The organism is Methylobacterium sp. GC_Met_3, assembly GCF_026540775.1.
Lineage (GTDB): Bacteria > Pseudomonadota > Alphaproteobacteria > Rhizobiales > Beijerinckiaceae > Methylobacterium.
Genome location: NZ_JALNUL010000001.1, coordinates 612,408 through 667,496 on the forward strand (window position 1 = coordinate 612,408; position 55,089 = coordinate 667,496).

The 55,089-nt window shown below is 70.4% G+C and carries 52 protein-coding genes (1 of these 52 cut by a window edge); 27 read left to right on the forward strand and 25 right to left on the reverse strand.

Annotated features, from left to right (window positions below; translation table 11 throughout):
• The 3 genes from OXS27_RS02975 to OXS27_RS02985 form a co-directional block, all read left to right on the forward strand.
• Positions 1 to 1,282: the 3' portion of a Gfo/Idh/MocA family oxidoreductase gene (locus tag OXS27_RS02975; protein WP_267354189.1), read on the forward strand. 23 nt of this gene lie to the left of the window's left edge; 1,282 of the gene's 1,305 nt are visible here — the last part of the coding sequence; the start codon falls outside the window, past its left edge; the stop codon is at positions 1,280 to 1,282.
• 172 nt (positions 1,283 to 1,454) lie between these two features.
• On the forward strand, positions 1,455 to 1,730 hold the full coding sequence (locus OXS27_RS02980; RefSeq protein ID WP_243925242.1) for an AbrB/MazE/SpoVT family DNA-binding domain-containing protein: 276 nt from the start codon (positions 1,455 to 1,457) through the stop codon (positions 1,728 to 1,730).
• Positions 1,727 to 2,125 (forward strand): type II toxin-antitoxin system VapC family toxin, encoded by a 399-nt coding sequence (locus OXS27_RS02985; RefSeq protein ID WP_267354192.1) that lies wholly within the window; start codon positions 1,727 to 1,729, stop codon positions 2,123 to 2,125. Before OXS27_RS02980 ends, OXS27_RS02985 begins: the two co-directional genes overlap by 4 nt.
• A 66-nt stretch (positions 2,126 to 2,191) precedes the next feature.
• On the opposite strand, the gene flgH is transcribed toward OXS27_RS02985, so the two are convergent.
• The 4 genes from flgH to flgF all read right to left on the reverse strand — a co-directional run bounded on the left by flgH (position 2,192) and on the right by flgF (position 5,770).
• Positions 2,192 to 2,941, reverse strand: coding sequence for a flagellar basal body L-ring protein FlgH (gene flgH, locus OXS27_RS02990; protein WP_243925240.1), 750 nt, complete (start codon positions 2,939 to 2,941; stop codon positions 2,192 to 2,194).
• Positions 2,942 to 2,986: 45 nt separating this feature from the next.
• Positions 2,987 to 4,144 (reverse strand): flagellar basal body P-ring formation chaperone FlgA, encoded by a 1,158-nt coding sequence (gene flgA / locus OXS27_RS02995; protein WP_267354195.1) that lies wholly within the window; start codon positions 4,142 to 4,144, stop codon positions 2,987 to 2,989.
• A gap of 79 nt (positions 4,145 to 4,223) precedes the next feature.
• Positions 4,224 to 5,015: a flagellar basal-body rod protein FlgG gene (gene flgG / locus OXS27_RS03000; protein ID WP_243925238.1), complete on the reverse strand. Its 792-nt coding sequence runs from the start codon at positions 5,013 to 5,015 to the stop codon at positions 4,224 to 4,226.
• A 14-nt stretch (positions 5,016 to 5,029) separates the two neighbouring features.
• Positions 5,030 to 5,770 (reverse strand): flagellar basal-body rod protein FlgF, encoded by a 741-nt coding sequence (gene flgF / locus OXS27_RS03005; RefSeq protein ID WP_267354197.1) that lies wholly within the window; start codon positions 5,768 to 5,770, stop codon positions 5,030 to 5,032.
• A gap of 253 nt (positions 5,771 to 6,023) precedes the next feature.
• Between flgF and fliL the strand changes: the two genes are divergently transcribed.
• From fliL to OXS27_RS03030, 5 genes are all read left to right on the forward strand, one after another.
• The gene (gene fliL, locus OXS27_RS03010; RefSeq protein ID WP_267354199.1) at positions 6,024 to 6,575 is read left to right on the forward strand and encodes a flagellar basal body-associated protein FliL; all 552 of its coding nucleotides are present in this window, start codon (positions 6,024 to 6,026) and stop codon (positions 6,573 to 6,575) included.
• A gap of 34 nt (positions 6,576 to 6,609) precedes the next feature.
• A complete protein-coding gene (gene fliM / locus OXS27_RS03015; protein WP_243925259.1) occupies positions 6,610 to 7,827 on the forward strand; it encodes a flagellar motor switch protein FliM in 1,218 nt (405 codons plus the stop codon).
• 18 nt (positions 7,828 to 7,845) lie between these two features.
• On the forward strand, positions 7,846 to 8,364 hold the full coding sequence (locus OXS27_RS03020; protein ID WP_267354201.1) for a DUF6468 domain-containing protein: 519 nt from the start codon (positions 7,846 to 7,848) through the stop codon (positions 8,362 to 8,364).
• The gene (locus OXS27_RS03025) at positions 8,361 to 9,230 is read left to right on the forward strand and encodes a hypothetical protein (RefSeq protein WP_267354203.1); all 870 of its coding nucleotides are present in this window, start codon (positions 8,361 to 8,363) and stop codon (positions 9,228 to 9,230) included. Before OXS27_RS03020 ends, OXS27_RS03025 begins: the two co-directional genes overlap by 4 nt.
• 131 nt (positions 9,231 to 9,361) lie before the next feature.
• On the forward strand, positions 9,362 to 9,961 hold the full coding sequence (locus OXS27_RS03030; protein ID WP_267354205.1) for a cysteine hydrolase family protein: 600 nt from the start codon (positions 9,362 to 9,364) through the stop codon (positions 9,959 to 9,961).
• Between the two features lie 37 nt (positions 9,962 to 9,998).
• Here OXS27_RS03030 and OXS27_RS03035 read toward each other — a convergent pair whose 3' ends face one another.
• The 4 genes from OXS27_RS03035 to OXS27_RS03050 are packed head-to-tail and all read right to left on the reverse strand — an operon-like array spanning position 9,999 to position 14,350.
• The gene (locus OXS27_RS03035) at positions 9,999 to 11,285 is read right to left on the reverse strand and encodes a leucine-rich repeat-containing protein kinase family protein (RefSeq protein ID WP_267354207.1); all 1,287 of its coding nucleotides are present in this window, start codon (positions 11,283 to 11,285) and stop codon (positions 9,999 to 10,001) included.
• Positions 11,286 to 11,288: 3 nt separating this feature from the next.
• The gene (locus tag OXS27_RS03040; RefSeq protein ID WP_243925231.1) at positions 11,289 to 11,480 is read right to left on the reverse strand and encodes a DUF1192 domain-containing protein; all 192 of its coding nucleotides are present in this window, start codon (positions 11,478 to 11,480) and stop codon (positions 11,289 to 11,291) included.
• Positions 11,481 to 11,489: 9 nt separating this feature from the next.
• Positions 11,490 to 12,710 (reverse strand): phosphopentomutase, encoded by a 1,221-nt coding sequence (locus OXS27_RS03045; RefSeq protein WP_267354209.1) that lies wholly within the window; start codon positions 12,708 to 12,710, stop codon positions 11,490 to 11,492.
• A 2-nt stretch (positions 12,711 to 12,712) separates the two neighbouring features.
• Positions 12,713 to 14,350, reverse strand: coding sequence for an ABC transporter ATP-binding protein (locus OXS27_RS03050; RefSeq protein ID WP_267354211.1), 1,638 nt, complete (start codon positions 14,348 to 14,350; stop codon positions 12,713 to 12,715).
• A 93-nt stretch (positions 14,351 to 14,443) separates the two neighbouring features.
• On the opposite strand from OXS27_RS03050, the gene OXS27_RS03055 reads away from it, so the two are divergent.
• The 4 genes from OXS27_RS03055 to OXS27_RS03070 all read left to right on the forward strand — a co-directional run bounded on the left by OXS27_RS03055 (position 14,444) and on the right by OXS27_RS03070 (position 19,631).
• Complete coding sequence (locus OXS27_RS03055; protein WP_267354213.1) at positions 14,444 to 15,835, forward strand: CoA transferase; 1,392 nt, start codon at positions 14,444 to 14,446, stop codon at positions 15,833 to 15,835.
• A 250-nt stretch (positions 15,836 to 16,085) separates the two neighbouring features.
• Entirely contained in the window at positions 16,086 to 17,003 is a 918-nt protein-coding gene (locus tag OXS27_RS03060) for a lytic transglycosylase domain-containing protein (RefSeq protein WP_267354215.1), read from the forward strand.
• Positions 17,004 to 17,086: 83 nt separating this feature from the next.
• Positions 17,087 to 17,989 carry an alpha/beta hydrolase gene (locus OXS27_RS03065; RefSeq protein WP_267354217.1) on the forward strand — a complete coding sequence of 301 codons (903 nt, stop codon included), beginning with the start codon at positions 17,087 to 17,089 and terminating at the stop codon, positions 17,987 to 17,989.
• A gap of 316 nt (positions 17,990 to 18,305) precedes the next feature.
• Entirely contained in the window at positions 18,306 to 19,631 is a 1,326-nt protein-coding gene (locus OXS27_RS03070) for an O-antigen ligase (RefSeq protein WP_267354218.1), read from the forward strand.
• 48 nt (positions 19,632 to 19,679) lie between these two features.
• On the opposite strand, the gene OXS27_RS03075 is transcribed toward OXS27_RS03070, so the two are convergent.
• The 3 genes from OXS27_RS03075 to OXS27_RS03085 form a co-directional block, all read right to left on the reverse strand.
• Positions 19,680 to 20,813, reverse strand: coding sequence for a carboxylate-amine ligase (locus OXS27_RS03075; RefSeq protein WP_267354219.1), 1,134 nt, complete (start codon positions 20,811 to 20,813; stop codon positions 19,680 to 19,682).
• A gap of 164 nt (positions 20,814 to 20,977) precedes the next feature.
• Positions 20,978 to 21,406, reverse strand: coding sequence for an acyl-CoA thioesterase (locus tag OXS27_RS03080; protein WP_267354221.1), 429 nt, complete (start codon positions 21,404 to 21,406; stop codon positions 20,978 to 20,980).
• Positions 21,407 to 21,462: 56 nt separating this feature from the next.
• Positions 21,463 to 23,193 (reverse strand): PQQ-binding-like beta-propeller repeat protein, encoded by a 1,731-nt coding sequence (locus tag OXS27_RS03085; protein ID WP_267354287.1) that lies wholly within the window; start codon positions 23,191 to 23,193, stop codon positions 21,463 to 21,465.
• Between the two features lie 148 nt (positions 23,194 to 23,341).
• Here OXS27_RS03085 and OXS27_RS03090 point away from each other — a divergent pair, with 148 nt between their 5' ends.
• Positions 23,342 to 23,635: a type II toxin-antitoxin system RelE/ParE family toxin gene (locus OXS27_RS03090; protein WP_267354223.1), complete on the forward strand. Its 294-nt coding sequence runs from the start codon at positions 23,342 to 23,344 to the stop codon at positions 23,633 to 23,635.
• Between the two features lie 10 nt (positions 23,636 to 23,645).
• The gene (locus OXS27_RS03095; RefSeq protein ID WP_243925199.1) at positions 23,646 to 23,987 is read left to right on the forward strand and encodes an addiction module antidote protein; all 342 of its coding nucleotides are present in this window, start codon (positions 23,646 to 23,648) and stop codon (positions 23,985 to 23,987) included.
• Between the two features lie 2 nt (positions 23,988 to 23,989).
• Here the strand turns inward: OXS27_RS03095 and OXS27_RS03100 are convergent, their stop codons facing one another.
• A complete protein-coding gene (locus OXS27_RS03100; protein WP_243925197.1) occupies positions 23,990 to 24,523 on the reverse strand; it encodes an ankyrin repeat domain-containing protein in 534 nt (177 codons plus the stop codon).
• A 154-nt stretch (positions 24,524 to 24,677) separates the two neighbouring features.
• Here OXS27_RS03100 and OXS27_RS03105 point away from each other — a divergent pair, with 154 nt between their 5' ends.
• Positions 24,678 to 24,884: a hypothetical protein gene (locus OXS27_RS03105; protein ID WP_267354226.1), complete on the forward strand. Its 207-nt coding sequence runs from the start codon at positions 24,678 to 24,680 to the stop codon at positions 24,882 to 24,884.
• An 18-nt stretch (positions 24,885 to 24,902) separates the two neighbouring features.
• Here the strand turns inward: OXS27_RS03105 and uvrB are convergent, their stop codons facing one another.
• Positions 24,903 to 27,647, reverse strand: a complete 2,745-nt coding sequence (gene uvrB, locus OXS27_RS03110) for an excinuclease ABC subunit UvrB (protein ID WP_267354228.1) — start codon at positions 27,645 to 27,647, stop codon at positions 24,903 to 24,905.
• Positions 27,648 to 27,955: 308 nt separating this feature from the next.
• Between uvrB and OXS27_RS03115 the strand changes: the two genes are divergently transcribed.
• The 7 genes from OXS27_RS03115 to OXS27_RS03145 all read left to right on the forward strand — a co-directional run bounded on the left by OXS27_RS03115 (position 27,956) and on the right by OXS27_RS03145 (position 33,782).
• Complete coding sequence (locus OXS27_RS03115) at positions 27,956 to 28,573, forward strand: hypothetical protein (protein WP_243925256.1); 618 nt, start codon at positions 27,956 to 27,958, stop codon at positions 28,571 to 28,573.
• Positions 28,560 to 28,949: a transcriptional regulator gene (locus OXS27_RS03120; RefSeq protein ID WP_267354230.1), complete on the forward strand. Its 390-nt coding sequence runs from the start codon at positions 28,560 to 28,562 to the stop codon at positions 28,947 to 28,949. The genes OXS27_RS03115 and OXS27_RS03120 overlap by 14 nt, the downstream gene beginning before the upstream one ends.
• A gap of 77 nt (positions 28,950 to 29,026) precedes the next feature.
• Positions 29,027 to 29,752, forward strand: a complete 726-nt coding sequence (locus OXS27_RS03125) for a di-trans,poly-cis-decaprenylcistransferase (RefSeq protein ID WP_243925189.1) — start codon at positions 29,027 to 29,029, stop codon at positions 29,750 to 29,752.
• Positions 29,753 to 29,796: 44 nt separating this feature from the next.
• Positions 29,797 to 31,017 (forward strand): bifunctional phosphopantothenoylcysteine decarboxylase/phosphopantothenate--cysteine ligase CoaBC, encoded by a 1,221-nt coding sequence (coaBC, locus tag OXS27_RS03130; RefSeq protein ID WP_267354238.1) that lies wholly within the window; start codon positions 29,797 to 29,799, stop codon positions 31,015 to 31,017.
• Between the two features lie 323 nt (positions 31,018 to 31,340).
• Positions 31,341 to 31,757, forward strand: coding sequence for an FKBP-type peptidyl-prolyl cis-trans isomerase (locus tag OXS27_RS03135; protein ID WP_243925185.1), 417 nt, complete (start codon positions 31,341 to 31,343; stop codon positions 31,755 to 31,757).
• A 35-nt stretch (positions 31,758 to 31,792) separates the two neighbouring features.
• Positions 31,793 to 33,163, forward strand: a complete 1,371-nt coding sequence (locus tag OXS27_RS03140) for a Wadjet anti-phage system protein JetA family protein (RefSeq protein ID WP_267354239.1) — start codon at positions 31,793 to 31,795, stop codon at positions 33,161 to 33,163.
• A complete protein-coding gene (locus tag OXS27_RS03145) occupies positions 33,156 to 33,782 on the forward strand; it encodes a DUF4194 domain-containing protein (protein WP_267354240.1) in 627 nt (208 codons plus the stop codon). The genes OXS27_RS03140 and OXS27_RS03145 overlap by 8 nt, the downstream gene beginning before the upstream one ends.
• Positions 33,783 to 33,791: 9 nt before the next feature.
• Here OXS27_RS03145 and OXS27_RS03150 read toward each other — a convergent pair whose 3' ends face one another.
• Positions 33,792 to 35,468 (reverse strand): methyl-accepting chemotaxis protein, encoded by a 1,677-nt coding sequence (locus OXS27_RS03150; RefSeq protein WP_267354241.1) that lies wholly within the window; start codon positions 35,466 to 35,468, stop codon positions 33,792 to 33,794.
• Between the two features lie 165 nt (positions 35,469 to 35,633).
• Between OXS27_RS03150 and OXS27_RS03155 the strand changes: the two genes are divergently transcribed.
• Positions 35,634 to 39,071: an SbcC/MukB-like Walker B domain-containing protein gene (locus OXS27_RS03155; protein WP_267354242.1), complete on the forward strand. Its 3,438-nt coding sequence runs from the start codon at positions 35,634 to 35,636 to the stop codon at positions 39,069 to 39,071.
• 337 nt (positions 39,072 to 39,408) lie between these two features.
• Here OXS27_RS03155 and OXS27_RS03160 read toward each other — a convergent pair whose 3' ends face one another.
• The 4 genes from OXS27_RS03160 to clpS form a co-directional block, all read right to left on the reverse strand.
• On the reverse strand, positions 39,409 to 40,707 hold the full coding sequence (locus OXS27_RS03160) for an FAD-dependent oxidoreductase (protein ID WP_267354243.1): 1,299 nt from the start codon (positions 40,705 to 40,707) through the stop codon (positions 39,409 to 39,411).
• Positions 40,708 to 40,754: 47 nt separating this feature from the next.
• Positions 40,755 to 41,039: a hypothetical protein gene (locus OXS27_RS03165; RefSeq protein ID WP_267354244.1), complete on the reverse strand. Its 285-nt coding sequence runs from the start codon at positions 41,037 to 41,039 to the stop codon at positions 40,755 to 40,757.
• A gap of 91 nt (positions 41,040 to 41,130) precedes the next feature.
• Complete coding sequence (clpA, locus tag OXS27_RS03170; RefSeq protein WP_243925164.1) at positions 41,131 to 43,617, reverse strand: ATP-dependent Clp protease ATP-binding subunit ClpA; 2,487 nt, start codon at positions 43,615 to 43,617, stop codon at positions 41,131 to 41,133.
• Between the two features lie 38 nt (positions 43,618 to 43,655).
• Positions 43,656 to 44,009: an ATP-dependent Clp protease adapter ClpS gene (gene clpS / locus OXS27_RS03175; protein WP_243925255.1), complete on the reverse strand. Its 354-nt coding sequence runs from the start codon at positions 44,007 to 44,009 to the stop codon at positions 43,656 to 43,658.
• A 901-nt stretch (positions 44,010 to 44,910) separates the two neighbouring features.
• Between clpS and OXS27_RS03180 the strand changes: the two genes are divergently transcribed.
• Entirely contained in the window at positions 44,911 to 46,386 is a 1,476-nt protein-coding gene (locus OXS27_RS03180) for a D-alanyl-D-alanine carboxypeptidase (protein ID WP_267354245.1), read from the forward strand.
• Positions 46,387 to 46,488: 102 nt separating this feature from the next.
• On the opposite strand, the gene OXS27_RS03185 is transcribed toward OXS27_RS03180, so the two are convergent.
• From OXS27_RS03185 to OXS27_RS03195, 3 genes are read right to left on the reverse strand one after another with little or no spacing between them, the layout of a single operon-like run.
• Positions 46,489 to 47,316, reverse strand: coding sequence for a DnaJ domain-containing protein (locus OXS27_RS03185; RefSeq protein WP_267354246.1), 828 nt, complete (start codon positions 47,314 to 47,316; stop codon positions 46,489 to 46,491).
• Positions 47,317 to 47,318: 2 nt separating this feature from the next.
• Positions 47,319 to 47,570 (reverse strand): hypothetical protein, encoded by a 252-nt coding sequence (locus OXS27_RS03190; RefSeq protein WP_243925159.1) that lies wholly within the window; start codon positions 47,568 to 47,570, stop codon positions 47,319 to 47,321.
• The gene (locus tag OXS27_RS03195; protein WP_267354247.1) at positions 47,567 to 48,703 is read right to left on the reverse strand and encodes a trypsin-like peptidase domain-containing protein; all 1,137 of its coding nucleotides are present in this window, start codon (positions 48,701 to 48,703) and stop codon (positions 47,567 to 47,569) included. Before OXS27_RS03195 ends, OXS27_RS03190 begins: the two co-directional genes overlap by 4 nt.
• 414 nt (positions 48,704 to 49,117) lie before the next feature.
• Here OXS27_RS03195 and OXS27_RS03200 point away from each other — a divergent pair, with 414 nt between their 5' ends.
• On the forward strand, positions 49,118 to 49,333 hold the full coding sequence (locus OXS27_RS03200; protein WP_243925156.1) for a hypothetical protein: 216 nt from the start codon (positions 49,118 to 49,120) through the stop codon (positions 49,331 to 49,333).
• A 59-nt stretch (positions 49,334 to 49,392) separates the two neighbouring features.
• Here OXS27_RS03200 and OXS27_RS03205 read toward each other — a convergent pair whose 3' ends face one another.
• Genes OXS27_RS03205 through egtB form a run of 3 tightly spaced genes read right to left on the reverse strand, consistent with a single transcriptional unit; the run spans position 49,393 to position 52,700 of the window.
• A complete protein-coding gene (locus OXS27_RS03205) occupies positions 49,393 to 50,430 on the reverse strand; it encodes an adenylate/guanylate cyclase domain-containing protein (protein WP_267354248.1) in 1,038 nt (345 codons plus the stop codon).
• Positions 50,431 to 50,453: 23 nt separating this feature from the next.
• Positions 50,454 to 51,413 (reverse strand): L-histidine N(alpha)-methyltransferase, encoded by a 960-nt coding sequence (gene egtD / locus OXS27_RS03210; protein ID WP_267354249.1) that lies wholly within the window; start codon positions 51,411 to 51,413, stop codon positions 50,454 to 50,456.
• Positions 51,414 to 51,431: 18 nt separating this feature from the next.
• Complete coding sequence (gene egtB / locus OXS27_RS03215) at positions 51,432 to 52,700, reverse strand: ergothioneine biosynthesis protein EgtB (protein ID WP_267354250.1); 1,269 nt, start codon at positions 52,698 to 52,700, stop codon at positions 51,432 to 51,434.
• A 262-nt stretch (positions 52,701 to 52,962) separates the two neighbouring features.
• Here egtB and murI point away from each other — a divergent pair, with 262 nt between their 5' ends.
• The gene (gene murI, locus OXS27_RS03220; protein WP_267354251.1) at positions 52,963 to 53,838 is read left to right on the forward strand and encodes a glutamate racemase; all 876 of its coding nucleotides are present in this window, start codon (positions 52,963 to 52,965) and stop codon (positions 53,836 to 53,838) included.
• A gap of 127 nt (positions 53,839 to 53,965) precedes the next feature.
• Positions 53,966 to 54,676, forward strand: coding sequence for a cache domain-containing protein (locus OXS27_RS03225; RefSeq protein ID WP_243925142.1), 711 nt, complete (start codon positions 53,966 to 53,968; stop codon positions 54,674 to 54,676).
• Between the two features lie 19 nt (positions 54,677 to 54,695).
• Here OXS27_RS03225 and OXS27_RS03230 read toward each other — a convergent pair whose 3' ends face one another.
• The gene (locus tag OXS27_RS03230) at positions 54,696 to 54,971 is read right to left on the reverse strand and encodes a hypothetical protein (protein WP_243925141.1); all 276 of its coding nucleotides are present in this window, start codon (positions 54,969 to 54,971) and stop codon (positions 54,696 to 54,698) included.
• Positions 54,972 to 55,089 lie beyond the last annotated feature (118 nt).

The window sequence follows — 55,089 nt, forward strand, 5'->3', positions numbered from 1 at the left end:
TTCTCGACGCACCCTCCTGGCTGCCGGCAGTGCCCTGGCGGGCGCTGCGATCGGCGGCACCGGCGCCCAGGCGGCGCCTCCGGCGGCCGCGGTCCCGGCCGATACCGGTGCGGTCCAGGGCGGGAAGGTGATGTTTCCGAACTGGCGCGGATCGGGCGACCGTCCGCCGGCGCCGACGCCCGCTCCGCAGCCTCCCAGTCAGCGGGTCGGCTACTGCGTCGTCGGCCTCGGGCGCCTCAGCCTCGACGAGATCCTGCCGGCCTTCGGCGAGACCAAGCGCGCGCGGCTCGCCGCGGTGATGTCGGGCTCGCCCGACAAGGCCAAACTCGTGGCGCGCCAGTACGGGCTGCCGGAGGATGCGGTCTACGGCTATGACGAATGGGATCGGCTCAAGGCCAATCCGGACGTCCAGGCGATCTACGTGGTGACGCCGAACGGCGTGCATCGCGACAACGTCGTGGCGGCCGCCGCGGCCGGCAAGCAGGTGCTCTGCGAGAAACCGATGGCGGTCTCCTCGCAGGAATGCCGGGACATGATCGCGGCCTGCGCGGCAGCCAACGTCAAGCTGATGATCGCCTATCGCTGCCAGTACGAACCGCACAACCGCGCGGTCATCAAGCTCGCCCGCACCGGCGAGTTCGGCAAGCCCCGGATGATCCAGGCGTTCAACGGCCAGACCACCGGCCTCCCCGAGCAATGGCGTCTGCGCAAGGCTCTGGCGGGGGGCGGCTCGCTGCCGGATATCGGGCTCTACTGCCTCAACACGACCCGCGCGGTGCTCGGCGAGGAGCCGGATCTGATCCAGGCGCAGATCCATTCACCGCCCGACGACCCGAAATACCGCGAGGTCGAGGAGACGGTGAGCTTCACGCTGCACTTCCCCTCCGGCGTGATCGCACAGTGCCTGTCGAGCTACGGCGTCTACGAGGCGCGCAGCCTGACCGTGCACACGAGCAACGCGTCCATCGATCTGCAGAACGCCTTCGCCTACCAGGGCCAGCGCCTCTTCGTCGGCCACCGCGACGGCAAGAACGCGGCCCGGGACGAACGGATCCTGAGCCCGAAGAACCAGTTCGCCCTGGAGATGGACCACTTCGCACGCTGCATCCAGGAAAACCTGCGCCCGCGCACGCCCGGCGAGGAGGGGCTCCAGGATCAGGTGCTGATGGAGGCGATCTACGAGGCCGCCCGCACCGGCGCCCCGGTGAAGGTCGGCCCGCCGCAGGGCGTCGGCACCGGGCTCGACGTCACCCGCGGGCCGGAGCCGGAGGAGGCGGGCTGAAGGCGCGTCGGGGCGAAGGGGTGAGTCGCGCTGATCACCGCGCCGTTCGAGCCAGTAGGGTCATCGTCGTTAGCGTTGTGGGGTGAGGGCGAGCGCATCGGCCGTGTCGGACAACCGGCTGCCGCAGCTCGAAACGATGTTGTAGGATCAGGCTCGATCTGGAGGCCTCACCATGACGACGTTGACGATCACCGAGCAGGGCCAAGTCACGTTCCAGAGCGACGTGCTGGATCATCTGGGGATCCGGCCCGGTGACAAGATCAGACTCGATCTGTTGCCGAACGGACGGGCCGAGCTGACGGCGGACCAGTCCCAAGGCTCGTGGGACGCACTGCAGAACTTTTTCGCAGGCAAGACGAACGGTAAGCGGCTGTCGATCGAAGACCTGAACGAAGCCATTTCCGATGCGGCCGCAGCGGCGGTTCAGGCCGGTCTGACGAAGGGATGAGGATCAGCGTCGATACGAACGTGCTGCTGCGCGTCGTAGTCCCCGGGGATGAGACGCAACAGATGCAGGCGATCGAGGCGTTGAGGGCGGCGGACTCGGTCGCGATCAGCGTCCACGTGCTTTGCGAGCTCGCCTGGGTGATGGAGCGGGCCTACAACGCGCCGCGCGCTGAGATTGCCGCCGCGATCCGGCTGTTCATGAAGACGTCGAACGTGGTGCTGAACCTGCCCGCGGTCGAAGCAGGGCTCGTCTTGCTCGATGCCGGCGGCGATTTCGCCGACGGGGTCATCGCATATGACGGTATGCGGCTCGGAGGTGAGACTTTCGTGTCCTTCGACAGGAAGGCGGTGAAGCTTCTCGCTCAGCGAGGCTTCTCCGCTCAGCTGCTCGGCTGAGTGCGGCGCACGGTTCCAGCAGGCCGCCTCCCGGACGCCGCCCTGCAACGAGAGGATCGCTCCGCCTCAGAACGGCAGCAGGATATCCACGATCTGCTGGCCGTAGCGCGGCTGCTGCACGTCGGTGATCTGGCCGCGGCCGCCATAGGCGATCCGGGCTTGGGCGATCTTGGCCGAATCGATGGTGTTGTCGGATTCGATGTCCTCCGGCCGGACCACGCCGGCCACCACCATCTCGCGGATCTCGAAATTGACCCGGATCTCCTGCTTGCCCTCGACCACGAGGTTGCCGTTGGGCAGAACCTGGGTGACCACCGCGGCGACGTTGGTCGTCACGGTTTCGGCCCGCTGAACCGAGCCGGCCCCGTCGTTGGCGGTCGCCGAGGTGGCGGCGAGCAACGCCGTGCCGCCCACGCCGAGCGACTTGCCGACCGCATTGTTCTCGAGACCCAGGGCGTTCGGCAGGCCGAAGCTCTCGGTGTTGGCCCGGCTCCGCTTGGTCTCGTTGCTGATGTTGGCCTGATCGGTGACGTTGACCTTCACGGTCAGGATGTCGCCGAGCCGGGCGGCGCGCTGGTCCTTGAAGAAGGCGCGCGAGCCGGTGCGCCAAAGCGAATTCGGCGCGTAGGAGACCGGCTGCACGTCGGGCATCGGCATCCGCACCGGCTTGTAGCCGGGCTGCGTGGTCGGGTCCTCGATCGCCGACAGCGCCGGGGTCGCGCCGACCTGCGAGAGCCGGTCGGCGGTGTTGCAGGCGCCGAGCGCGCCGGCGATCAGCGCGGCGGCGAGCGGCTTCAGGGCGATGCGAGGGGCCATCGGGGACTCTTCCGGGATACTCGTGAACGCGTGCGGAGCGGACGATCAGCGCAAGGAGGCGGTCGCCTGGAGCGGGGCGGCCACGGCTGCTTGTTGTTGCTGGGGCGCGGGGCCAGGGCCGACCGAGACCCGGCCGGGGCCGATCACGGTCGCCTGCAGGACCTTCTGCGAGGCGGTGTTGACGACGTTGACGACGGCACCGAGCCGCCCGCCCTGGTTGGCGAGGCCGCGCATCGCGAGGCTGACGCTCGGCGTCTCGTACACGATGGTCACGTTCTCGCCCCGGGCGACCAACTCGGGCGGGGCCGTGTCGCTGATCCGGAGCACGGTCCCGGCCGCCAGCGCGTGCTGGGCGACTTCGCCGACGACGGCGCCGGCGTTCGCCTGCGCGTCCGCCGGGACCGCATCGCGCGGCCGGCGTTCCAGGGCGAAATCCCCCTCCTTGACCGCCTCGCCGCGGTCGAGGTTGCGGGCGAGCAAAGCGACCTCGCGCATTTCGAGGACCACGCCGGAGACGCGCAGCGACGCCTGCCGCTCGCCGAGGCTCACGAGCCCTGCAACCCGGCGCGAACGCGGATCGTAGCTCAGGTCGAGGGCCGCGGCCTGGCCCGCGAGGTCCGCCGGGGCCACGAGCGTCGGGCCGTCGCCGTCGAACCGGACCGACAGATTGCGCGGATCGAGGCCGTAGCCGGTCTCAAGCCCGCGCTTGAGCGCGGCCTCGATCTCCACCGGCCCGATGCGGCGTGCGGCCCGCTGGACCGCGATCTGCATCCGGCCGCCGGTCTCCAGGCCGGTGAGGCCGAGGGCGGCGGCGGCGTCAAGGATCCGGCGGCTCTGGATCGTCCCGGTGGCCCCCAGCGCGGGCGCGCGGAACAGCGGCCGCGCGGCGAGCGCCGTCGGCGCTTCCTCCACGAGGTCGGCCAGCGTCAGCACGTCGCCACGGGCGGTCACGTCGCCGCGCAGGCGCAGGCCCTCGGCCCGCGCCATGGCGGGGATCGCCAGTGCGCCGAGCGTCGCGAAGGCCAGCACGGCCAGCACCGTCCGGAGCACCACGGCCATGCCGAGGGGCGCGACCCGCGGGCGGGCATGGCGGACGATCGGGCTGAGATCGCTCTCGTCCGCCGCCGTGCTGACGAGCGGCAGGATGGCGGCCTCGAAGGCGGAGTCCGATGAGGCGGGGTCTTGGTGCAGGCCGGCATACATCGTCGGGAACCTGAGGGCTGATTGTCTGATCGGCATCGTCGTCCGCCGGCGGCCGGCGGCCATCGTTCGGGGCGATGCGTTAGCCGCGGAACATCTGCGAGGCGGTCGAGAGCATCTGGTCGGCGGCGGTGACGACCTTCGAGTTCATCTCGTAGGCGCGCTGGGCCGCGATCAGCGACGAGATCTCCGTGACGGCGTTCACGTTGGCCTCTTCGAGGTAGCTCTGCTGGAGGTTGCCGAAGCCCTCGGACCCCGGCAGCGCGCTGATCGCCGGGCCGGAGGCGGCGGTCTCCACGAACAGGTTGTCGCCGATCGATTCGAGGCCGACCTTGTTGACGAAGCGCGAGAGCTGGAACTGGCCGAGCGCCTGGGGCGCGGTCTGGCCCGGCAGCGTCGCCTGCACGGCGCCGGTGGCGCTGATCGTCACCGAGGTCGCGGTCTGCGGCACGGTGATCGCCGGATCGAGCAGGTAGCCGTCGCGGGTGACGAGCTGGCCCGTGGCCGAGAGGTCGAAGGAGCCGTCCCGGGTGTAGCCGGTGCGGCCGTCCGGCATCGTCAGCCGGAAGAAGCCCTCGCCGCGGATGGCGACGTCGTAATCCTTCTCGGTCGAGGTGAGCGTGCCCTGCGACATCACCCGGGCCGTCGAGGTCGTCTTCACGCCCGAGCCGATCGCCAGCCCGGCGGGGAGCTGCGTGTTCTGCTCGGAGGTCGAGGAGCCGGCCCGGCGCAAGTTCTGGTAGAGCAGATCCTGGAAATGGACCTGCTGACGCTTGTAGCCGGTGGTGCGAAGGTTCGCGATGTTGTTGGAGATGACCTGGACGTTCAGTTCCTGGGCCGCCATGCCGGTGGCGGCAGAGTAGAGGGCGCGCATCGCTCAAGGCCCCCTTAGGCGACGTTGGCGAGGCGGCTGATCGCCGAGCCCCGCAACTCGTCGAGGCGCGAGATCATGCTCGACACCATGGTGTAGGTGCGGTTCACGTCCATCAGCCGGGTCATCTCGAGCACCGGGCGGACGTTGGAGCGCTCCAGCGCTCCGGCCTCCAGGCGGCCGTCGAGCCCGGCCGGTTGGCCGGCCTCCCCGGAGGCGAACAGGTTGCCCCCCTCGTTGGTGAGCTGCTGCGGGTTGGCGAAGCTGACGAGCTTGATCCGGCCGCGGATGCCGAGGTTGGTCGAGACCGTGCCGTCCGCTCCGATGGCCAGCCCGGTCTCCTGCGCGTTGATGGAGATCGGGCCGCCGTCGCCCGCGACGGGGTAGCCGTCGCTGGTCACCAGGGTGCCCTGCGGATTGATCTCGAAGGCGCCGTTGCGGGTGTAGCGCTCGCCCTGGGGCGTCTGCACGGCGATGAAGGCCGAGCCCTTGACGGCGACGTTGAGCGGGTTGCCAGTCTGCTCGACCGGGCCCTGGCCGAGGTCGAGGGTGGTGCCCTGGTCGATGACGTAGGAGAGGCGCCGATCCGGGCGCGCGAAGGAATCCGCGCTCGCCACCGGCATCAGGTACTCCTGGAAGCGGGTGCTGCGGGACTTGAACCCGTTGGTCGAGACGTTTGCCATGTTGTTGGCGACCACGTCCAGCTCGCGCTGGAGCGCCACTTGGCTCGATACGCCGATGAAGAGGGCATTCTGCATCGTGAACTCTGGGACTCGCCGCCGCGGTGGCGGCAACGATCCATTCAGCATGTGCCGTGCCAGCGGTGCCAGATTTGATTTCACGAACTTTTTTAAAGACTTAGGTCGGAGTCTGTTGGCCCTGGCGGCAGGTCGCGGCTGTGCTGCGGCAATCCTCGCCCGGCAGGAATTGCCGGCTTAACGGCGCGTTAACCCTGATGCTTCGATATCGGGCCGTACCCGAGCGCGGATATCCGCGAGAGAGCATTATTCCATGGCCAAGACGCCCAAGAAGGCCTCTGCCGAGGAGGGCGAGGCCGGAGCCGCCGCCGCCCCGAAGGGCAAGAAGAAGCTCATGATCATGGTGGCCGCCGCGGTCTTGCTGCTCGGCGTCGGCGGGGGCGCCTTCCTGATGATGGGCCGCGGCGGACATGGCGACGGCGCGGAGGCTGCCGGGGATTCTCACGGGGGCGGGCATGGCGGTGGCGACAAGGCCGGCACGGACGGCAAGAAGCCGGTGGTGTTCGTCGAAGTCCGCGAGATGATGCTGAACCTCAGCCCCGATCTGCCGCAGGACAAGACCAAGTACGCCAAGGTCCGCCTCGCCCTCGAACTCAAGGATGCCAAGGTCGAGGAGGAAGTGAAGCCGATGATGCCGCGCGTCGAGGACGCGCTGCAGGTCTACATGCGCGAGTTGCGCCCCAGCGACCTGACCAGCTCGCTCGGTCTGTTCCGGCTGCGCGAGGAGCTGCTGCGCCGCGTAAACATCGCCCTCTATCCGGCCCGGGTCGAGGCGGTGCTGTTCAAGGACGTGATCGTCCAGTGACTCAACCCCTTCCCGTCACCGTTTCGGCGCACGCCTGATGGAACCCGAGGACGAACTCCCCGAGGACGACTGGTCGGCGGCTCTGCTGGAGCAGGGCGCCGAGGGCGGCGACTCGTCGCTCGCCGAGGAATGGGGCGCGGCGCTTGCCGAGCAGGGCACCACGCGCAGCGCCGGAGACGTCGCCGCCGAGTGGGCGACGATGATCGAGGACGGGGAGAGCGACAACCTCCCCGAACTCGCCGGCAACGACCGGGTGCTCAACCAGGACGAGATCGACGGCGTCCTCGGCTTCTCCATGCGCGAGCTCTCGGCCTCCGGGGCCGGGGGCGTGCAGGCCATCGTCGATTCGGGCGTCGTCCAGTACGAACGCCTGCCGATGCTGGAGATCGTCTTCGACCGGATGATCCGGTTGCTGTCGACCTCCCTGCGCAACCTGTTCCAGGACAACGTCGAGGTCACGCTCGACAACATCACCTCGGTCCGATTCGGCGACTACCTCAATGCGATCCCGCTGCCGACCCTGCTCGGCGTGTTCCGGGCCGAGCAATGGGAGAATTCCGGCCTCGTCACGGTCGATTCCAACCTCGCCTACGCGACTTTCGACCTGTTGCTCGGCGGCAAGCGCGGCGGCACGTCGAGCCGCCTCGACGGGCGGCCGTTCACCGCCATCGAGATGACGCTGGTGCGTCGCCTGGTGGAGATCGTGCTGGGCGACCTGGAGATGTCGTTCCAGCCACTCTCGCCGGTGACCTTCGGCATCGACCGGATCGAGACCAACCCACGCTTCGCCACGATCACGCGGCCGGGCAACGCCGCGATCCTGATCAGCCTGCGCCTCGATGTCGACGGGCGCGGCGGCATGCTGCAGATCCTGTTCCCCTACGCCACGATCGAGCCGATCCGGGAACTGCTCACCCAGAGCTTCATGGGCGAGAAGCTCGGCCGCGACCACGTCTGGGAGGGCCACCTCGCCACCGAGATCTGGCAGGCCGACGTGACCATGGAGGCGGTTCTGCACGAGATGATGCTGCCGTTGAAGCAGGTCATGAACCTCAAGGTCGGCGAGACGCTGATGTTCGACGCCAAGCCGTCGGATCTGATCACCGTGCGCTGCGGCGACTGGGCTCTGACGCAGGGGCGGATCGGCCGGGTCGACGGCCACATCGCCGTGCAGGTCACCCGCCCGCTGCGGCGCTCGCGCACGACCATCCAGGCCTACGAGGCCTCGATGAACAACCGGTCGGACAATTAGGGTGTTGAGGGTGCCGTCATGAGTCTCTTCGTCACCCTCGCCGCCGACATCCTGGTGGCGGTTCTGTTGGCGGCAACAATCGTCACCTCCCTGCGGCTGTCGCGCCGGATCGGTCAGCTCAAGGGCGACGAGGCGGCCCTGCGCCAGACCATCGGCGACCTGATGGTGGCGACCAGCTCGGCCGAGCGCGCCATCGCGGGCCTGCGCGCCGCCATCGACGATGCCGACCGCACCCTCAATGCCAGCCTGGATTCCGCGGCTGCCCGATCCGCCGAGCTGAAGCTGCAGGTCGAGGCCGGCGAGACGGTGGTGACCCGCATCGGCGCTATCGTGGCGCAGATGCGCGCGGTGCCGGCCCGGCCGGAGCCCGCGCATGTGCCTGTCCCTCCCCCGCAGGTCGTGACCGAGCCCGAGGTTCAGCCTCTGCGTCGACCCGAGCCGTCGAGCCCGAACGGGGAGCGGCTCGGGGCCGCCGCCGCGGCAGCACTGGCCATGAGTGAGCGCGCGCTCGCCCGCGTCCGGGCGCGCGCCGCGTGACTGGAGTCAAAGCTCCGAAGATCCCGCCGCCGAAGCCGGATCCCGAGGCGAAGATTCGCCGCGCCGGCACGGCGCTGCGGAGCGCGCCCCCCAAGCCGGTGCGCGCCAAGCCGGCATCGACGAGGCGGCTGCGCCTCGTCGATGCCGTGGCGCTGGCGGCGGCGGGGCTCCTCGTCCTCAAGCTGCTCAGCCTGATCCAGGTCGGCCTTCCGGAGAGCGGCGCGCTGCCGGATTACGGACGGGCGGTGGCCCGCGCCCGCACCGGTTTCGACGTCCCCGACCCCGTCACCACGGGCTCGGTGGGCGGCAAGGAGGAGAAGGCCGCTCCCGCCGAAAAGCCAGTCGAGAAGCCCCCGGAGGCGCCGCCCGCCGCACAGGGCCCGGCCTCGCCCACAGAGCGCGTGCTTCTGGAAAAGCTCGGTGCCCGGCGCGACGCCCTGCGCGAGAAGAGCGACGAGCTGGATCTGCGCGAGAAAATGCTGGGTGAAGCCGAGCGGAAGCTTGAAACCGGCCTCGGTGATCTCAAGAAGGCCGAGGACAAAGTTGAAACGGTCGCCAAGGCGAAGGAGGATGCCGAGAAGCAGGGGCTCAAGAACATCGTCACGATGTACGAGTCCATGAAGCCCAAGGACGCCGCACGGGTGTTCGACCGGCTGGGCCACGACGTGCTGGTGCCGATCGTGCTGGCGATGAACCCGCGCAAGATGGCCGAGGTACTGGCCGTGATGCAGCCCGAGACCGCCGAGCGCCTGACCGTGGCGCTGGCCAATTGCGCCCGCGGCACCGGCGGCGCGCAGGCCCAGGCCGGCGCCGGACTCCCGGCGGGCGAATTGCCGGCGATCGATCCGGGGGTACCGGGGCGGTAGCATCACGCGTCGCGCCGACAGAGCCCGCGGTACACCTTTGACCGGTGGTGCCGATCCGCCGGCGCGGTATAGCATCCGGCGTCATCGCGCTGGCCGCCGCGCTTCTTGAGCGCCGCCCTGGGAGATCCCGAATGTCCGAACTCGCAACCCTGCGCGGCCTGTCGGGCCTCAGCCCGGAGCCCCCTGCCCTGAAGGGCTCGGCGCTCGTGCTCATCGATCTGCAGCAGACCTACCGCGAGGGCATCATGCGCCTCGACGGCGTCGAGCCCGCGATCCGCGAGGCGGCGGATCTGCTGGCCCGGGCGCGCGCGGCCGGTATCCCGGTCTTCCACATCCGCCACGATGCCGGGCCGGGCTCGCCCTACGACGTCACCGCACCGATCGGCCAGATCAGCCCGGAGGTGGCGCCGCAGGGCGACGAGCCGGTGATCACCAAGGCTTATCCGAGTTCCTTCGTGGGTACGGATCTCCAGGCGCGGTTGGAGGCGGCGGGCGTGAAGGACATCGTCCTAGCCGGCTTCATGACGCATATGTGCGTGAATTCCACCGCCCGCAGCGCCTTCAACCTCGGCTTCCGCCCGACCGTCGTGGCCTCCACAACGGCGACGCGGGACTTGCCCGGGCCGGACGGCTCTGTGGTGCCCGCCGCCCAGCTCCAGGCGGCGAGCCTTGCCGCCCTCGGCGACCTGTTCGCCGTGGTGACACCCCGGCAAGCCGATATTCCGGACTGAGGCTATCGGGCCGAGATCCGAAGGGCGGCGGCGGGGCTCAGCTCGCTATCCGCGCCAGCGCGGCAGCCACCTCCTGCAGGGTAGGCCGCAGGGCCGGGTCGGGCTGCGTGCAGCTCCGTTCCAGAGATCGCAACTCCGCGGGCGGCGCATCGCAGCGGTCGAGCAGCTCGCTGAGCAGGATCCCCATGGCCCGCGCCTCGATCCGCGTCAGCGCCGCGCCGTCTGGCCCGGCCGGCAGCGCCGAGGCGGCGCCGAAATCGCTGAGCACGGCCGCGCCGGTTCCGGCCTCCCAGAGCGTGTTGTGCGCGTAGAGATCGCCATGGAGCAGGCCGCGCCCGTGCAGGTGGGCCGCCGCCGCCGCAACGGATCGCGCGATCCGCAGGGCCCGCTCCGGATCGAGCTTGAGATCCGGAGCGTAGACGTCGCGGCTGCAGCTCGCGAGGCTCGGCGGCCCGGCCAGCACGCGCCAATCCGCTGGGAGAAGCCGGAGCAGAAGCCCCTCGGCCCCACCGGGATGGCCGTCGAGCCGGCCGAGCGCCCCGGTCAGCCCCGGATGCGTGCCGGCGGCGAGGCAGGCTTCCATCTCGCGCGCGGGCAGGCCGTCGCTCGTCATCGCGCCTTTGAACAGCTTCAGCGCCACGGCCTGCCCGCGCCAGACCGCCCGGTGGACCCGGCCCGAGGCCCCCTCTCCCAAGAGCTCACCGACCTCCAGTTCCGCCCACGGCACCCGCGCCGCCGGGGTCGGTTCCGTCACGGGCTCGGCGGGGTTGCCCGCATAGGCGATCCAGGCAAGGCGCGGCAGGCGCGTCAGCCAGGGCGGCAGCACGTCGAGCCGGTTGCAGGCGAGCCGGATCAATTCGAGGTTGTCGGCTGCCGACAGGCTGTCCAGCAGCGTCGAGAGCCGGTTGCCGGCCAGCATCAGTTTTTGCAGGCGCGGCCGTTCCCCGAGCGCCGTCGGCAGGGTCTCGATCCGATTGTCGGTGAGAATGAGCCAGCGCAGGTCGCGCGGCAGCGCCTCGGCCGGCACTTCGCGGATGCCGCAGCCACGGAAGCCGAGCTGGCTCAAGCTCGGGCAATCGCCCAGCACCGGCGGCAGGCGTTCGAACGGGTTGCCCGAGGCGAACAGCACCCGCATCCGGTGCAGCCGCCCGAGATCCGCCGGCAGGTCGGTCAGGCTGCCGCGGCCGAGGTCCAGCACCTCCAGCGTGTCGGCCAGCGCGAAGACCTCCGGAGGCACCTCCGTCAGCCCGTCCGGCAGGCGCAATTCACGCGCGCCAACGAGGTCGCCACGTCGCAGGGAAGCGAGCGTTTGGGTCCGGTCCACGCCTCAGCTCCGCTTGAAGAAGGCGTCGGCCGCCCCCTGCGCCGCTTGCTTGGCTGCCCGTGCCGCCTCGATCCGGGCGATCTCCGCCCGCAGGAGCGCGACGCGTTCGTCGAGATCCGCCAGCGACAGGGTATCCAGCGGCTGGCCGATCTCGTGCGCGACGGCCTTGCGCGGCCGGTCGTCGTCGTCCCGCATCGTGTCCTCCTACAGGAAGGGTGTTCCGGCGCCGTCCCAGGGCAGGCCGAGATGGGCCGCCACCGTGGCGCCGATATCCGCAAGGCTGTCCCGCCGGCCGATGGAGCGGCCGGCCACGCCGGGGCCGAAGGCCAGGACCGGCACCTGCTCGCGGGTGTGGTCGGTTCCGGCCCAGGTCGGGTCGTTGCCGTGATCGGCGGTGATGAGCGCGAGATCGCCGGGCCGGAGTGCCGTCCTGATCTCGAAGACCCGGGCATCGAACGCTTCGAGTTCGGCGGCGTAGCCCGGCACGTCCCGGCGGTGGCCGTGCTCGGTGTCGAAATCCACGAGGTTGACGAAGATCAGGCCGCCGTCCGGCAGATCCTTCAGGGCGTCGAGCCCCGCCGTGAGGCAGGCGGCGTTCGGCCCCGGCTTGAGCTCCCGGCCGGTGGCCCGGTGGGCGAAGATGTCGCCGATCTTGCCGACGCTCACCACGGCGCGGCCCGCCGCCTCGGCCCGGTCGAGCAGCGTGACCCCCGGAGGCTCAACCGCGAAATCCTTGCGGTTGCCGGTGCGGCGGAAGCCCGCCCCCGCCGAGCCCACGAAGGGCCGGGCGATCACCCGGCAGACCCGGTAGGGGTCGCACAGGCGCCGTGCGAGCCGACAAAGGTCGTAGAGCCGCTCCAGACCAAAGGCCTCCTCGTGGGCGGCGATCTGAAAGACGCTGTCGGCCGAGGTGTAGCAGATCGGCCGGCCGGTCCGGACATGCTCGGCGCCGAGTTCGTCGATGATGGCGACGCCCGCCGCGTGGCGATCCCCCAGGATGCCGGGCAGGCCACCCTCCGCGATCAGCGCCTGGGTGAGTTCGGGCGGGAAGGCCGGCCGCGTCTCGGGAAAGTGTCCCCAGGGCTCCAGCAGGGGCAGGCCGGTGATCTCCCAATGGCCCGACGGCGTGTCCTTGCCGGCGGCCGTCTCCACGGCATGCCCGTAGGTGCCTTCGAGCACACCCACGGGTGCAAGACCGGGCGGGATCCGGCCCGAGGCGCCGGCGGCGGCCAGCCCGAACCCGAGGGCGGCGAGGTGCGGCAGGTGCAGCGGTCCGGTGCGGAGCCCCGCCCGGTCGCCGCGTCCGGCCGCGCAGGCTTCCGCGATGTGGCCGAGCGTGTCGGAGCCGGCATCGCCGTAGGCTTCGGCATCCGGCGCGCCGCCGATCCCGACGGAATCGAGGACGATGAGCAGCGCACGGGGCACGGTCAGGCGGGCTCCAGCTCGGTCGGCGCGTCGCTGTCGAGCGCGAAGGCGGCCTTGAACAGGGCCCGGGTGTAGGCGGTCTGCGGATCGGAGAAGATCGTCTCGGCGGGGCCTTCCTCGACCACGCGGCCGTTCTGCATCACCATCACGTAGTTGGCGAGCGCCCGCACCACCTTCAGGTCGTGGCTGATGAACAGGTAGGCGAGGCCACGCTCCCGCTGGAGGTCGCGCAGCAGCGTCACGATCTGCGCCTGGACCGAGCGGTCCAGCGCCGAGGTTGGCTCGTCGAGCACGACGAAGCGCGGGTTCAGCACGATCGCCCGGGCGATGGCGATGCGCTGGCGCTGGCCGCCGGAGAATTCGTGCGGGTAGCGGTCCATGGCGGCCGGGTCGAGCCCGACATCGGTGAGCGCCTTCGAGACCACGGCCCGGCGCTCGGCCCGCGAGCGCACGGCGCCCTGCACCACCAGCCCCTCGGCCACGATATCGGCCACCGACATGCGCGGCGAGAGTGAGCCGTAGGGGTCCTGGAAGACCACCTGCATGTCTTTTCGCAAGGGCCGCATCTGCGCAACGGAGAAGCCATCGACGGTCTGGCCCAGGAACACGATCGGCCCTTCAGAGGCGGTCAGCCGCAGCAGGGCGAGGCCGAGCGTGGTCTTGCCGGAGCCGGATTCGCCCACGACCCCCACGGTCTCTCCGGCACGGACCTTGAGCGAGACCCCGTCCACCGCCTTGACGTGGCCGACGACCCGCCGGAGCAGGCCCGCCTTCAGGGGGAACCAGACCTTGAGCGGCCCGGCTTCGAGCAGCGGCGCGGCATCGGGCGGGATCGGGTTGGCGCGGCCCTTCGGCTCGGAGGCGATCAGGCGCTGGGTGTAGGCGTGCTGCGGGTTGGCGAACACCGCCCTGGTCTCGCCGGCCTCCACGATCTTGCCCTTCAGCATCACGCAGACCCGGTCGGCGATCCGCTCGACGATGCCGAGATCGTGGGTGATGAACAGCATCGCCATGCCGAGCCGCTTCTGCAGGTCGGCGAGCAGCGCCAGGATCTGCGCCTGGACGGTGACATCCAAAGCCGTGGTCGGCTCGTCGGCGACGAGCAGGTCCGGCTCGCAGGCTAGCGCCATGGCGATCATCACCCGCTGGCGCTGACCGCCGGAGAGTTCGTGCGGATAGGCGCCCATCCGGCTTTCCGCGTCGCGTAGGCCCACGAGATCGAGGAGTTCGAGGATCCGGCGCTTGGCCGCCTTGCCGGTGAGCCCGCGGTGGAGGCCCAGCACCTCGCCGATCTGCCGCTCGATCGTGTGGAGCGGGTTGAGCGAGGTCATGGGCTCTTGGAAAACCATGGTGATGTCGGCGCCGCGGACATCGCGCATCGCGCGTTCCGGCAGGCTCGTGAGGTCGCGGCCCTTGAACAGGATCCGCCCGCCCTGGCGCGCGGCCCCGTCGAGCAGCCGCAGGATCGCCAGCGCCGTCACGGACTTGCCGGAGCCCGATTCGCCGACGAGCGCCAGCGTCTCGCCGCGCCGGATGGTGAAGCCGATGCCGTCGACCGCCCGGGTCTCGCCCTCCCGCGAGCGGAAGGCGACGGACAGGTCCTCGACGGCGAGGAGCGGCTGGGATTCATCCAACGTCATGCGGCTCCTTATAGCGCGCCGGGCCGGCGGCCCTAGTCTATCCTGCTGCGAAGAAGGTCCGCCCGGCCCAGGCGGATCGCGCGGGAGATCGCGATGACGGATGGCGCCCACGCTTTCGCGGCCCGGATCTGGCAGGCGCTCGACGGACCGCCCGGCGCCCTCGACACGCTGCATGTCACCGGGACCGGCGCCCTGCCCTCCGCCTTCGCGGTGAGCGATCTGGCGGCCGGCTCGGTCGGGGCGGCCGCGCTGGCGCTCGCGGAGGTCGCGGGGCTGACCGGTGCGGTCACCGTGGACCGGCGTCTCGCGTCGTTCTGGTTCGCGCGGTCGCTGGAGCCCGAGGGCTGGCGCGTGCCCGACCCCTGGGATCCGGTCGCGGGCGACTACGAGACCCGGGACGGCTGGATCCGGCTCCACACCAACGCGCCCCACCACCGGGCGGCGGCCGAGCGCGTGCTTGGTCCGCAAGTTGATCGCGCCGGCATGGCGCGGGCGGTGTCGGGCTGGGCCAAGGCCGAGCTGGAGGCCGCGATCCTGGCCGAGGGCGGGTGTGCCGCCGAGATGCGCGGGCTCGCCGACTGGGCGGCGCATCCGCAGGGCCGCGCGGTGACGACCGAGCCGCTGGTGCATGTGGACCCGGGCGTCGGACGATCCGGATCGCCGTCTAGATCTCTTTGGACACCCCAGCCCGGGCGTCCGCTCGCCGGCCTGCGCGTGCTCGACCTGACGCGGGTGATCGCCGGGCCGGTGGCGACGCGTTTTCTTGCGGGTTTCGGGGCGGATGTGCTGCGGATCGACCCGCCCGGCTGGAACGAAGCCCCCATCGAGCCGGAGATGACGCTCGGCAAGACCTGTGCCCGACTCGACCTGCGCCGCGACGCCGACCGGGGGACCTTCGAGGCGCTGCTCGCGGGGGCGGACGTGCTGGTCCACGGCTACCGGCCCGGAGCCCTGGACGGCCTCGGATACGGGGCGGAGGCTCGGCGATCCCTCGCGCCGGGTCTCGTGGAGGTCTGCCTCGACGCCTACGGTTGGACCGGCCCCTGGGCCGGGCGGCGCGGCTTCGACAGCCTCGTGCAGATGAGCACCGGCATCGCGCAGGCTGGGCAGGAGTGGCAGCAGGCCGCCAAGCCGGTGCCGCTGCCGGTCCAGGCCCTTGACCACGCGACCGGCTACATGATGGCCGCAGCGGCTCTGCGGCTGCTGGCGCGCCGGCTCGCCGATGGGTCCGGCGGCGTGGCGCGGCTCTCCCTCGCCCGCACGGCGGCGCTGCTCGTCGAGGCCGGTTCGGCTGAGCCCGAACCCCCCTGCCGAGCCGTCGCGCCGGAGGATCTCGCGCCTGTGATTGAGGCGACGTCGTGGGGGCCGGCGCGGCGGCTGCGGCCGCCGGTGGAGATACCCGGCGTCCCGATGCGCTGGGCGCGGGCGGCGCGCCGCCTTGGGGACGATGCGCCGACCTGGTCAGCCGACGGCGTGGCGACCTGATGGAGCCGCTTCGCGCGCGTCTCGTGCTGGGTCCCGGGACGCATTCCGCTGACGCTGCATGCGCCCGGGAAAGAGCGTCGCGCCTCATCCCTCGCCGCACCCTGTCCCGGACGGGTGGAGCGTAGCGGAACCCGATCCGGGAGCCAGCATAAGAAAAAGCTACGTAGCGGCTCGACTGGACTACATTTCAGAGCCCCATGCGGCCACCAGCATCAATTGATCCGCAACCGAAGGTCGCTACAACGCCGGTGTGACTATCGCACGCCTGCGCCTCGGCGCCCTCCTCACCCTCCTCTGCGTTGCGGCGCACCCGGCTCGGGCCGTCCCCTCCGAGGGGGCGACCGAGACCGTGGAGCAGGCGCTGTGCCGCCTGATCGACGAATCCGCGAAGGCCCGCAGCCTGCCGGTGCCGTTCCTGACGCGGCTGATCTGGCGCGAGAGCAGTTTTCGCGTGGGCGTCGTCAGCCGGGCCGGGGCGCAGGGTGTCGCCCAGTTCATGCCCGGTACGGCGCGGGAGCGCGGCCTCCTCGACCCGTTCGACCCCGAGCAGGCGATCCCGCACGCCGCCCACTTGCTGGCGGACCTGAAGACCCAGTTCGGCAATCTCGGCCTCGCGGCGGCGGCCTATAACGGCGGTGCCGGCCGGGTGAGCAAGTGGCTCGCGGGCGATGGCGGCCTGCCCGAGGAAACCCGCGCCTACGTGGCCGCCATCACGGGCGTCCCGGCCGACGCGTGGCGGACCGGCCCTGGCAAGGCGATCGAGTACCCGGAGGGCGGCGCGCCGGAAAAGCCTGAGACGAAGGACGCCAGGGCGGCCAAGCCGGAGGCGCCGCAGACCTGCCTGCAGGTCACCGCCAGCCTGCGCATCCCGTCCCGCGGCGACCGCTTCGCGTTGGGCGCCAACGAGGGCCCGGCCGCGCCCTGGGGCATCCAGCTCGCCGGCAATTTCTCCAAGTCACTGGCGCTTCAGAGTTTCAACCGGGCGCGGAGCACCTATGCGGGCGTGATCGGCGAGGTGCGGCCGATGATCATCGGGACGCGGCTGCGCAACCGCGGCACGCGGGCTTTCTACCGGATCCGCATCCCGGCGCAGAGCCGACAGGCCGCCGACGACCTGTGCGGCCGCATCCGGAAGGTCGGCGGCGCCTGCTTCGTGCTGCGGACCTGATTTTTCGCGCTTCGCCGCGCGAGCGTCATCAATCCGCCCCGAGAGCGGTGCCGTATGCGCCGGTCGCGACAACCGGACGGGATATGACACGACTCCTCACCGCGCTGGCCAGCCTGCTCTGCCTCGGACTCGCGGCGTTTGGCCTCAACGCCGCCTCGCCGCTCGCCCTGTTCGACGCGATCGGCCCGCGCGACCCCGGCGGGCGCCTCGCCGCGAAGGATCAGGCCTTCGGCGAAGGCCCCCGGCGGCGCCTCGACGTCTACGTCCCCACGGCGGGCGCCGAGAACGCTCCGGTGCTGGTGTTCTTCTACGGCGGCTCCTGGCAGAGCGGCGCGAAGGACGATTACGCCTTCGTCGGTCATGCGCTCGCCGCCCAGGGCTTCGTCACGGTGCTGCCCGACTACCGGCTCTATCCGGAGACCGCCTTCCCGGGCTTCCTGGATGACGGGGCGGCGGCACTGGCCTGGGTGCGCGACAACATCGCGGCCTATGGCGGCGACCCGCGCCGGATCGTGTTGGCGGGCCATTCGGCCGGCGCCTACAACGCCCTGATGCTCGGCCTCGACCCGCGCTACGTGATGGCGGCGGGCGTCGATCCCAAGGCGATCAAGGCGGTGGCGGGCCTGTCGGGCCCCTACGACTTCCTGCCGCTCGATCAGGACACCACGACCAAGGTGTTCGGCAAGGCGCCCGATCTGGCCGCGACCCAGCCGGGCAGCTTCGTCGGCCCGCTCTCGCCCCCCGCCTTCCTGGCGACCGGCGAAGCCGACACGGTGGTGAAGCCTCGGCACACGGTGAGCCTCGCCGCCCGCCTGCGCGCCGAGCACGTGCCGGTGCAGGAGCGGATCTATCCCGGCCTCGACCACAAGGACACGCTGCTCGCCCTGTCGGTGACCTTCCGCTCCAAGGCGCCGGAACTCGCCGAGATGGCGGCGTTCCTGATGCGCCAATCCGCCGGTCGGACGCAGTACACGATGCGGCGCTGAGGGCGGCAGGCCTTCGTCAAGGTTATCGCGCGATCTCTGGGCGCAACTTTTGATTTGCCATCGCCCGGGGCGCAAGCGGGCCTAAGATGAGTTTGCGGCCGACGACGGGAGCGACGAGCGTCCAACCCAATCCCCTCATCCTGAGGTGCCAAAGCGCAGCGAAGGCCTCGAAGAAGCCCTCCAGGAATCGCGCGGCTGGCTGGAGCCCTTCTTCGAGGCCCGCCGAGGCGGCGGGCACCTCCGGATGAGGGGATGGGTGGGACGACCCGGCCGCTTGGTGGGACCTGACGGGTCGCAGGTTCAGCGGTGGGACGACATGGCTTCTGCGGACGCGGCAATTGGCATCCCGGCTGACGGACGGCAGCGCGGCCTCACAGGCCGCGACGTGCCGGACGTTGTGCGCGTGCTCCTCAACGGGGCGGTCTTCGTCCTGCTCTGGAACCACGTCTGGCTGAAGGACCTGTCCGACCGGTCGATCCTGGCGGCCTCCGAGGACGGGAGCCTGCTGACCCAGGTGCTGTTCCTCTCCGCCGGCACCGCCATGGCGCTGGCGATCCGTCGGATCGGCGTCCGGCACCTCCAACCGCTGATGACCCGGCCGCTCGTGCTCTGTGCCGTCTGGCTCGGCCTGACGACGCTGCTGTCCATCGAGCCGAGCCTGTCGCTGCGTCGGCTGGCGCTGTTCGTGATCGCCGCGATGCTCTCGGCGGGGGTTCTGATCGTCGCCCGGTCGCCGCGGCAGCTCGCCCTGAGCCTTGCCGGGGCGGCGCTGGTGATCGTGCTCTCGTCCTATCTGGCGGTCGCCTTCGTGCCGAGCCTCGCCATCCATTCGGCCTTCGACGTCAATTCCGATCCGAGCCATCCGGGCCTCTGGCGTGGGATCTTCCCGCAGAAGAACGAAGCTGGCGCCGCCATGGTGATCCTGGTGATCGTCGGCCTCTACGTCGCCACGGCCGCCAACCGGTTCCTCGGCTGGGCCATCGTGCTGCTGGCGGGCGGGTTCCTGCTGGCGAGCGGCTCCAAGACCGCCATCCTGCTGCTGCCGGTGATCCTCGGCGTCACGGGTCTCTGTCAGGTGTTGACGGGCGGGTTCGCCCGGCGCCTCCTGCTGCTGGGCCCGGTGGTCGGGTTCTCGCTGGTCTCGATCGGCTCGGTGCTGGTGCCGCCGATCCAGGAGGCGGTCGGGTCGCTGCTGACCGACGCGACCTTCACCGGCCGCAGCGAGATCTGGCAGTTCGCCATCGACAATATCCTGATCCGCCCCTGGCGCGGCTGGGGGATCGGCGCGTTCTGGATGACCGAGCGGACCATGTATGGCGGCTCCGAAGAGGTGACCTGGGTCAACACCGTCGATCACGCCCACAACGCCTATCTCGACACGGCGCTGATCGGCGGCCTGCCCTTCCTCGTGCTGACCGTGGCGGCCTTCGTGCTCGCGCCGATGCGCGATCTGCAGCGCGTGGCCGGCGGCGCCCGGCTCGACGCGGAGACGATGCTGTTCCTGCGGCTGTGGTTCCTCGGGCTGGTCTCGGCCTCGTTCGAGACGGTGCTGTGGAACGGCAACAACGCCACCTGCTGCCTCTTCATGATGGCGGTGTTCGGCCTGCGCCTGCGGACGCGCTACCCGCTGGCGGCGGGGTGAGGAAAATACGGCCCTGTCGCGACCCGTTCACCGCTCTCAATCAATCGGTCAGCCCAGGGGCGCCGTCTCCCGTGCAAGCCAATCGATGACCACTTTCAACGCCCCGCCCTCGCTGGCGCCGCCGTCGCGGGCGGTGGTGTAGGCGGCGAGCTGGCCGGCTGCGCTCGAGCCGTTTCGGGCGATCACGGTGGCGTGCGCCACCTGTGCCGTGCAGCCCAGCGCGGCCGCGTCCTCGGCGATCAGGTCCAGCAGTGCGTCCAGGGCTTCGGTGACGGAGACGGCGCGCTCGGCCGTCTCGTCGATCAGCGACGCGCCCGTGCCGTCGCGTTCGGCCCGCCACAGGTTCTCCATCACGAACCCGCGCGAGGCGCCGGTCAGGCCGGCGTGGATGTCCGGGCGCCGGTCGAGCAGACGGACGAGGCAGCGATAGAGCTGGGCGACGGTCAGGGTGTCGTCCAGCCGCGTGCAGCTGTCGGCGACGCGCAGCTCCAGGGTCGGGTATCGGATCGATGGACGGATGTGCCACCAGAAGTACGTCGGATCGGGCACGGCACCCGCTGTGGTCATGATCCGGACATACCGGGCGTAATCGGCGTCGTCGTCGAACAGCTCGGGGAGGCCGGTGCGCGGCAACTCGGCGTAGGCCCGCAACCGGTAGCCGTGCAGGCCGGTGCGACGGCGGTCATAGAACGGCGAGGACGTCGAGAGGGCCAGCAGCAGCGGCAGGAACGGATAGATCCGCCGCATGATGTCGACCCGCTTCTCGGGGCGCGGCACCTCGACATGGACGTGCATGCCGGCGACCACGGAGCGTCGCCCGGTGATCTGAAGGTCGTCCATCATCCCGCGGTAGCGCGGCTTGTCCGTCTCCTTCTGGATCGACCAGATCGCGGTGGGGTGCGTGCCGGCGGCGAACAGCTTGAGCCCGTGCGCGCGGGCGGTCGCTTGGAGCTTGTCGCGCAGGTCGCCGAGCGCCGCCCGTGCCTCGTCGACGTTCGCCGTCGGCTTCGAACAGATCTCCACCTCGTTTTCGAGGAGTTCCCGCTCGACCGAACCCAGACGTTTGGCCGCGTCGTGGAAACCTTGGATCGACGCGCGCGGCGCGCCCCGCGAACGGGCGCTGGCCAGGAAGAACTCCTCCTCGATGCCGAACTTGAAGTCGTGTCCCGACCGCTGCGCCATCGTGTGGTTCCGATCCCTGGACGTGCGGCCGCCGGCCACGCGCGCCGAACCGGCAGCGCTGCGAAAGCCGAACTGATCGACATCATGCGCGATCCGGGCCAACGTGGGTAAGAGGCGATCCGCGGATCGGGCCGGGGATGCCGCCGACGGCTCTGCTGCCAGGCTCAGCGCCCCACCACCTCCGGCGGCACCGGCCGCGGGCGGCGGTCGTCGCCGATCGCCACGAAGGTGAAGGTCGCCTCCGTCACCTTCATGGTCGCCTCGCTGGCCCGCTCGCGCCGCCAGACCTCGACCTGGATGCGCAGGGACGAGCGCCCGACCTGGACGAGCCACGCGTAGAGGCTGACCTCGTCGCCCACGAAGACCGGGTGATGGAAGGTGATCGCGTCAACCGCGATGGTGGCGCAGCGCCCACGCGAGCGCCGCGCGGCGACATTGCCGGCGGCCAGATCCATCTGGGCCATCAGCCAGCCGCCGAAGATGTCGCCGGCCGGGTTGGTGTCGACCGGCATCGCGATGGTGCGGATCACCGGCGGCCCGCGATCCGTCGGCTGGGCCTCCGCCCGGTCGCCCGCGCTCTGCGCCTCTGTCATGGTCCGGAAGAGTTCCCGCCTATGACTGGAATTCTTCCGGTCAAGCTCGGCCGTGGTCAATCGGGCAGTGCGAAGACCAGCACTGCGTCGCCGGTCCCAAAGCCCGACGCCTTGGTGTAGGACGCGCCGCCCGCCGCCACCGCCACGTATTGCTTGCCGTCGAGCGCGTACGTCATGGCCGGTCCGCTGATCCCCGCGCCGCACTGGAATCGCCAGAGCACGCGGCCGTCGCGCGCGTCGTGGGCGTCCAGATTTCCATCCTCCTCGCCGGAGAAGACGAGGCCGCCCGCGGTCGCCAAAGTACCCCCCGAAAGCCGGCTCGCCGACCGCACCGACCACGCGATCTTGCCGCCGTCGTTGAGATCGACGGCGGTGAGCGTGCTGAATGACGGCTCGCCCTTGGCCTCGCCGGTCTCGGTGTAGCGGATCTCCGGCCGCCCCGCGGCGGCCGGCACGGTCTTCACCGTGTAGGTCGTCGCTCCGTGGCGGACCTGCACGTAGGCCAGCCGCCCGTCATAAGCGGTCGGCGGCCACGAGACCGCGCCGAGGGGCCCGGGCGCCACGACGGTGCCCTGCGGCGTCGGCGGCGCGAACAGGTTCTTCTGGTCGAGGAGCGGCGCCGAGCGCTCCAGCAGCTTCCCAGTCGCGCGGTCGTGGACGTAGATCCAGCCGGTCTTGCTCGCCGAGGCCACGGCCTTGGTGCCGTTCGGGCCATCGAGCAGGAAGGGCGGCGCGGCGACGTCGTAGCCCCACTCGTCGTGCGGCACCTGCTGATGGTACCAGCGCAGCTTGCCCGTTTTCACGTCGAGGGCGACGAGGCACATCGTGTAGAGGTTGTCCCCCGGCCGCGACAGGCCGAAATTCTGCGGTGCCGGGTTGCCGGTGCCGAGGAAGATCAGGCCGAGATCGGCATCGTAGGCCGGTGTCATCCAGAGTGAGCCGCCGCCGACACGCCACGCGTCGCGGTTGGCGGGGGCCGCGGCCTTCTCGGCGGCGATGTCCCGGTGGAGCGGCGTGCCGTCGGCGGTCTTCTCCACGAAGCCACCCTCCCAGCTCTCCGAGGGTGTGACGTACCAGCGCCAGCGCTCTTCCCCGGTCTTGGCATCGTAGGCGGCGAGCCAGCCGCGTCGGCCATAGCCGCCCTCGATCCCGACCACCGCGCCGCCGTCGAGGCCGCCCGCCGCATCCTCGATATGGAGGCCGTAGCCCGCGCCGGTGACGCCGACGATCACCAGCCCGTCGGCGACGAGCGGCGGCATCTTGAAGCCGAGCCGGCTCGACCCCTGCACCGGCTTGCCGCCGAGTGTGGCCGCCAGGCCGGAGGCGGTCTCGGTCTCGCCCTCCTCCGGGCGGACCGCCTCCTTGTCCCAGACCATCGTGCCGGTCTTCGCGTCCAGCGCGATCAGCCGCCCGTCCATGGTCGCCTCGAAGACGAGCCCGCCGGAGACCGCGAGCCCGCGGTTGGACGGCGGCCCGAAGATTTTTTCCGTGCGCGGCTTGTGGGTGTAGGTCCAGAGCGGCTTGCCGGTCTTCGCGTCGAGGGCCGCGACGTTGTTCTGCGTGGTGGAGAGGAAGAGCGTCCCGTCCACCATGACGGGCTGGGCCTGGAAGTAGCCGGTCACGCCCGTCTGGAAGATCCAGGCGGGGCGTAAGCGAGCGACCGAATCGCGGTCGATCTGGGTCAGCTCGGAAAAATTGCGGTTGCTGGAATCATGTCCGAAGGCTGGCCATGGCGTCTCGGTGGCGGAAGCCGCGAGCGGCGTGGCGAACAGCGCCAGGCAAGCCAGGTAGCATCCCCTACCCCTCAGGATGGCGTGATGAGGCACGGCGTTTCATCTCCAGGGTTCGCGCGGCTGCCCGTGCCGGCGTTGGACGATCGCCCGCTTCGGCGTTGATGGCTTTGTGGCGAGACGTATCTTATGGGATACTTTCCAAGTGCCGCGGATCGTGACGACGGCTTTCTTCGATCAGTGGATCGAAGGCCTGCGCGACCGCGTCGGCCGAGCGAGAATCCTCCGGCGGATCGTTCGGTTCCAGGAGGGCAACCCAGGGACGGTCGCTCCTGTCGGTGGCGGGGTCAGCGAGATGAAGATCGATAGCGGTCCGGGCTACCGCATCTATTTCGTCCAGCGGGACGATGGCACGATCGTGATCCTGCTGTGCGGCGGCGACAAGGGTAGCCAATCGCGCGATATCGCGCGGGCCCGTGAACTCGCATTGACGGTTTGAGGATATGCCCATGGCGGCTTCTGAGTCCCCTTCCGAGTCCCCTCCGAAGACCCCGACGCGGCCCTTCGAAATCGCGCTGCATCTCCGCTCGCCCGAGGATGCGGCTGCCTACCTCTCAGCCGCTCTGGAAGAGAAGGACCCGGCGGCTTTCCGCCGGGCGTTGGGCGATGTCGCCCGCGCCGGACGCATGTCGGCCGTCGCCGAAGCCACCGGCCTCGGGCGCGAGAGCCTATACAAGGCCCTTTCGCAAACCGGCAATCCGAGTCTCGAGACCGTGCAGCGGGTTGTCGCCGCGCTCGGCTTCAGCCTTGCAGTCGTGCCGAACAACGAAGCACCGGTCGATCCCGGCTGAGCTCACCCTGCCGGCCGCGCCGCCCCGTCGAGCTGACCCGGCGTCGCCTGCGCGCCCATGGCCCGGGCCATGTCGGCGGCGCTCTGGCCGGAGCCGTCGCGCCGGTCCGGGTCGGCCCCGTGCTGGAGCAGCAGGTCGACCATCTCGGTCCGGTCGAACATGGCCGCCGTCATCAGGGCGGTGCGGGTGCCGTCGCCGGTGCCATCGACCGTGGCCCCGTGCTGCAGCAGCAGCCGCGCGATCGCCAGATCGTTCTTGAAGGCCACGCCGGCGAGCGGGGTCTGGCCGCGGTCGTTGGCGAGTTCCGGGTCGCCGCCGGCTTCCAGGATCACCCGGGTCGCCTCGGCCTGCCCGTTATAGGCGGCCAGCATCAGCAGGCTGTCGCCCTTGTCGTTGCGCAGGTTCGCCGGCAGCCCCTGGCCGAACAGCTCCGCGAGCTCTTCGGCGTGGCCCATCCGGGCGTACTGGAAGACCCGGGCCGCGAAGGCCAGGGTGTCGTCGTCGAGGGCGGGGCGTGCGTTGGTCTCGGCTGTCATCGCGTCTTCGCTGGGATGGTTTCGAGGTTTGAAGGTCTTGGGCCGATCCGGGCCGGTGCGTCATCCGCGTCCACCCGTGCTGGGAACTGTTGGGCTGCGCTGTTCGTTGCAGCGGCCACTCGGCCCGTGACGGCCCGGTTTTTCCGGAGCGACGATGCCCCGTCCTTATGAGCCCTATGCCGATGCGCTGCGCCTCGCGCGCCAGATCACCCGGGACCGGGTAGGCGATATCGCGGAGGCAGCCGTTCGGGCGGATCCCCATGCCTATGACGAGGCGTGCCATGCCCTCGTAGCCTGCATCGCGCAGGCCATCATGGATGCGTCGGAGGCTGCCCGGCACCGCGATATCGAGGCCGCCTGAGGCCGCGGAGGCGGCCGGTCAGCCCCGCTTGCGACCGCCGCCGCCCTTGTATTTCGGCTTCTGGCCGCCGAGCCCCTGGGTCGAACGAGGCTTGGGCCGCTCCTGCCACGGTACCGCGTTGGCCGGCATCTCGCGGTCGGTGCCGGGGCCCATATTGTCGAGGTCGGGCTTGGTGATGCGGCTGCCCCCTGCCCCGCGCGGGGCTTTCCGGCCGAACTTGCCGGCCTCGCGCTCCACGTCGCCCTGCCGGGCCATCGGGTCGTCCGAGACTAGCAGCTCGGTCGCCTGAAGCCGCTTGAGCTCGTCGCGCAGGCGGGCCGCCTCCTCGAAGTCGAGATCCGCGGCGGCCGTGCGCATCCGCTTCTCCAGATCCGCCATCACGGCCTTGAGGTTATGGCCGATCGTGACCGCATCCTTGGCGAGCCCGGTATCGACCTGGACGTGGTCGCGCTCGAACACGCTGCTCAGGATGTCGGCGATGCCGCGCTTCACGCTCTGCGGCGTGATGCCGTGCTCCGTGTTGTAGGCGAGCTGCTTGACGCGGCGGCGCTCGGTCTCGGCCATCGCCCGCTCCATCGAGCCGGTGATGTTGTCCGCATAGAGGATGCAGCGGGCATCGGCGTTGCGGGCCGCGCGGCCGATGGTCTGGATCAGCGACGTTTCTGAACGAAGGAAGCCTTCCTTGTCGGCGTCGAGGATCGCCACCAGGGCGCATTCCGGGATGTCGAGGCCCTCGCGCAGCAGGTTGATGCCGATCAGCACGTCGAAGGCGCCGAGCCGCAGGTCGCGGATGATCTCGATCCGCTCCAGCGTGTCGATGTCGGAGTGCATGTAGCGCACCCGCACGCCGTTCTCGTGCAGGTACTCGGTCAGATCCTCGGCCATGCGCTTGGTCAGCGTAGTGACCAGCGTCCGGTAGCCGACCTGCGCCACCTCGCGCACCTCGCCCAGCAGGTCGTCGACCTGGGAGCGCGCCGGGCGGATCTCGATCACCGGATCGACGAGGCCGGTCGGGCGGATCACCTGCTCGGCGAACACGCCGCCGGTCTGCTCCATCTCCCACTTGCCGGGCGTCGCCGAGACGTGGACCGTCATCGGCCGCATCGCGTCCCACTCCTCGAAGCGGAGCGGGCGGTTGTCGAGACAGGAGGGCAGCCGGAAGCCGTATTCGGCCAGCGTCGCCTTGCGGCGGAAGTCGCCCCGGTACATGCCGCCGATTTGCGGCACCGTGACGTGGCTCTCGTCGGTGAAAACGAGCGCGTTGTCGGGCAGATATTCGAACAGCGTCGGTGGCGGCTCGCCCGGCTTCCGCCCGGTGAGATAGCGGGAATAGTTCTCGATGCCGTTGCAGGCGCCGGTGGCCTCGATCATCTCGATGTCGAAAGTGCAGCGCTGGTCGATGCGTTGCGCCTCGATCAGCCGGCCCATCTTGGTCAGCTCCTCGATCCGGCCGTTCAGCTCGTTCTTGATGCCCTTGATCGCCTGCTGCAGCGTCGGGCGCGGCGTGACGTAGTGCGAGTTGGCGTAGACCTTCACGAACTTCAGTTCGGAGAGGGTCTTGCCGGTGAGCGGGTCGAACTCGACGATGCTCTCGATCTCGTCGCCGAACAGGCCGATGCGCCAGCCGCGATCCTCCAAGTGGGCCGGCCACAGCTCGATCGAATCGCCGCGTACCCGGAAGGTGCCGCGGGCGAAATCGGACTGGATCCGCTTGTACTGCAGGGCCACGAGATCGGCGATCAGCTGGCGCTGCTCGATCCGCTCGCCGAGGGACACGGTGAACGACATCGCCGTGTAGGTCTCGACCGAGCCGATACCGTAGATGCACGAGACCGAGGCGACGATGATCACGTCGTCCCGCTCCAGAAGGGCGCGGGTCGCGGAGTGGCGCATCCGGTCGATCTGCTCGTTGATCGAGGATTCCTTCTCGATGAACGTGTCCGAGCGCGGCACGTAGGCCTCGGGCTGGTAGTAATCGTAATAGGAGACGAAATATTCCACGGCGTTGTCGGGGAAGAACGACTTGAATTCCCCGTAGAGCTGCGCCGCCAGCGTCTTGTTGGGCGCCAGGATCAGGGCGGGGCGCTGGGTCTCCTCGATGATCTTGGCCATCGTGAAGGTCTTGCCCGAGCCGGTGACGCCGAGCAGCACCTGATCGCGCTCATGGGCCTGCACGCCGGAGACCAGTTCGGCGATGGCCCTGGGCTGGTCGCCGGCCGGCGTGAACTCGGATTTCAGCGTGAACCTGAGGCCGCCCTCGGATTTCTGCGGCCGATCCGGCCGGTGCGGCACCCAGGTCTGGCCGTCCTTGAACAGCGGGTTGCCCTCGATGAGCAGCCGCTCCAGGGCCGAGACCGTCGCCGAAGCGCCGCCATCGCCGCCGGGATCGGGCAGGTCGGCGCCCTCCGGCGCTGGCCCGTCCTCGGGCGGTATCAGTCCGAGGGCCTGTGCGAGGCGCGGATCGACATCCGCGGCATCGCCCAGCGCGTAGCCGGCCTGCGGTGCCTCCGCGAAGCCGTCGCGGGCGATCTCCGCCCGGCGCGTGGCGGCTTGCGGAGTCCCGCCCTTGCCGCCGCGCCCCTTGGGCTTGCCCGGGCGCGCGGGCGGCTCAGGCGGCGCCTCGATCGGCGCCGGCCTGTTGCGGTTGAGCGCCGGGTTCAGCAACGCGGCGAGATAGGTGTCGAGCGGCTTCAACTCGGGCTTCGACGCCTTGGCGGACGTGCTCGACACGGACGCGGCGCGCGATTTCTTCGGAGCAGGCATGAGCCCAATATGGGCCGGGCGGCCGCCGCGCGGAAGCCTGTTGGCCGGAGAGTTTTGCCGCGCCGCGCCCGATCGGCCGGGGCCCGGAGGAACCGTCCGATTCCCGGTGCGCTGCCGCTCATCCCGGAAGAGATCATCGGAATACAACCGTCAGGTAGTTTTCGCGTTATTTTCGGATCGCTTCGCTAATCTCATGTTTGGAAAACCGGCCGTTGAGCCGGTCGAATTGGCTTGCGACGGATTGCAAGGGCCGTTACTTTGCGGTGCAAAGCACGATCAAGTACGGCGCAGCCCGGGGCGTGAGGCGGATGCAGGACCTGGACAAGGCCTTGGCCGACATCGTGGCGATCCGCTCGCAGATCGCCCGCGATACGGCGTTTCGCGGCGTGGGGGCGGCGACGGTCGCCGGCACCGGCGGGCTCGCGCTGGCCTGCGCGGCGGGCCAGGCCCTGTGGCTCGGCGATCCGGCGGTCCGGACCGGCCTGTTCTTCGGTCTCTGGGTCGCGGCCGCTCTGGCGGCCTTCGCGATGATCGGCATCGAGGCGGTGCGGCGGACACGCCGCCTGCATTCCGGCCTCGCCGACGCCATGGTGTGGAACGCCATCGAGGTCTTCCTGCCGGCGGCCGGCGCGGGGGCCTGCCTCGCCCTGGTGATCGCCCGGTTCGCGCCTCAGGAGGTCTGGATGCTGCCGGGCCTCTGGCAGGTTCTGGTCGGCCTTGGCCTGTTCGCCTCGGCGCGGATCCTGCCGCGCGGCGTTCAGGGCGTGGGCGCGTGGTATCTGCTCGCCGGACTGGGCGTGCTGGCCTTCTCGGCAGAGACGCGCGTCCTCTCACCCTGGGCCATGGGCCTGCCCTTCCTGGTCGGTCAGATCTGGCTGGCTGCGGTCATTCATTACGGCGCCCGGGCCTACGATGATGGCCTCTGATCGCGACGTAGGCCGCTTCTCCTACGAGGGGCTCGACCGGATCATCCACGAGCGGGCGCGGCTCTCCGTGCTGACCTCCCTGGTGGCCCACCCCAAGGGGCTGCCCTTCCCCGATTTGAAGCGGCTGTGCGGCTTGACCGACGGCAACCTGAGTCGGCACCTCGCGGTTCTGAGCGAGGCCGACTTCGTCACGCTGCAGAAGGGGTTGTCGCAGAACCGCCCGCAGACGGTGTGCCGGCTGACCGCGAACGGGCGGCAGCGCTTCATTGGTTATCTCGGCGTCTTGGAGCAGGTCGTCCGCGACGCCGCGGAGGCCGCCGAGTCCGGCCCGGAATCGGGCCGGCGCGGCCTCGATCCGGCCACGAAACCGGCGTGAGACCGTTACACCGTTCCAAGACTGTTAATGTCGCCCTGATAAACTCCATCGATACGCTCTGGCCGGGAGACTTTACGATGCAAAGTGAGGCGGCGCCGAAGGCCCTGCACGCCGCGATCATCATGGACGGCAATGGGCGCTGGGCGACGCAGCGCGGCCTTCCCCGGCTCGCCGGCCATCACCGCGGCGTCGAGGCGATCCGGCGGACCGCCGAGGCCTGCCCGGATCTCGGGATCGGCACGCTGACCCTCTACGCCTTCTCGGCCGACAACTGGCAGCGCCCGGCCGAAGAGGTCGGCGGTCTGATGCGGCTTCTGCGTTCCTATCTGCGCAACGAGACCCAGAGGCTCGCCCGCACCGGTACACGGCTCAGCGTCGTGGGCCGCCGCGATCGGCTCCCGGCGGGCATTCCGGAGGCGATCACGGCCGCGGAGGCCGCCACCGAAGCGGGGCGCCGCCTGCACCTGCGGATCTGCGTCGACTATTCCGCCCGCGACGCGATCATCGCGGCGGCACGGCACCTCCAGGAGCAGGAGCCGGTGACACGCGAGGATTTCGGCGCGCTCGTGGCCGGCCCGATGCACGGCTCGCCGGTCGAGGTCGATCTGCTGATCCGCACCGGGGGCGAGCAGCGCCTGTCCGACTTCTTGCTCTGGGAGGCGGCCTATGCCGAGCTGCACTTCACCGAGCGGATGTGGCCGGACTACGGCCCGGAGGATCTCGCCGCCGCGATGGCGGAATTCCGGAGCCGGGAGCGCCGGTTCGGTGGCCTGAAGACGGCAGCCGTCCCCGCGGCGGCCTGAGCGGCGCTTGACGCGCGCGTCGCGCCGCGCAGAGGGTTTCCGCTATGAACGAGACCCTCGCCGACCGTCGCGTCCTCCTCGTCATCGGCGGGGGTATCGCGGCCTATAAGGCCCTCGACCTGATCCGGCGCCTGCGCGAGCGGGGCGCCAGCGTCTGCCCGGTCCTGACCGCGGGGACGCAGGAATTCGTGACGCCGCTGGCCGCCGCGGCGTTGGCCGGCGAGCGGGCCCATACCGACCTGTTCGACCGCGCCAGCGAGGCCGAGATCGGTCATATCAAGCTAGCCCGGCAGGCCGATGCCGTGGTGGTGGCGCCTGCCACCGCCAACCTGATGGCCCGGATGGCGGGCGGCCATGCGGCGGACCTCGCCACCACCATACTGCTGGCCACGACCCTGCCGATCCTGATCGCGCCGGCCATGAACGTGCAGATGTGGGCGCATCCGGCGACTCGCCGCAACCGCGCGACCCTGGAGGGCGACGGCGTCCATATCGTCGGCCCCAATGCCGGCCGGATGGCGGAGCCAGAGACCGGCCCCGGCCGCATGGCCGAGCCCCACGAGATCGCCGACGCCCTGGAGCGGATGCTCGGGGTGGGCGTCGATCGGCCCCTCGCGGGCCGCCGGGTGCTGGTAACCTCCGGCCCGACCCACGAGCCGATCGACCCGGTGCGCTACATCGCCAACCGCTCCTCCGGCCGCCAGGGCCACGCCATCGCGGAAGCCGCCGCGCGGGCCGGTGCCGCCGTGACGTTGGTTTCAGGGCCTGTAGCGATCCCCGATCCGCCGGGTGTCGCCGTCATTCGGGTCGAGACCGCCCGGGAGATGCTGGACGCCGTCGAGGCGGCGCTGCCGGCCGATCTGGCCATCTTCGCCGCCGCGGTGGCGGATTGGCGCCCGGCGCAGGAGGCCGGCGCCAAGAAGATCAAGAAGGACGGCATCGGCCCCGCGCCGCTGCCGCTCGCCGAGAATCCCGACATCCTCGCCACGATCGCCCGCCGGTCCACGGGGCGCCCGCCCCTCGTGGTCGGCTTTGCGGCGGAGACCGACGCCGTGCTGGACCATGCCGGGGCCAAGATCGCCCGCAAGGGTTGCGACCTGATCGTGGCCAACGACGTCTCGGCGGAGAGCGGTGTGATGGGCGGGTCCGACAACGCGGTTCACCTGATCCACCGGGACGGCGCGGTGGAGACTTGGCCGCGCCTCGGCAAGGACGAGGTCGCTCGGCGGCTGGTGATTTATCTCGCCGGGATGTTGGCGGGGTGAGGCCCCTTTTCCGAGGCTCATGGCAGATTCGAATGCACCGGTCCCTTTCCCGGGTACATACAGCACCAGCGGAATGTGACCCGGGAGCCAGCACAAGACGTCGCGAAGCGTCGATCTGGATCGACCCGGGCCGCTTGCGCGGCGCTTTTGGTGCTCGATCCCGGATCCGGTTCCGCTGCGCTGCACCTGTCCGGGAAAAGGCGGCGGTGCGCGGCGATCCGCACTGCGCCCTGGAAAAGCGGCTGCCCTGGCCTCAACCTTTGCGAGTCGCTAGAAGGCGCGGCGACGGCCGGCGCGCATGGCGCCGGCTCCAGGGAGAAACCATGCCTCGCCTGACCCTCATCGCCGGAGCCGCGTTGATCGCCATGAGCACAGCTGCAACTGCCGAGACTGTCACCCTGCCCTCCGGGCTGAAGTACCAGGACGAGGTCGTCGGGACCGGACCTGAGCCGAAGGCCGGCCAGCAGGTCACCGTCCAGTATACCGGCTGGCTCGATGAGGGCGGCAAGAAGGGCAAGAAGTTCGACTCTTCCCGCGACCGCAACCAGCCCTTCAGCTTCCCGCTCGGCGCCGGTCAGGTGATCAAGGGCTGGGACGAGGGCGTCGCCACCATGAAGACCGGCGGCAAGCGCACCCTGATCATCCCGCCTCAGCTCGGCTACGGCGCCCGGGGCGCCGGCGGCGTGATCCCGCCGAACGCCACGCTGATCTTCGACGTCGAGCTCCTCGGCGCGAAGTAACGTCACCGCTGCGCGACGGCGAGAGTCCCAAGAGAATGCTGTTCGCGCAGCTGCCCGACGAGCTGTTCAAGCCGCTGGCCGCCCCGAGCCGCGGCTTCAACGCGGCTCTCCTGCTGCACCTGCACCGGCGCGTCCTCGGGGCCGAGCCGGTGCGCAAGGCCGAATTGCTCGCCGAGATCGGCGATTTCGCAGCCGGCTGGAGCGATCCCGAGGTCAGCGGCGACGAGCCGATCTCCGCCGATCCGACCGAGCGCCGCACCGCGCTCTACCGGCGCCTGCTCGACACCGGCTGGCTGATCGAGCGCCGTGAGCGCTACGTGCCGGTGGTGGAGTTCGACCCCGAGGCGCGGCTCCTGCTGGAGGAGCTGTCGCGGCTCGAACGGGGCGAGACCCGCTCGTATGGCGGCGCCGTGCTGGAGGTGCTGGGCGGGCTGGAGAGCGCCCTTTCGGATCCCGGCAGCCGGTCCGAGGCCCTGGCGAACGCCGCCCGGGCCTCGGCGGCCTTTCTGGCCCACGTGCGCGGCCTCGCCGCCGGGATGCGCAAGGTCGAGGAGCGCATCCTGCGCGAGCCCGACCGGGCCAAGACCTTCCGGTTGTTCTTCGAGGATTTCGTCGAGCGCCACCTGATCAGCGACTACCGGACGCTGCACACGCGCTTCAACCCGTTCCGCTTCCGCGCCAGCGTGGTCCGCGAGGCCGGGCGGGCGCTCCGCGACGCCCTCACGGTCCGGGCGCTCGCCGAGGGCCTGATCCGCGAGGGCCGGAGCCCCGATCTCGACGCTGCCCAGCGGGCGGTGCGCGCCGACCTCGCCCAGATCCTGTCGGTGTTCGAGGGGCTCGACAACCACCTCGACGCGGTCGATGCCGTGGTGGCGCGGCTGGAGCGCCGGATCGCCGCGGCGCTCCACGTTATGGACCGGCCGAACCCCGGCGGCGTCGAGCGGGCCGCCGCGATGCTCCGGGCCGTCGGCGGCGCCGAGATCGCCCCCGACGTGCCGGCCGACGTGTCGCTGCTGCGCCCGCCGATCGGCCACGCGCATCTTCAGACGCCTCGCGCCCGCAAGCTCGCCATCGACATGGAGCCCCTGCCCGACATCGAGGACGATCCCGTGATCGATGCCTTCGCGGCCGCCAAGGCGGAGTTCCGCCGCCGCACCACGGTGACGCCCGAGGGCATGACGGCCTTCGTGGAAGCCCGGCTCGGCAAGGCGATCCGGCTGCGCGGCTCCGAGATCGCGATCAAGGACGTCGACGACTTCATCGTGTTCCAGCGCCTGCGTGAGATCGACGTGCTGTTCGATGCGCGGCTCGGCGAGCGCTACGCCGTCAGCCGCCTGACCGAGCGCGTGGCCAATGGCTGGCTCGACTGCCCGGATTTCGTGCTGGAGCGCCGCCCCGGTGCTTGAGGGATTCCGCGCCATCATCGACGGCGACGAGCCTGCGCCCCCCGGCGCCCGGGCGCCGGACGCCGAGGAACTCAGCCGCGCCCTCCAGGTCCTGCTGAAGGGACAGGTGATCTACGCCGACACCCCGAATATCGGCCGCTCCTACGAACTCGCCCGGCACTACGCGCCGTTCTTCACCGACTATTTCGCCTGCCTGGGCTACGCGCTGACGGTCTCGCACCGGGATCAGATGGTCTCCCTGAGCCCGGCCGCCGACGCGCCACGCCACGACATCATGTCGGAGCGCCTGCGCAAGGACGAGACCCTGGTGCTGCTGGCGCTGCGGCTGCTCTACGAGGAGGGCCTGCGCGACCACCGGGTCGGCACGGACGGGATCGTCGAATGCACCACCGATGAGATCGTGGAAAAAATCCGGACGGTCGCCCGCAACGAGCCCCCCGAGGAGGGCCGACTGGCCGACATCCTGCGGCTCTACGCAAGGCGCGGTGGCCTGCGACTGGGCGAGCGCGACCGGGTCGAGCGGGTGACGCCGCTGTCGCTCCTGCCCGGCGTGGCGGTGCTGGCCTCGGACGCGTGGCTGGAGCGCCTGCGGGCGTGGTCCGAGGCCGGCGAGGCCTGACCCACCCGATCAGGCCGCCCGAACGGTTGCGAGAAATTGCTCGACCTCGGACCCGAGCCGGGCGGCCTGCTCGGCCATCTCGGAGGCCGCGCTCAGCACCTGCCCGGCCGCTGCGCCGGTCTCGTCGGCCGCGCCGGCGACCTCCGTGATGTTGGCCGTGACGATGTCGGTCCCGGACGCCGCCTGGGTGACGTTGCGGACGATCTCCTGCGTGGCCGCGCCCTGCTGAGCCACCGCGCTGGCGATCGTGGTCGCCGTGGCGTTGATTTCGCGGATCCGGCTGGCGATGCCGTCGATGGCCCGGACGGCGTGATCGGTCGAACCCTGGATCTGGCCGATCTGCCGGCTGATCTCCCCGGTGGCCTTCGCGGTCTGCTCGGCGAGCTGCTTCACCTCGGCGGCGACCACCGCGAACCCCTTGCCGGCATCCCCGGCCCGGGCCGCCTCGATGGTGGCGTTCAAGGCCAGCAGGTTGGTCTGCCCGGCGATCTCCGCGATCAGCGTCACCACCTCCCGGATCGTCCGGGCTCCGGTGCTCAGCTCCTGGACCAGGTCGGTGGTCGTGGCCGCCTCGCGGACAGCGACCTGCGCCAGATCCGCCGAGGCCACCACCTGACGGCCGATCTCATCCACCGAGGATCCGAGTTCCTCGGCCGCCGCCGCCACGGTGTTGACGTTGGCGGCGGCCTCCGCGGCGGCAATGCGCGCATCGCCCGAGCGGTCGGCCGTCCGGGTCGCCGTCGCGGTGAGGGCCTGGGCCGTTGCCTGAAGTTGCGTCGCCGCGGCCGTGACCGTGCGGACGATGCCGCCGATGGCGGTTTCGAACCGCTCCGCGAGGTCGCGCATCGCCTGCCGGCGCTCTCCCTCGGCCTCCGCGCGGCTACGGGCCGCCTCGGCCTCCAGGGCGCGGGTCTGGATCAGGTTCTGCCGGAAGACCTGCACGGCGGCCGACATGGCGCCGATTTCGTCCCGCCGCGCCGCATAGGGCACCGCTGAATCCGCATCGCCCCCGGCAAGGCGGCGCATGGCGTCGGTCATCACGGTGATCGGCCGCGAGACCCCGAGCAGCGCATAGAGCGTTGCGCCCAGCCCGACCACCAGCATGCCGGCCAGGATCGCGACGGTCGTCGTGACCGCGCTGGCTTGGCTCTCCCGGGCGGCTCGGCTGGTCTCCTCGACGGTCCGGACATGCCGCTCCACCAGCGCATGCGCGGCCTTCGACGCGTCCTGGTAATGAGCGTTCATGGCGCCCCGGTAATAGGACATCGCCGCCTCGCGCTGGCCAAGGCTCATGCCGCGCAACCGATCCCAGTCGTAGGTCTGGGTCTTCAGCTTGGCGATCAGCGTGTCGAAGAGCGCCTGCTCGTCCGGCGCGACGATCCGGGCCTTGTAGGCTTCGACCCGTGCGGCCCGATCCTTCAGCATGTCTTCCACCGCCGCGCGGCCCGCATCGCGGTCGGCCTCCGTGTCCGCCGTGGCGACCCGCACCTGCAGCAGACGCGCCTTGACAGTCAGCGCGCTGATGGTTTCCGCCGCCTCCAAAGATGGCATCGCCCTGTCGAGCAGTTCGGTCAATTGATGGTCGACGAATTTCATTCGAGTGATCGTCATTCCGCCTTGTATCGCAGCTGCGATAAGCAGAAACAGGAACAGGCTGCTGAGTTTTGTTTTGATGTTTGTGGGCATGTTCTTGTCAGTTCTCTAGCCTCCGGCAACGATACCGGGGGTGCTGGTCCGAGCAAGCTGGCGGTTCGCGCAGAACTTGAGGCGCCGCGGCCTCTGTCACCGGCTTGCATACGCGGCCGAGTCCGGCCAACTGAACCGATCGTTCTCCGCCCCGGCCCCGACATCGTGTACGTCCTCACCGATATCGCCATCGCGAACTGGTATCTGATCCGCCGTGAGCAGATCCGGCTGCGGGGCGCTGCCGCCCTGGTCGGGCCGACCGGGGCCGGCAAGTCGACGATCTTCGACGCGGTCGGCACGGTGCTGGCCGGCAACAACGCCAGCCGTCTCGCGCTGAACGCCTCCGCGTCCGGCCGCAGCGCCCGCACGGTGCGGGACTATTGCCTGGGCTGGATCAGCGACCCCGCGGAGGGCGGACGGCCGACCCGCGAATCCTGCGAGACCGTGCTGGCGCTGGTGTTCGAGAACCCGGCCTCGGGCCGGATCGTCACGGTCGGGCTGGCGCTCGCGGCCCGGGCGGTCGAGCCAAAGGAGACGGTCCTGTCGCGCTTCATCGCGGTCGGGCACCGGTTCGAGATCGCCGATTACGCCCGCACCGCCCCCGGCGGCACCTACACAGCCCCCTGGAGCGAGATCGCCGGGGATCTGCGGGCCCGGGCGTCGAGCTTCACCGAGTACCGGACCTCCGGCGAGCGCTTCACGGCCGATGTGCTGGCCACCCTGCGCGAGGGCGCGCCGGCGCCGGAGCCGCGGCACTTCCTGCGCAGCTTCGCCAACGCGGTGGCGTTCAAGCCGATCTTCGACACCAGCGCCTTCGTGCGCGCCTTCGTGCTGGAGCCGGAGCCGCTCGACGTGGACCGCGTCCGCCAGTCCGTCGCCAACTGGCGCCGGCTGCTGGAGACCATCGGCGAGCTGGAGAGCCGGCTCGCGCGCCTGCGGCGCCTGCGCGACCGCTACGAGGCCTGGAGTGAGGCGATCCTCGATACGGCGGCGCACGAACTGCGGGCGGCCTCCGCCGAATTGCGCCGCCGCAGCCTCGACCTCGTCGCGGTCCGGCTGCGCCTGCGCGAGGGGGGCGACGCCCTGCGCATCGCCCGGGAGCGCGTGGCGGCGAGCCGCGGCTTCGTGCGCGACATCGACGGGGAGATCGCCGAGAAGAAGGCGCTCGCCGCCGCCAGCGTCGCCGAGGGGCGGCTCGCCGCCTCGACGCTCGGCCTCTCCATGCTGGAGCGCGACCGGAAGGAGCTGGCGGGCCGGATCGCCGACCTCGTCGCGCTCATCAGCCAGATGGGCAAGCTCCAGCCCGTCGCCCCGCTCCTGCGGCAGGGCTGCCCGCAGGCGGCACGCTTGGCCGAATCCTGCGCCCGCGCCGGCCTGCGCCGGGAATCGCCCCCCGAGGAAATCCTGCGCCCCGAGGGCCCCCTGGCGGAACTGATCGACGGGCTGACGCGGCTGCCTGAATTCGACGAGATCCTGGAGCGGGCCGCCGAAGATGCGGCCCTCAAGGCCCGCGCCCAGGAGAGCGAGGCCGAGCGCACCGCGCCCCGCACTGGCGCCGGCCCGGCGGCGCGCCTGTCCTCCGACACGGTGGCGTTCCGCGGCGAGCTGGAGCGGCGCGGTATCGACGCCCTGCCAATCTGTGAACTCGCCGAGATCGTCGATCCGACCTGGGGGCCGGCGCTGGAAGGGCTGCTCGGGCGCGCCCGGGAGGCCCTGGTGGTGGCACCCGACCGGCTCCACGAGGCTTTGGGCGTGCTCCAGGGGGGGCGCGACCGGTTCCACCGCTGCATTTTGGTCAAGACCACCGACACCGCCAAGCAGCGCGCCCGCCGCTACGATGACGGCCCGCTCACGGTGATCGAGACCCGCGATCCGCACGCGGAGGCGTTCCTGGGGGTGCGGCTCGGCGGCTACGATCTCGCCAAAGATGATTCGGAACTCGCCCGCCTCGCCCGGGCCGTGGCGCCGAGCGGGCGGACCACCGCCGGCATGGCGTATTCGGTGACGCGGAGTGTCGATCTGCTCATGACGCGTGGCCATCGCGGGCCCACGGTCGACAGCCGACGCGTCCACGAGGCCGCGGTCGCGGAGGCGCGACGCCTGCGCGGCGAGGCGGCGGTCTTGCGCGAGGCCGCCCGCACCGCCGCGGCGATCCGGGCGCGCATCGCCCGGGGCCTCGACGACATCGACACGCTGCGCGCCGAACTCGACGGTCTCGACGGACGGCGGCGCACCCTCCAGACCGAGCGCGAGGGCATCGAGAAGCGCGACACCGCCGGGCTCGCCGCCGAGATCGCCGCGCTGACGACGGAGCGCGTCGCCTATCTGCGCGAGCTATCGGAGGAGCTGGAGCCGAAGCTGGACCGCCTGCTGGCCGACGAGGCGGCGCTCCGCGCCCGGCTGGTGACCATGCGCGAGGCCGCGCGCGCGGCGCTGGCGGCCCGGCGCGCGGCTCTGCGCCAGGTCCTGGGCGGCGACGCCGCCCGGGTCCGCCTCGCCCGCTCGGAGGTGTTCGATCTGCGCGTGATCGCCGAGGCCCGGGGCGCACTGGCGGGCCTCGACGCCAAGGCCGCCGGGTCCCGGGCCACCTTCGAGCGCGGGCTCGCCAAGGAGGCCGCCGAGGCGGCCCGCTCGCACGGGCGGGTCGCCGAGCGGGAATTGGCGGAGGCCTGCGCGGCGTGGCGGGTCGAGAACCCGCTCAACCAGGGCGACGCGCCGGCGATCGACGGGTTCGCCTGGGTTCGGCGGGAATACGAGGCGGTCGAAGGCCACGAATTGCGGCGCTACCGGGCCCAGGCCGAGCGGGCCGAGGTCGAGATGCGCCGCCTGATGACCGAGGATCTTCTGACTCGCCTCGCCGACCGGTTCGAGCGGGTCCACGCCCGGCTGGAGGCGCTGAACGAGCGGCTCTCGGCCCGCAGCTTCACGGGCCAGACCTACGCGTTCGAGGCGGCGGTGGACCGCCGCTACGCCGCCGTCCACGCGCTCGCCACCGAGACCGCACGCTCGCCCGAGGCCGCGCAGGCGTTGCTCGACGGCGCCACCGAGGGCCCGATGGCGTCGGCCCTCGCCGAAATCACCGCGCTCATCGCCGGCGAGGAGGATGCGGCCCGGCTGGCGGATTACCGCAACTACTTCGTGTACGAGATCGGCATGCGCGACCGGGCGGGCAACCGCACCACCATGTCGGCCCGGGCGCTGCGCGGCTCGGGCGGTGAGGCGCAGGCGCCGTTCTACGTGGCGATCGCGGCCTCGCTGGCCAGTGCCTATTATCCGGGCGACCGGCCGGGGGACGAGAATCCGGGCTTGGGTCTCTGCCTCCTCGACGAGGCCTTCTCGAAGCTCGACGTGCGCAACAGCCAGGCGCTGGTCGACCTCTACCGGGCCTGGGGCCTACAACTCCTGATCGCCGCGCCCGAGGACAAGCGCACGACGCTCACCGAGGTGATGGACACCATCGTCACCGTGTACAAGAGTCCGGACCTGACCTCCGTCCGGATCGAGGCCGAGCACCCGCTGGAAGCGGCCCGGCGGGCGCTGCACGCGATCAACCCCGATCAGATCGGGATCGAGGGGTTTCGGCAGGCGGACGCGGCTGAGTGAGGTGGGGCGCCTACCCCTCGGGGCTGACGCTCTCTCCTCCCCGTGTGGCTATGGCCTGAACATGTTTGCGGTGTGTCTCTGATGACAAAGCGCGACAGGCCCCCTCTCCCGTGCGGGAGAGGGTTGGGGTGAGGGACGAGAAGGTTCAGGATCGAGCGCGCCAGCGACGCGCGGTCAGGGTGCGCCTCTTCCGGACAGTTCTGCGCCCTCACCCTGTCCCTCTCCCGCACGGGCGAGGGGACCCGCGCCCGATCCTGAAGCGGAATCGCCGGAGCCGAAATGGAAATCTGGTAGTCCGCAGAGAGGAGAGGGAGAGACCCGGACGCGCTCGCTCCGATCACGCTCCCAGCACCTTGAGCACGTCCCGCGCCGCACGCTCGCCCTCCAGCGTTGCGCCGCCGACCGTCATAGCGCCGCCGCCGGCCAGAGCCTCCCCGGCGAGGAACACCCGGCCGCCCACCGGTGCGCGCAGGCGCTCGCGCGCCTCCGCGTGGCCCGGTGCCGCGATGGAATAGGACCCGTGGGCGTAGGGATCCGTCCACCACGCGGCGAGCCGTCCCGCCAGCACCGCGCCTCGGGCCTTGCCGCCCAGGATCGCGCTCAGGCGCTCAGTGGCGAACGCCACCGCCGCCGCTTCGCCGGCCCGGCATAGGTCGCGGGCGCCGTCGCCGCCGAGATTGGCCACCGCCAGGGGCCGTTCGAACGGGCCCATCTCGAAATACAGAGTCGGGCCGCCGGTCGCGATCGAGACTGCATCCCCGAACGCCGCCGGATCGATCTTGGCCGGGTCGAGGCGCAGGCCGATCTTGGTGTAGGCGCCCATGTGCAGCCCATCGAGCGCCGTCCGGTGAGGCTCGGGCAGGCCGGGCGTGAACCGGAAGGCGCCGCTGTGCAGCACGCCCACTGGCACCGTGACGATGACGGCCGCCGCCGATCGGGTTCCCCGCGCGGTCTCGACGCGAACCTCCGGCCCTGACCAGTCGATCGCCTGAACTGGGCAGCCGAGCATCACCGGCAGGTCGGCGAAGTGGCGCGCGAGGAGGTTGCCGTAGCCGTCGACCCATAGGTCGGTTCCGGACCAGAGCCGGTCGTAATCGACCGCCGAGACCCGCTCGGGATCCTCGCCGAGCGACAGCCGGCTCAGGCCCGCCGCAGCTCGTTCGGTATCGGGACCGCCGGCCCGGGCCGCCTCGGCGAGCGACAGGTCGTCACCCTTCGGTTGCAGCAGCGCGTCGAGACCGGAAAACCCCGCCCGGCGGGCGGCCTGCTCGGGCTCCGTGGCGGGACGGCCGTCGATCGTGAGGGTGCGCGCCCAGCCGTCCTCGCGGGCGAACCGCGCGCCGGCCGCCCGGGCGATCGGCGCCCAGGGATTGCGCTCGGCCCAGTGGATGTACTCGGCGCCGGCGTCGAACGGGCAGTCGGGACCCAGGGCCGTATCGGTGAAGGCCCGGCCGCCGATGCGGTCCCGCGCCTCCAGGAGCGTGACGCTCTGGCCCGCAGCTCGCAAGCGAGACGCCGCCGCCAGACCCGCCGATCCGGCGCCGACCACCACCACGCTGCCGCCGCTCGCCGCCGTGCGAAGCGCCGGGGCCGCGAGCAGCGGAGCGGCGAGAAGCGCGCGTCGGGTCGGTTGCATGGCGGCTCCTCGATCAGACCCCGGAGCCGGCGAACGGAGGGCTGGCTCTAGCCTCGCGCGCCCGGGGTACTGGAGCGCTTCTCCATCATCGCCTTGACCTGCATCAACTGGTCCCAGACCTGACCCGGCGATGTCCCGAAGAAGCTGAATCCCGCACTGACGCCCAGGTAGAGGCCGACGCAGATCAGCGGCACGAGAAACCAGGCCAGGATCTCTTCACCGCGCTTCCGGCGGCGGCGGCGCAGACGCCGCTCCTCCCGCCAGGTCGGCTTCCTGGACGGTGCCGTCTGCGCGACGGGCGAGAGCGGACCCTCGTGCAGGTTGTCGGTCATCGGACGCCTCCTCGCCGCGGCGCTGTCGCGTCGCGGCGGTCATAGACCGGCAATTCCTAGTCTGGAAGGCCGCCGGCCGGCATGCACACCATTAGGCGCGCACGAGTGGCACCTTCGGCACGGTCCGGACGCCGCCGCCCGAGCCGCCACCGCCGCCCTTGTCGTCCTTGGGCGTCTTCTTCCGCGTCGCGGTGCGGGGCTTGGCCCGCTTGTGGCGCTTGGCGGCGTTGGTCACGTCGGCCTCCGGCTTGGGCGTCACGGGACCGGCCGGGAATTCGAAGCCCAGGCTGTCCTTGGCACCGGCCTTGGCCTCCTCGTCCTCCGGCTTGCGCACGATCACCCGGACCGCGCCGCCATCCTTCAGCTTGCCGAACAGCACCTCGTCGGCGAGCGGCGTCTTGATGGTCGACTGGATCAGCCGCGCCATCGGGCGGGCCCCCATGGCATCGTCATAGCCATGCTCGACCAGCCACGCGCGGGCCTCGTCGGAGAGCTCGATCGTGACGTTGCGGTCGGCGAGTTGCGCCTCGAGCTGAAGCACGAACTTGTCCACCACCTTCGCCACCACTTCCTTCGGCAGGTGGCCGAAAGAGATGATCGCGTCGAGACGGTTGCGGAATTCCGGCGCGAACAGCTTGTTGATCGCCTCCACGTCGTCGCCCGTGCGCTTCGTCTGGGTGAAGCCGTAGGCCGACTTCGCGAGGTCCGAGGCGCCCGCGTTGGTGGTCATGATGATGATGACGTTGCGGAAATCAACCTGCTTGCCGTTGTGGTCGGTCAGCTTCCCGTGGTCCATCACCTGCAGCAGGATGTTGAACAGGTCCGGATGCGCCTTCTCGATCTCGTCGAGCAGGAGCACGCAGTGCGGGTGCTGGTCGATTCCGTCGGTGAGCAGGCCGCCCTGGTCGAAGCCGACATAGCCGGGGGGCGCGCCGATCAGGCGGCTCACCGTGTGGCGCTCCATGTATTCCGACATGTCGAAGCGCAGCATCTCGACGCCCAGCGACGAGGCGAGCTGCTTGGCGGCCTCGGTCTTGCCGACGCCGGTCGGACCCGCGAACAGGTACGAGCCGATCGGCTTATCCGGGTCGCGCAGGCCGGCCCGGGCCAGCTTGATCGCCGAAGTCAGGGCCTCGATCGCGTTCGGCTGGCCGTAAACCACGCGCTTCAGGTTTTCGGTGAGATGCTGGAGCACCACCGCGTCGTCCTTGGAGACGGTCTTGGGCGGGATCCGCGCCATCGTGGCGATGGTCGCCTCGATCTCCTTGATGCCGATGACGCGCTTGCGGCGCGCCTCCGGCACCAGCATCTGCGAGGCACCGGTCTCGTCGATCACGTCGATCGCCTTGTCGGGCAGCTTGCGGTCGTTGATGTAGCGGGCCGACAGCTCCACCGCGGCCTTCACGGCCTCGGTCGTGTACTTGAGCTTGTGGAACTCCTCGAAATACGGGCGCAGCCCCTTCACAATTTCGATCGTGTCCGGGATCGACGGCTCGTTGACGTCGATCTTCTGGAAGCGGCGGACCAGGGCGCGATCCTTCTCGAAGTACTGGCGGTACTCCTTGTAGGTGGTCGAGCCGATGCAGCGCAGGGTGCCGGAGGCCAGAGCGGGCTTGAGCAGGTTCGACGCGTCCATGGCCCCGCCCGAGGTCGCACCGGCACCGATCACCGTGTGAATCTCGTCGATGAACATGATCGCGTTCGGGTGCGCTTCGATCTCCTTCATCACCTGCTTGAGGCGCTCCTCGAAGTCGCCCCGGTAGCGGGTGCCGGCGAGCAGCGTGCCCATGTCGAGGGAGAACACGGTCGCATCGGCCAGGACCTCCGGCACCTCGTGCTGGATGATCTTGCGTGCGAGCCCTTCCGCGATCGCGGTCTTGCCGACGCCGGGGTCGCCCACCAGCAGCGGGTTGTTCTTCTGCCGGCGGCACAGGACCTGGATCGTGCGCTCGACTTCGGTATGGCGGCCGATCAGCGGGTCGATCTTGCCGTCGCGGGCCTTCTTGTTGAGGTTGACGCAGTAGGCGTCCAGCGCGTCGCCCTTCTTCTTGGCGCCGCGGGGATCGCCGTCGTCGCTCGGACGCTCCGCAGCCCCCTCTTCCTCGGCGCCGCGCACCGGCTTCGATTCGGAAGCGCCGGGGCGCTTGGCGATGCCGTGGCTGATGTAGTTGACCGCGTCGTAGCGGGTCATGTCCTGCTCCTGCAGGAAGTAGGCGGCGTGACTCTCGCGCTCGGCGAAGATCGCCACCAGCACGTTCGCCCCGGTCACTTCCTCGCGGCCGGAGGACTGGACGTGGATCACCGCGCGCTGGATCACCCGCTGAAACCCGGCCGTGGGCTTGGCGTCCTGCCGGCCGTCGCCGGTGAGGTTGGACAGTTCCGTGTCGACGTAGTCGATCAAGCTCCGCTTGAGCGTGTCGACCTCGACGTTGCAGGCGCGCATGACCGCGGCCGCGTCCTGATCGTCCACGAGGGCGAGCAGGAGGTGCTCCAGCGTCGCGTATTCGTGCCGGCGCTCTCCCGCGAGCGCCAGGGCGCGGTGGAGAGCTTGTTCTAGGCTGCGTGAGAAGCTTGGCAAAGCTGGCCTCTGTCCTTCGTGCCTACCGCGAACGGCGCCTACTTTTTTTCCATAACGCACTGGAGAGGATGTTGGTGTTTGCGTGCGAAGTCCATGACCTGCGTCACCTTGGTCTCCGCCACCTCGTAGGTGAACACCCCGCACTCGCCGACCCCGTTCTGATGCACGTGCATCATGATCTGGTAGGCGTCCTCGTGGCTCTTGTTGAAGAAGCGTTCGACCACCAGCACGACGAATTCCATCGGCGTGTAGTCGTCGTTCAGGAGCAGGACCCGGTAGAGGCTCGGTCGCTTCGTCCGGGTCTTGGTGCGGGTGATGATCGCGGTGTTGGACCGGTCGTCGCCGCCCGGCGCGCGCGAGCCAGAGGCCGTGACCGGCCGCGCAATCCCCATCGAACGTGCGGTGCCCTGTAGGGGGACCTGAGTCATGTGCGTCGAACCGATCCCTCGATTGGAGCGGGCGTCGCCGACTGCGAAGGCCGATCCCGTCCTGGCCCTGCCGGGAGCAACGCGCGGCTCCTCTGTCACTAATCTACAGACGGTGAGCCGACTTCGCCAGACGCCTGCGCGCACTTGTCCGTCCCGCTGAGCTTGCGACTGCCGCACGGCCGCCGATCCGCTAATGCGCCCGGGTGGGGTGGGGTGCGGGCGACCGCATCAGATCGGCGGTGAGCACCCCGTTCTGGTCTGCCGTCACGGCCGAACGCGCGGTCGGGTGTAACCTGGCCCGCTCGAGAGACGCGGACTGGACCGCTGGCATCTTGGCCGGATCGCGGGTTGCGTCGCGGGTCCGGGCCGTGGCCGCACGATCGTCGAGGCCCCGCTTGATGGAAGTGGCCCACGCGATCCCGAGGGTCCGTCCGGTGATGCCGAGCCGCCGCCCCGGCGCGCCGACGCTGGCCGGATCCGGAAAAGACAGGTGGCGCGCGCGTCAGCATGGCCGAACTCCCGGCCGCCGCCGGCTCGTCGGGGCCGGGTGGCTGTATCGGATCTGACACCGACTGTGTGCGCCGCGTCCGGCAGCGTCAAGCGGCGACAATTCGGGTGTAGCGCGGACTCGGCGGGGCGCACTTCGCCCTCCCCGTTCTGCGGCTGGGGGCGTGTCGCGGGTTCGCTGCCCGGCCCGCAACCATCAGCAGAAACGCAACAACCCGATACGCGCGGCGATCGCATTAACGGGCCTGTAACTGCACTTGCCTAACTCTGCGGTGATGCAGCGGGGCCACGCGACCGGCGCCGCTCCGCTCTAGGGACACGACCGGCGCGTGCCGGTCTCGCGAGGCAATCAGGCGTGATGCGTAGCGTAGTAGGCCGCTCTCGGACGATTCCCGCGCTGCCGGCCGCGATCCTGGCCGCCGCGGTTCTGTCCACCCTCGCCGCCCCGGCCGAAGCCCGGCGTGGACGGCACCACCACCACGCCCGCGCGGCCGGTGGCGGCTACAACCCGCCCTACGCCGCCATGGTAGTGGACGTGAAGAGCGGCAAGACCCTCCACGCGGTCAACGAGGATGCGCTGCGCCATCCCGCCTCGATCACCAAGGTGATGACCCTCTACCTGCTGTTCGAGCAGATGGAGCGCGGCAAGTTCGCCCTCGATTCCGATCTGACCATCTCGGCCCATGCCGCCGCCCAGGCCCCCTCGAAGCTCGGCCTGCGGCCCGGCCAGACCATCGCGGTCGAGGACGCCATCAAGGCGATCGTGACCAAGTCGGCCAACGACGTGGCCTGCGCCATCGGCGAGAACATCGCGGGCTCCGAGGAGCGTTTCGCCCAGATGATGACCGCCAAGGCCCATGCCCTCGGCATGAGCCGGACGCACTACGCCAACGCCTCGGGCCTGCCCGATCCCGATCAGCTCACCACGGCCCGGGATCTCACCGTGCTGGCCCGGGCGATCCAGGACCGCTTCCCGCACTATTACCGCTACTTCCAGACCCGGTCCTTCGCGTTCCGGGGTCGGGTCATCGGCAACCACAACCACCTGCTGGGCAACGTCCAGGGTGTGGACGGGATCAAGACCGGCTACACCCGGGATTCCGGCTTCAACTTGATGACGGCGGCGAAATCCGAGGGCCGTCAGATCGTGGCGATCGTGCTGGGCGGCAAGTCCGGCGCGGGCCGCGACCGGATCATGGCCGACCTCGTCCGCTCCAGCCTGCCGCGCGCCTATGCCGGTGCCCGGATCTCGGCGCCCACCACCGAGGTCGCCGAGCGCGCCCGCCCGGCGGTCGTCGCCGACGGCGTGTCGCGGACCCGCACGCAGGTCGCCTCCGCGGACGACGAGGATGTCGAGACCACCGGCACCACCGGCGAGCCTCTCGATCTCGCGCCGAAGGGCACCACCACGACGCCCGGCGGCACGTGGAAGGTTGGACCGCAGGGCATCCCGAAGACCGCCCAGGCTTATGCCGGCGCGAGCAGCGCCCAGGCGCCCTTCCCCGGTGCCAGCAAGACGGTGGCGCGCGTGGCCTCGGTCGAGCGCGACGAGCCGCCGAAGGCGGTGTCCGGCGCCCGCGTCGTGCCGACCGCCTGGGTGATCCAGCTCGGCGCCATGGACGACGAGACCAAGGCCCGCTCGATGCTCTCGGAGGCCCGCGCCAAGGTCGGCGGCAGCCTGTCGAAGGCGGCCCCCTACACGGTCAAGGTCGAGCACGGCGGCACCACCCTGTTCCGCGCCCGCTTCTCGGGCTTCGCCGAGCAAGATTCCGCGCAGGACGCCTGCTCGGCCCTGAAGCGCAGCGGCTTCAGCTGCTTCGCGACCCGGAGCTGATCGACGAGGACCGGCCGGCGCGTCCAGCGCCGGCAGGATGTGCCGCGACGCTGTTCGCCCGCGGCCGAGACCCATCCATTTTCTGACAACGCGCGTGGAGTATCAGCGATGTCGGTTCAAAAGCCTGTCCCGGGCGGCGTTGACGCGCGCCGCACCCTCGGCGCTTCCCCCCTGGTCGGGGTGGGCGCGCTTCATCAGCGACCGGTGGGCCGTCCGGATCTGCTCAGCGGTCGCCCCGCGCTGAAGCCCCAGGATCTGGTACGCCTCCTCCTGCGTCAGCGCCCCTGGGTTCGGCGGGCGGCGCGACCCCGGGTCGCCATCACGCTCAGCGTCTACACGCCAACCGGGCGCCCGGCGGTCGAGATACGGCTCTAGCAAGGCGACGCCCATCGGGTCGCGAACCCGGCAGAGCCGCAGCAAATTGACGACCGCGTCGGTCGGCATGGCGTCGAGCCACACCCCCGCCTGAGGCCCACCGGTCACGCGGCCGGTGCGCAGGCTGCCGTCGGGGCGCAGATGCGCCTCGATCAGCGTCGTGCGGAAGCGACGATCCTGGGACTCGTAGGGATCGCGCGGCGCTGGGGGATCGCGCGGCGCTGGGGCCGTGTCGGAATAAAGGGGATTCTGAGGATCACGGGGATTGTTCGCGGCCCCCGACCGGATCAAGCGGCGCAGCCGCGCCGTCATCGAGTCCTGTCCCTCGATCATCCAGACGCCGCTCAGGCCGAGCAGCGCCGCCAGGACGAGGTTTCCGTGCAGGAGCAGAAAGCCGCCCGCCAGCAGCGACACCGCGCCGAGCGTCCGCGTTCCGCCCATCACGGCACCGAGCCCCTGGCCGAGGGCGCGTCTCAGCCGCCGGCCGAGGCCGTCTTTGTTCTTCGACAGCCACCAGAGCGTCAGGCATGCGAGCAGGCCGGCAAACAGCGCCATGGTCAGCGCCGCACGCCGTACGTGGCCGAGGCATGGCCGCCGATCCGCACGGTCGTGCCGTCGCCCAGATCGTAGACTCCCTCCCGGCGGGTCGGTGCGGGCCGGGTGCCGGCCGCGCAGCCGGGCTGCGGCGGCAGCCGCACGCCCTCGGGCAGGTCTTCCGGGCATAGGCGCGAGCGCGCCGGTTGCTCGGCGGCGCGCGCGGCTCCGGCGGCGCCGAGGGCGAAGAGGATCGGGAGCAGCAGGGCCTTCACTGGCGATTCTCCGCCACATCCGTCGTGGTGATCCGGACCTGCCGGATCCGGCCGTCGCGCTCGACCTTCAGGGTGACGGCCGCGCCGAGCCCCGCCTCCTCGATCGCCGCGGTGAGGTCGGCCAGCCGATGGACCGTATTGCCGTTGGCTTCCACGATCACGTCTCCGAGATCGCCGGTCTGCGAATTGACGCCGCGCAGGCCGGCCTGGGCGGCGGGCGAGCCGGGCAGAACCCGCACGATCACCACCCCGTCGATGCCGAGCCGCGCGGTTGCGGCCTCTTGGGCGGCGATGATGCCGATGCCGGGATTGCGCACCCGGCCGACCTTGATCAGCTCCGGAACGATCCGGTTCACCACGTCCACGGGGATCGCGAAGCCGATGCCGGCGCTCGCCCCGGAGGGTGACACGATCGCGGTGTTGACGCCGATCAGCCGGCCCGCGGAATCGAGCAGCGGCCCGCCGGAATTGCCGGGGTTGATCGCCGCATCGGTCTGGATCACGCCCGACACCTCCCGCCCCTCGCTGGTCGGCATCCGCCGCCGGACGGCGCTGATGACGCCGGTGGTCAGGGTGTGGTCGAGGCCGAACGGGTTGCCGATCGCGAAGGTCGATTGCCCGACCTTGAGGTCCGCCGAGGTGCCGATCGCCAGCGGCGGCGGCATGTGCGTCACTCGGCCCAGCCGCAGGACCGCGAGATCGTAGCTTGGCGCGAGCCCGACCAGGCTCGCCGACGCCACGGTGCCGTCGCTCAGCCGGACCGAGACGGAGCCCCCGCTCTGCGCCGCGTTCTGGACGACGTGGGTGTTGGTGACGATGTGGCCGGCCCCGTCCCAGACGAAGCCGGTGCCGGTCTGGGTGCCGCCGCCCTGCTGCTCGCCGCCCTCGTCGTCGAGGTCGAGCAGGTCGCGGTTCTGCGCCGCGCCTTGCGCGAAGACGTGGACCACCGACGGGCTTGCCTGCTCGAACAGCCGGATCGTGGCCTGCTCGGACTGCGCGAGATCGCCGCGGGCGGTCACGGCCCGGGGCGTGTCCGCGGAATAGAGCAATGGCTGCAGGTAGGGCTGGGCCACGTACAGCGCCAGCAGGACCAGAACCGCGGCGAGCACGAAGCGCACGGTACGATCCGGCACGGATGTCTCCGAGAGAGAACCGGAGGTCGGCTCCGGCAGGCGCGGGTCTTAAGTGCGCGTTCAGGATCGAAGCGTCAACACAGGTGCGTACCGCCGCCTGTGAGCCTCAGACGTGTTCTGGCACACACGGGCAGGCGGAACAGACTGGCTAACGAAATGGTCATCATTCGAGGACCACAATTCTCGCAAGTTCTCGGCAACGCGTACGCGCTTAATACGGACTGGGAAAACGCGACCGCTGCGTCCATCGTGCTTACGCGGAGGACGCTGGTTTCGGAAACCGCCCGAATTGATCGCAAAGCCGCCGCAGAGATGCTTGCTTTGACGCTCAGACCCTCGATCCCCGCGTCGAGCTGGCTCAGGCCGGCGGTGGGTATCTGAACGGTCGCACACGGTTCGGAAGGACGAGTACCGATGGAAACCGAAGCTCTGGAACGGCCCGCCGATCTGACGATCTGGCGTACGGTCCCGGCGAGCGCCCCGCTGGCGCAGCCCGAGCGGTTCAACACCCTGCGCGAGGCGATCAAGGCCGCCGCCGGCGCCCTGGGCGACCCGGCCAAGCAGCCCTGGATCATCACCGAGGAGGGCGAGATCCTGTCCCCCAACTGGATCCGCACCTACCTGAACTGACGGCTCCGCGCCGCTGACAGCGGGGATACCGGGGACAGGCGCGTGCGCCCTCCCCGGCCTCACCTGGCCCTGTCGACCCCGGATGGGCGGCGCCTGATCGCCGCGACCGCCAGGGGTGCCTCCCGCCCGCGCAGGGTGTGGTCGCCGAGATCCTCCGCGACAAGGTTGCCGGGCAGCGGCCCGATCCGGTCGAGGAGATCGGCCGAGACCAACACGTGGACTCCCAGCGTCTTGGACAGGGCCTCCAGCCGCGCGGTCGTGTTCACCACGTCTCCGAAATACGCGATCTTGTGTCGCTCCAGTCCGATCTCGGCGGTGACCACCGGGCCGCAATGCAAGGCCGCGCGGAATTCAGGCACCTGCCCGAAGCGGTTGCGCCATGCTTCGGCCTCGGCGGCGAGGCGTGCTTCGAAATCGAACACGCAACGCAAGCAGGCGGCATCGCGGACACCGCGCTCCATCGTCCACGTCACCAGCGCCAGATCGCCGATATAATCGTCGATCGAGCCGCGGGCCCGGGAGACCGGTAGCGCCAGGGCGTTGAACACCTGTCCGAGATAGGCCTGCGCCTCCCGGTCGCCGTGCTGGTCGGCGAACTGGGTCGAGCCGGTCACGTCGAGGAACAGGAAGATTCGCTCCTCGCTGATCGGCCGGTGGTAGCGCCCGATCAGCAGGTTGGCGAACACCCCCGGACCGATCAGGTCGCGGACCCTAAACACGAACACCACGACGGCCGAGATGGCGAGCGCGTAGAGCAGCCCGGTATCAGTCATCAGCATCGCGTTCCGCTCGCTGTACATGAAGCGGACCAGGCGGTTGAGCACGGTGCTGGCGAGCGCGTTCCCGGCCACGATCAGTGCGACGTAGAGCGCCACGGTGGCGAGCAGGAACAGCGGCGTGGCGAGCCCCCGGATCCGCTCCCGCAGGACCGGAAACAGGAGCCGCCGCTCGTACAGCATGATCGGCGTGCCGATGATCGCGCCGCGGATCGCCGCGCCGGCCAGGGGGCCGACGTCGAAGATCGCCCCATAGAGCAGGCCCGCCAGCGCACCGAGTGCGGGGGCGACGAGGATGAACCCGGGTGGCCGGAACCTCATCGGCCCGGCCGTGGCCCCGACCCTCAATCCAGCCGCAGGGCGTGGACCGAGAACAGGCCGTCCGCGTCCGTCCAAACCTGGATCCACCGCCAGCCGGCGCGCTCGGCCAGGGCCCGGAAGGTCTCGACCGTGTACTTGTAGCTGCTCTCCGTGTGGATCGTCTCGCCGGCCGCGAACGCGAAGGTGTCCGAGCCTATCGCCACGTCCTGGGCGTCGCGGGCGACGAGGTGCATTTCGATCCGCGAAGCCTGCGGGTTGAACACGGCCCGATGGGTGAAGGCGTCGAGGTCGAAGCCGCCCCCGAGCTCGCGGTTGATGCGTGTCAGGAGGTTGAGATTGAACGCCGCGGTGACGCCTTCGGCATCGTCGTAGGCGCTTTCAAGGGTGCCTGCGTCCTTCACGAGATCGACACCCACGATCATGTGAGCCCCTGATCCCAGGATCCGCCCGAACCGGGCGAGCAGCGCTTCGGCCTCCTCGGGCTCGAAGTTGCCGATCGTCGAGCCGGGGAAGAAGCCGGCCCGCGGCAGGCCCGCGAGGCTCTCGGGCAGGTCGAAATCCCGGGTGAAGTCGGCCACCACCGGCTCGACGCGCAGGTGCGGGAAATCGGCGCTCAAGGTCTCGGCCTGCGCGCGTAAAAACTCGCCGGAGACATCGACCGGCACGTAGGCCGCCAGCTTGTCGAGGTGCCGCAGCAGGCGGCGCAGCTTCACCGTCGAGCCGCTGCCGAACTCGACCAAGGCGGCGCCCGCCGGCAGCAGCGCGGCGATCTCCGGCCCGCGCCCGTCCAGGATCCCGATCTCGGTGCGGGTCGGGTAGTATTCCGGCAGCCGGGTGATCTTCTCGAACAGGTCGGATCCGGCCGCGTCGTAGAAGTACTTTGGCGAGAGCGCTTTCTGCGGGCGGGACAGGCCTTCGCGCACGTCATCGAGGAAGGCCGGTGCGACCGGTGTCGGATCGGAAAACGTCGGGTTGATGGTCACGGGTCGCTCCGGGGCGCGTCAGGCGGCATCGGCGAGGCGCAGTCCGGTGAACTGCCAGCGCTGATGCGGATAGAAGAAGTTGCGGTACGGCAGCCTTGCATGACCGTCCGATGTGGCCACCGAAGAGCCGCGCAGCACGAACTGGTTGTTCATGAACTTGCCGTTGTACTCGCCCAGGGCACCCGGCAACGGCCGGTAGCCCGGATAGGCGACGTAGGCGCTGCGGGTCCATTGCCAGACGAGGCCGAACGCGTCCGGCAGGCCGCCGTCCCGGGCCGCGACCTCCCACTCGAACTCGGTCGGCAGGAAGCGGCCGGTCCAGCGGGCGTAGGCGTCGGCCTCGTAGTAGCTGATGTGGGTGACCGGCGCGTCGAGATCCACCGGGCGCTCGCCGGCGAGCGTCATGGTCGCCCAGCCGTCACTGGTCCGGCGCCAATAGCCCGGCGCCTCCCAGCCCTCGGTCGGACCGGCATACCAGCCGTCCGACAGCCACAGCTCGGGCTTGGCGTAGCCGCCGTCCTCCATGAAGGCGAGCCACTGGCGGTTGGTCACCAATGCCCGGTCGATCCGACCGGCCTGAATCAGCGTCTCGTGGCGGGGCGATTCATTGTCGAAGGAGAAGCCCGGTCCCTCGTGCCCGATCCAGGCGATGCCCCGGTCGAGCCGGGTCTGGCCCGGGTGCGCCGCAGCCTTCGGGAAGCGCCAGTTCGGGTCGTAGGCCGGATTCAGTGGGTTCTGCGCGAAGGCGTGCAGGATGTCGGTGAGCAGGAGCTCCTGATGCTGCTGCTCGTGGTAGAGCCCGATCTCCAGGATCGGCAGGATCGCCTCCAGTGCGCGCTCGGAGGTTTGGCCCAGGAGTGACTCGACCGCCTGATCGATATGGGCCCGGTAGGCCGTGACCTCCGCCATGGTCGGGCGGGTGATCATGCCCCGCTGGATGCGCGGCTGCCGGGGGCCGGCCGCCACGTAGTACGAGTTGAACAGGTAGTGCAGCCGCTCGTCGTAGATGGTGTAGCCCGGCAGGTGCTCACGCAGCAGGAACTGCTCGAAGAACCACGTCACATGGGCCCGGTGCCACTTGGTCGGGCTGGCATCCGCCATGGACTGGACCTGCTGGTCCTCGGCGGAGAGCGGCGCCGCGCGGCACTCGGTCTCGCTCCGGACCTGTCGGAAGGCGGCGATCCAGGCGGCCCGGTCGATCGGACGAGCCGAGACGGGCGGCGGCGGGAAAGCCGGCGCTCCGGGCGCGTGTGTGTCGTCCGTGCGCAGTGCGGCCGTCGCTGCCATGAGGAGCGTTCCCTTTTTCTCGCCGCCCCGAGAACCGTTTCCTTGGTCCTGGGTTGGCGCGCAGAAGATATGTCTTGGCCGAGGTCAGACAACCTCCGCAGGCGGAGTCCGGCTGGCATGTGTCGTTCGACGGCGGTTCGCCGACGCCGCGGCGCGGTTAACACCGCGCGTTGGGGATCACGGGTCTTTCTCTCGCCGCAGTGACACCGCCTTAACCAGCGAGGCCGATTCTCGGGATCCTTGCGAGGAGTCCGGACGTCACATGCGGATCGATCTGATGGCCGGCGCCAGCCTCTCTGCCGCGGCTCTGCGCGGCGCCGCCGAGCCGACCATCCTGGTGTTCGATTCCGGGCTCGGTGGCCTCACCGTGCTCGATGCCGTGCGGCGCGCCCGGCCGGACGCCCGCTACGTCTATGTCGGCGACGATGCCGCCTTCCCGTACGGCCGCCTCACCGAGGCGGCCCTCGTCGCCCGGGTGCTGACCGTGATGGAGCGGCTGGTCGCGACCCACCGGCCCGATCTCGTGGTGATCGCCTGCAACACAGCCTCCACCGTGGTGCTGCCCGCCCTGCGGCAGCGCTTCACGACCCCGTTCGTCGGCGTCGTGCCGCCGATCAAGCCGGCCGCTGCGGCCACGCGCTCGCGCCTCGTCTCCCTGCTGGCGACCCCCGGGACGGTGGCCCGCTCCTACACGCGCGACCTGATCGCCACCTATGCCGAGGCCTGTACGGTCACGCTGGTCGGCGCGCAGAACCTCGCCAGCTATGCCGAGGCCGAACTCGCCGGTTTTCCCGTCGACGATGCCGTTCTCGCGGCCGAGATCGCGCCCTGCTTCGTCACCGAGGCGGACGGGCAGCGCACCGACGTGGTCTGCCTCGCCTGCACGCACTATCCCCTGCTGCTGCCGCGCCTCGAAGCCCTGGCGCCCTGGCCGGTGACCTGGATCGATCCGGCGCCGGCCATCGCCCGGCGCGTCGTGCAGCTGATCGGCTCCGCGCCGCGGGCGGCGGAGGGGCACGGTGCCGCACACGGGGCGTTCACGGCCGGGACCTGCCTGACCGATCCCCTGCGCACCGCGCTGGCGGCCCACGGGATCGGCGAGGTCGCGGTCGAGGCGATCCCGCTGCCGCTGCAATAGGCCGGCCTCGAATTCAGCTGGACCGACGATCGCATGAAAACTGTCTTCGCCGCTTGCCAAGCCGGCGAATGCAGTCTCTGATGGCGGCGATTCGCAGAAATATGCTGCTTTCGAGGGGCGCGTCGTGATGCTGAAAGCTGTAACGCTTGCGGCCGGGCTGCTGCTCGGGCTGGCATCGACGGGCTCCGCCTGGGCATGCGGCGACGGCGAGGCACCCACCGCCTGCGACGATCCGAGCCCGAACGGTTTCGCGTCCTGGATGCTCCATCGGGTCGATCGGGCGCTCGCGGCCGACAGGGCGCAGGCCTTGCAGGACTTCACCGACGGGGCCCGGGGCTTCCGCACCGCCGACACCTACGTGTTCTGCGTCGGACCGGACGGCGTCATGTCGGCTCACCCGAACCCGATCTTGAAGGGTCACGATGTCCACGACCTGCATGACAGGACGGGCAACCACTTCATCCGGACCATGATGGAGACCGCCAGGCCCGGACAGATCGCGGTGATCCGCTACCTGTTCCCGAAGCCGGGCAGCACCGTCGAAGAGCCCAAGACGACGTATTACACCAAGGCCGGTGATCAGACCTGCGCCGTCGGCGTGTACGACGCCGACGTCGCGGCACCCCAGGCGACGGCGGACAGCCGGGTCGCCGAACTCCGCCAGCGGCTCGACGGGGTGATCCCGACGACTGCCCGAGCCGACTGGACCGCGTTCCTCGAAGCGCTCAACGCGCAGCGGGCCGAGAAGACCACGGCGATCGCCCAGGCGCGGCGCGATCTGGTCGCCGCCGCAACCGCCCTCGATAAGGCCGGCGGCCCCCGGGCGCCGGGCGAATAGGATCCGCAGTGCGGTCGATCTACGGCTGCGGGCTGAGGATTGCAGCTGGGGTCGCCCCGGCCGGATCCTCGGAGGCGTCGGCGGGAACAACCAGATGGACGAACAGCATGCCGGCGGCGACGATCAGCGCGAGCGCCAGGATGCGCCAGGGCTCCAGGATCGGGCCCTGCGTCTCGGAGACGGTTCCGATCGCAGCTGTATCGCGGATGGCTCCAAAACCGTGTCGTGACGCGTTCCCGTGCACCGAACCAACGTCACCTTCGGCGGAGAGCGCTCTCATCGTGTCGCTCGGCATCGCGTCCTCGTTTCGGCCTCTGAGGACCGGATGGGACACCCAGAGCATGAACGCTTCGTAAATTCTCCGGGACCCGATCGTCCGCCTCACGCGCGACAGCAGAAGGGCCGCATCCCGC

Excerpts from the sequence above, each read along its gene's own strand:
- OXS27_RS03080 (WP_267354221.1), bottom strand. The coding sequence starts at position 21,406 with ATGACAGAGGCGCAGAGCGCGGGCGACCGGGCGGAGGCCCAGCCGACG.
- OXS27_RS03055 (WP_267354213.1), top strand. The coding sequence starts at position 14,444 with ATGACGGATGGCGCCCACGCTTTCGCGGCCCGGATCTGGCAGGCGCTC.
- flgH (WP_243925240.1), bottom strand. The coding sequence starts at position 2,941 with ATGGCCCCTCGCATCGCCCTGAAGCCGCTCGCCGCCGCGCTGATCGCC.
- OXS27_RS03050 (WP_267354211.1), bottom strand. The coding sequence starts at position 14,350 with ATGACGTTGGATGAATCCCAGCCGCTCCTCGCCGTCGAGGACCTGTCC.
- OXS27_RS03120 (WP_267354230.1), top strand. The coding sequence starts at position 28,560 with ATGATGGCCTCTGATCGCGACGTAGGCCGCTTCTCCTACGAGGGGCTC.
- OXS27_RS03040 (WP_243925231.1), bottom strand. The coding sequence starts at position 11,480 with ATGCGGGACGACGACGACCGGCCGCGCAAGGCCGTCGCGCACGAGATC.
- murI (WP_267354251.1), top strand. The coding sequence starts at position 52,963 with ATGCGGATCGATCTGATGGCCGGCGCCAGCCTCTCTGCCGCGGCTCTG.
- clpS (WP_243925255.1), bottom strand. The coding sequence starts at position 44,009 with ATGGGGATTGCGCGGCCGGTCACGGCCTCTGGCTCGCGCGCGCCGGGC.
- OXS27_RS03070 (WP_267354218.1), top strand. The coding sequence starts at position 18,306 with ATGGCTTCTGCGGACGCGGCAATTGGCATCCCGGCTGACGGACGGCAG.
- OXS27_RS03115 (WP_243925256.1), top strand. The coding sequence starts at position 27,956 with ATGCAGGACCTGGACAAGGCCTTGGCCGACATCGTGGCGATCCGCTCG.
- flgA (WP_267354195.1), bottom strand. The coding sequence starts at position 4,144 with ATGTATGCCGGCCTGCACCAAGACCCCGCCTCATCGGACTCCGCCTTC.
- flgF (WP_267354197.1), bottom strand. The coding sequence starts at position 5,770 with ATGCAGAATGCCCTCTTCATCGGCGTATCGAGCCAAGTGGCGCTCCAG.
- OXS27_RS03230 (WP_243925141.1), bottom strand. The coding sequence starts at position 54,971 with ATGCCGAGCGACACGATGAGAGCGCTCTCCGCCGAAGGTGACGTTGGT.
- OXS27_RS03185 (WP_267354246.1), bottom strand. The coding sequence starts at position 47,316 with ATGGCGCTGTTTGCCGGCCTGCTCGCATGCCTGACGCTCTGGTGGCTG.
- OXS27_RS03075 (WP_267354219.1), bottom strand. The coding sequence starts at position 20,813 with ATGGCGCAGCGGTCGGGACACGACTTCAAGTTCGGCATCGAGGAGGAG.
- OXS27_RS02980 (WP_243925242.1), top strand. The coding sequence starts at position 1,455 with ATGACGACGTTGACGATCACCGAGCAGGGCCAAGTCACGTTCCAGAGC.
- OXS27_RS03030 (WP_267354205.1), top strand. The coding sequence starts at position 9,362 with ATGTCCGAACTCGCAACCCTGCGCGGCCTGTCGGGCCTCAGCCCGGAG.
- fliL (WP_267354199.1), top strand. The coding sequence starts at position 6,024 with ATGGCCAAGACGCCCAAGAAGGCCTCTGCCGAGGAGGGCGAGGCCGGA.
- OXS27_RS03225 (WP_243925142.1), top strand. The coding sequence starts at position 53,966 with ATGCTGAAAGCTGTAACGCTTGCGGCCGGGCTGCTGCTCGGGCTGGCA.
- OXS27_RS03150 (WP_267354241.1), bottom strand. The coding sequence starts at position 35,468 with ATGCCCACAAACATCAAAACAAAACTCAGCAGCCTGTTCCTGTTTCTG.
- OXS27_RS03125 (WP_243925189.1), top strand. The coding sequence starts at position 29,027 with ATGCAAAGTGAGGCGGCGCCGAAGGCCCTGCACGCCGCGATCATCATG.
- OXS27_RS03200 (WP_243925156.1), top strand. The coding sequence starts at position 49,118 with ATGGAAACCGAAGCTCTGGAACGGCCCGCCGATCTGACGATCTGGCGT.
- OXS27_RS03205 (WP_267354248.1), bottom strand. The coding sequence starts at position 50,430 with ATGAGGTTCCGGCCACCCGGGTTCATCCTCGTCGCCCCCGCACTCGGT.
- OXS27_RS03165 (WP_267354244.1), bottom strand. The coding sequence starts at position 41,039 with ATGACCGACAACCTGCACGAGGGTCCGCTCTCGCCCGTCGCGCAGACG.
- OXS27_RS03160 (WP_267354243.1), bottom strand. The coding sequence starts at position 40,707 with ATGCAACCGACCCGACGCGCGCTTCTCGCCGCTCCGCTGCTCGCGGCC.
- OXS27_RS02985 (WP_267354192.1), top strand. The coding sequence starts at position 1,727 with ATGAGGATCAGCGTCGATACGAACGTGCTGCTGCGCGTCGTAGTCCCC.
- OXS27_RS03135 (WP_243925185.1), top strand. The coding sequence starts at position 31,341 with ATGCCTCGCCTGACCCTCATCGCCGGAGCCGCGTTGATCGCCATGAGC.
- uvrB (WP_267354228.1), bottom strand. The coding sequence starts at position 27,647 with ATGCCTGCTCCGAAGAAATCGCGCGCCGCGTCCGTGTCGAGCACGTCC.
- OXS27_RS03105 (WP_267354226.1), top strand. The coding sequence starts at position 24,678 with ATGCCCCGTCCTTATGAGCCCTATGCCGATGCGCTGCGCCTCGCGCGC.
- coaBC (WP_267354238.1), top strand. The coding sequence starts at position 29,797 with ATGAACGAGACCCTCGCCGACCGTCGCGTCCTCCTCGTCATCGGCGGG.
- flgG (WP_243925238.1), bottom strand. The coding sequence starts at position 5,015 with ATGCGCGCCCTCTACTCTGCCGCCACCGGCATGGCGGCCCAGGAACTG.
- OXS27_RS03140 (WP_267354239.1), top strand. The coding sequence starts at position 31,793 with ATGCTGTTCGCGCAGCTGCCCGACGAGCTGTTCAAGCCGCTGGCCGCC.
- OXS27_RS03065 (WP_267354217.1), top strand. The coding sequence starts at position 17,087 with ATGACACGACTCCTCACCGCGCTGGCCAGCCTGCTCTGCCTCGGACTC.
- OXS27_RS03180 (WP_267354245.1), top strand. The coding sequence starts at position 44,911 with ATGCGTAGCGTAGTAGGCCGCTCTCGGACGATTCCCGCGCTGCCGGCC.
- OXS27_RS03095 (WP_243925199.1), top strand. The coding sequence starts at position 23,646 with ATGGCGGCTTCTGAGTCCCCTTCCGAGTCCCCTCCGAAGACCCCGACG.
- OXS27_RS03020 (WP_267354201.1), top strand. The coding sequence starts at position 7,846 with ATGAGTCTCTTCGTCACCCTCGCCGCCGACATCCTGGTGGCGGTTCTG.
- egtB (WP_267354250.1), bottom strand. The coding sequence starts at position 52,700 with ATGGCAGCGACGGCCGCACTGCGCACGGACGACACACACGCGCCCGGA.
- OXS27_RS03100 (WP_243925197.1), bottom strand. The coding sequence starts at position 24,523 with ATGACAGCCGAGACCAACGCACGCCCCGCCCTCGACGACGACACCCTG.